Source organism: Pseudoclavibacter helvolus, assembly GCF_014191305.1.
In the GTDB taxonomy this organism is placed as follows: domain Bacteria; phylum Actinomycetota; class Actinomycetes; order Actinomycetales; family Microbacteriaceae; genus Pseudoclavibacter; species Pseudoclavibacter helvolus.
This window is the reverse complement of the sequence record NZ_JACHWJ010000005.1, coordinates 222,659-279,218: the sequence shown is the minus strand read 5'-3', so window position 1 is coordinate 279,218 and position 56,560 is coordinate 222,659. Positions and strand designations below refer to the sequence as shown.

The window sequence follows — 56,560 nt, the reverse complement described above, 5'->3', positions numbered from 1 at the left end:
GACCCGGCCACGGGTTGGCAGATCGACCCAACCACGGGCTTCCCGATCGACCCCGCAACCGGAATCCCCGTCGACCCCTCGACCGGGCTCCCGGTCGAGACTGTGCCGACGACGGCCGTGCCTCAGCCCACGCTCGCCGGCCAGCGCGCCGACGAGGAGTCTTGCTCGAACGCGAGTACTTCGCTGTTCTAGGCGCAAGGCACTGGCGCCGCACGCTTCCTGGTCATGATCAGGTGATCCACGTTCGCGCGGCCTATGCTGACGAACTCGACGTACGCTCCGGGGGAGGCCCGCACCTGTGACGACTTCTCGACGACGGGGAAGCAGCGAGAAGCGCTTCGACCGAGCCGGTGACGACGGCATCCTTCATCCGGATGCACGCGGCGGGGTCGCCCAGCACGGTCGGCTGCCAGTCACCACGGCTGCTGGATCTCTCGGCAAGGGGGTGCTGGTTGCACTCTCGGTGGTGCTCGTCAGCGTGCTCTCGGTCGGTGGCATCGCGCTTGCCGGGCTCCTCGGCAACCTCGACCTGCTTCCCGATCCGGGCGGGGACAATCCTCCCGTCGCGTTCGACGAGATCGAGGGCGGCTTCAACGTCCTGCTCGTCGGCAGCGATGATCGCACCGGCCAGGGCGCTGCGTTCGGCGAGGGTGACGAAGACGCCTCGGGAGTGCTCAACGACGTCAACATGCTGCTGCACGTGTCGGCTGACCGTACGCATGCATCCGTCGTCAGCATCCCGCGCGACACCATGGTCGATCAGCCCGCCTGCACCAACGACCAGGGTGTGCAGATGGAGGAGCGCTTCGAGGTGCCGATGAACAGCATCCTCGGTGAGGGCGGCATGGGCTGCGTCGTGGAGACCGTCGAGGCGATGAGCGGGCTCGACATTCCGTACGCGGCGATGGTGAAGTTCCTTGGCGTCATCGAGATGTCGAACGCCGTCGGCGGCGTGGACGTGTGCGTCGCGAACGAGATCAGCGACGACTACGTCGGGCTCTATCTGCAGCCGGGCAACTACTCGCTGCAGGGCGAGGATGCGCTGAAGTTCCTCCGCACCCGCCACGGCGTCGGTGGTAGCGACCTGCAGCGCATTGCGAACCAGCAGGTGTTCCTGTCATCCCTCATCCGCGAGGTGAAGAGCGCTGGCACGCTCACTGATCCGACGAAGCTGTACGGTCTGGGGCAGGCCGCGACGCGCAACATGACGATGACCAAGTCGCTCGCCGAGATTCCCACGCTCATGGGCATGGCGTCGGCGCTCAACCAGGTCGACCTGTCGAAGATCGCGTTTGTGCAGCTCCCGACGGCTGACTACGACGGCTCGCGGGTCATGCCGCTCGAGCCCGAGGCGACCGACATGTGGAACCTGCTTGCGGCCGACCAACCGCTTAACGTGGCCGGGGCGCCGACGGGCGAGGACGGCGCGGCTGCCGAGGACGGAACCAGTGATGGAGCTGGCGAGGACGCGGCGACGGATGCACCGGTCGACCCGGCTGCTCCGGTTGCGACACCCGCACCGACGTTCGCTGGTCAGGCCGCGGACCAGGAGTCGTGCTCGAACCCGACGGCCCTGTTCGGGTAGCTGGTCGAACCCTGGCCTACACCTTGAGGCTTGTGAGCGTCGTGATCGCGATGGCGACGACGCCCGCGTTGTAGAAGTAGCTGAGCACGTTGTGGACGAGCACCAGCCATCGCATCCGCTGCGACTGCACTGTCACGTCCGAGGCCGCGAACGACGAGCCGACAGTGAACGAGAAGTACAGGTAGTCGAGCAGGGTGGGCGCGCGGTTTTCGTTGGATGCGCGAGGGAAATCGAGCCCTTGCTCGTCGGAGTGTGCCTCGTCGACATGGCGATAGATGTTCGCGTAGGCGATCTGCAGCATGAACCAGGAGATGACGATCGCCACGCCTGGCAGCACGATGAGGAGCTGCGTGAACACCATCTTTAGGGTCTCTTCGTCGACGCCGCCAGGGGTCTCGACGTCGGAGAGCAGGTCGTGGACATCAAAACCGCGGCTCAGAACGAGCAGCACCGCGGCGAAGATGCCGACGAGGGCAGCGCAGATCGGCATCACCCAGGAAAGCGCTCGAGATACGGCGGCAAGCCCGCGTGGCAGGCGAGCTGCCGGCTGTCGAATATCCCGACGCGAGGCGAGGAACAGCGTGATGCAGCCACCCACGATGTAGACCGTGCTCAGGAGGGCCCAGGCGGGGAGCAGGAAGAGGAAGTTCTCTCCGCCCGCCACGAAGTTGCCGATGAACGAAGCGGCCAGCACCACGATGAGGATCTCGATGACGATGCTGGAGAGCTGCCTCAGTGTCGAGATGGTTCTGGTCCGAGAGCCGAGGCTCGAGGTGTGTTGCACGTGGTGGATCTTTCGTCCTGAAGTCACAGGGGCGGCGCCTGGTGGGGCGTGCGCGGCGCCGAAACGGGCGTCTCCAGCGATTTTGCACGCTCGGTTCGGAACTTGGCTCGCGACCCGCTACGATGGGTGAGTCTTGGAGACGTCGCATAGTCCGGCCGAGTGCACCACCCTGCTAAGGTGGAGTCCCCTTTGAGGGGACCAGGGGTTCAAATCCCCTCGTCTCCGCCAAGATGGCCCTTCGGGGTCAGCCAGCTGGCCTTCGGGTCAGCCAAGATCATTCGATCCACATGAAGCCCCGGTTCGAGCCTCGCTCGTGGCCGGGGTTTCGTGCATCCGGAGGTTTCGTGCATCCGGAGCGCGTGCTCGGCTCGGGGCGACCTTGGGAGCTGCTCGAGCTCGGCATAGGGTTGTGGAGACCCGCCCCCGCTCCGCAGAACCATCGAGAGGTCGCATGCCAGAACGATCGTCCACCCCCAAGATCGCTTTCCTCGATGTCGACGGGACGATTCTCGACCACGGGCGCAGGATCGCGCCATCCACGGTGCGCGCGGTCCGAGAGGCTCGCGGCGCAGGCCACCTCGTGTATCTCTGCACGGGTCGTGCCGCCGGCCACATCCCTGAAGCCGTGCTTGAGATCGGATTCGACGGGGCGGTGACAAACGGGGGAGCGTTTGCCGTAGCTGGCGACGTTCCTGTCCACGGTGAGACGATGCCGCGTGCGGAGTTGGATGCGCTTGTCGCCCACTTCGAGGAGCACGGACTCCACTACATGCTCCAGAGCAACAGGCGCGTCTACGCACCGGCGAGCACTCAGGCCGCCATCAAGCGGCACCTCGCGACGGCTCAGGTCGACCGGGTGGAACCTCAGACTTCCCCGCAAGCTGGATTCTCGGCCGAGCCGATCGAAGAGGCGCCGCTGGACGAGATTGCGAAAGCGGTGTTCTTCACTGAAGAAGCTGGTGCTGTCGATCGCGCGCGGGCGGTGTTCGGCGAACGATTCCACATCGTGCGCGGAAGCATGCCGCTACCTGGTGGTTCGGACGGAGAGATTGGGCTGCGCGGAACGACGAAGGGTGCCGCGATCGAGAAGGTGCTCGCGCACCTCGGAATGGTCCCCGCAGATGCGATCGGCATCGGCGACAGCTGGAACGACATCGAGATGTTCCAAGTGTGCGGAGTCGGAGTGGCGATGGGGAACGCCGATCCCGAACTCCAGAAGCTCGCAGATGAGGTCACGACAAGCGTGCTCGAGGATGGCATCTTCAACGCGTTTGCGCGTCACGGCCTCGTGTCGGTGGGCTCGCTCACCACGAGCTGAGGCCCGTGCTCTGCGTCGTTCCGGGCGCTGTACCCAGTTGCGACACGCCCGGGTTTCGACCTGGCTTGACCCTCGGAACGGAACGAGGGTAAGTTACACAGGTTGCTTCCGAGCGGCAGGGAAACCGGCCGGGAAGAGGTACACGAAACTGAACATCAGGACCAGGAACGTCCAGTAGCAATTGCGAATCTCGCACAGCTCAAGTTGACAAGGTTCCAATCCTGATCTAAGTTAGAGAGGTTGCTCTCGGGAGAAGGTCGAATAGGCCGGAAACGAGAAGCGTCCGATTCTTGAGAACTCAACAGCGTGCACTATGTCAAATGCCAATTTGATCCCGTGCCTCTTCTTTTGGAGGGGTAGCCTCTCTTTTTGAGGGGTAAGGATTCCTTTTGGAAACATATTTGGACAATACAAGTCAGTACTGAACTTTCGGGTTTGGTGTTGTTTTGTTTTTTGTCAGTTTCAAACTTGTCATTGCACTTTGTGTGGTGGCGTGATGTTTACCGGCGAGTCTTTGGGCTTGTTTGGTTGTTATTCATTTACGGAGAGTTTGATCCTGGCTCAGGACGAACGCTGGCGGCGTGCTTAACACATGCAAGTCGAACGATGAAGCCCAGCTTGCTGGGTGGATTAGTGGCGAACGGGTGAGTAACACGTGAGCAACGTGCCCATAACTCTGGGATAACCTCCGGAAACGGTGGCTAATACTGGATATCTAACATGATCGCATGGTCTGTGTTTGGAAAGATTTTTTGGTTATGGATCGGCTCACGGCCTATCAGCTTGTTGGTGAGGTAATGGCTCACCAAGGCGACGACGGGTAGCCGGCCTGAGAGGGTGACCGGCCACACTGGGACTGAGACACGGCCCAGACTCCTACGGGAGGCAGCAGTGGGGAATATTGCACAATGGGCGAAAGCCTGATGCAGCAACGCCGCGTGAGGGATGACGGCCTTCGGGTTGTAAACCTCTTTTAGTAGGGAAGAAGCGAAAGTGACGGTACCTGCAGAAAAAGCACCGGCTAACTACGTGCCAGCAGCCGCGGTAATACGTAGGGTGCAAGCGTTGTCCGGAATTATTGGGCGTAAAGAGCTCGTAGGCGGTTTGTCGCGTCTGCTGTGAAATCCCGAGGCTCAACCTCGGGTCTGCAGTGGGTACGGGCAGACTAGAGTGTGGTAGGGGAGATTGGAATTCCTGGTGTAGCGGTGGAATGCGCAGATATCAGGAGGAACACCGATGGCGAAGGCAGATCTCTGGGCCATTACTGACGCTGAGGAGCGAAAGCATGGGGAGCGAACAGGATTAGATACCCTGGTAGTCCATGCCGTAAACGTTGGGCGCTAGATGTGGGGACCATTCCACGGTTTCCGTGTCGTAGCTAACGCATTAAGCGCCCCGCCTGGGGAGTACGGCCGCAAGGCTAAAACTCAAAGGAATTGACGGGGGCCCGCACAAGCGGCGGAGCATGCGGATTAATTCGATGCAACGCGAAGAACCTTACCAAGGCTTGACATATACCGGAAACGTTCAGAAATGTTCGCCCCGCAAGGTCGGTATACAGGTGGTGCATGGTTGTCGTCAGCTCGTGTCGTGAGATGTTGGGTTAAGTCCCGCAACGAGCGCAACCCTCGTCGTATGTTGCCAGCACGTAATGGTGGGAACTCATATGAGACTGCCGGGGTCAACTCGGAGGAAGGTGGGGATGACGTCAAATCATCATGCCCCTTATGTCTTGGGCTTCACGCATGCTACAATGGCTGGTACAATGGGCTGCAATACCGCGAGGTGGAGCGAATCCCAAAAAGCCAGTCTCAGTTCGGATTGGGGTCTGCAACTCGACCCCATGAAGTCGGAGTCGCTAGTAATCGCAGATCAGCAACGCTGCGGTGAATACGTTCCCGGGCCTTGTACACACCGCCCGTCAAGTCATGAAAGTCGGTAACACCCGAAGCCGGTGGCCTAACCTTTTGGAGGGAGCCGTCGAAGGTGGGATCGGTAATTAGGACTAAGTCGTAACAAGGTAGCCGTACCGGAAGGTGCGGCTGGATCACCTCCTTTCTAAGGAGCACTTAGCACGCACGCTTTGTCGTGTGGAGCTGAAGTCATTTCGGTCGCAAATGTCGGCCGGTGGCGCTCATGGGTGGAACATTTGACTATGCAGTGCTCAGCGTGATGCTGGTTTAGTACGCCTCTTCGGGGGTTGGAACGGCTGGTGTTGGGTTGGGTTCTGGTGTGCACGCTGTTGGGTCCTGAGGGACCGGGCCTGCTGCTTCGCGGCTTCCTTTTTGGGGAGTTGAGTGGTGGTGGATCGGACTCTTGGGCCTTCGTTGCTCGGCTGTGTGTCGAGTGGGGTTGGTACCGATCGTATGTTGAGAACTACACAGTGGACGCGAGCATCTTGAATGCCGCAAATGTTGATCGTCTTCGGATGGTTGGGTTTGTGGTGTTCAGCAATTTTAGTCAAGAGTTTCTGAGAATGAAATGATTGGCTACTCATGTGTAAATCAAATCTTTAAGAGCAAACGGTGGATGCCTTGGCATCTGGAGCCGAAGAAGGACGTAGAAATCTGCGATAAGCCTCGGGGAGTTGATAATCGAACTTTGATCCGAGGATTTCCGAATGGGGAAACCCCGCTAGGCCCCTTGTGGTGACCTGGTGACTCCCGCCTGAATATATAGGGCGGGTAGAGGGAACGTGGGGAAGTGAAACATCTCAGTACCCACAGGAAGAGAAAACAACAGTGATTCCGTTAGTAGTGGCGAGCGAACGCGGATCAGGCTAAACCGGTCGTGTGTGATACCTGGTAGGGGTTGCACGGTCGGGGTTGTGGGACTTTTCATGCTGCTCTACCAGGCAGTGGGCGTGACAATAGCGTATAGACGAACAGCTTTGAATGGCTGACCAGAGGGGGTGCGAGTCCCGTAGTCGAAATGCGTGTATTGACGTTGAAGAGTATCCCAAGTAGCACGGGGCCCGAGAAATCCCGTGTGAATCTGTCAGGACCACCTGATAAGCCTAAATACTCCCAGATGACCGATAGCGGACAAGTACCGTGAGGGAAAGGTGAAAAGTACCCCGGGAGGGGAGTGAAATAGTACCTGAAACCGTTTGCTTACAATCCGTCGGAGCAGCCTTGTAGCTGTGACGGCGTGCCTTTTGAAGAATGAGCCTGCGAGTTAGTGATATGTGGCGAGGTTAACCCGTGTGGGGCAGCCGTAGCGAAAGCGAGTCTGAATAGGGCGATTCAGTCGCATGTCCTAGACCCGAAGCGAAGTGATCTATCCATGGCCAGGTTGAAGCGAAGGTAAGACTTCGTGGAGGACCGAACCCACCTAGGTTGAAAACTGGGGGGATGAGCTGTGGTTAGGGGTGAAAGGCCAATCAAACTTCGTGATAGCTGGTTCTCTCCGAAATGCATTTAGGTGCAGCGTTGCGTGTTTCTTACCGGAGGTAGAGCTACTGGATGGCCGATGGGGCCCAAAAGCTTACTGACGTCAGCCAAACTCCGAATGCCGGTAAGTGAGAGCGCAGCAGTGAGACTGTGGGGGATAAGCTTCATAGTCGAGAGGGAAACAACCCAGACCACCAACTAAGGTCCCAAAGCGCGTGCTAAGTGGAAAAGGATGTGGAGTTGCACAGACAACCAGGAGGTTGGCTTAGAAGCAGCCACCCTTGAAAGAGTGCGTAATAGCTCACTGGTCAAGTGATTCCGCGCCGACAATGTAACGGGGCTCAAGCACGCCACCGAAGTTGTGGCATTCATATTTATAGACAGGCCTTCGTGGTCCAGTCGTGTGGATGGGTAGGAGAGCGTCGTGTGGCGAGTGAAGCGGCGGTGGAAACCAGCCGTGGACGCTACACGAGTGAGAATGCAGGCATGAGTAGCGAAAGACGGGTGAGAAACCCGTCCTCCGAATGATCAAGGGTTCCAGGGTCAAGCTAATCTTCCCTGGGTAAGCCGGGACCTAAGGCGAGGCCGACAGGCGTAGTCGATGGACAACGGGTTGATATTCCCGTGGCCGGCGAAAAACCGCCCAAGCTAATCCAGTAGTGCTAAGAGTCCGAATCTTTTCGTCTGCCTTCGGGTGGGTGGGAAGCCTAGCGCTCGACCCCGTTCTGGTGCGGTTAGCGTATTAACAGGTGTGACGCAGAAAGGTAGCCGAACCGGGTGATTGGTTGAATCCGGGCAAGGATGTAGGGTGAGTGATAGGCAAATCCGTCACTCGTGAAGCCTGAGATCTGACGCGGAACTCACGTATGTGAGGTAGTCGGTGATCCTCTGCTGCCAAGAAAAGCATCGACGCGAGGTTTTAGTCGCCCGTACCCCAAACCGACACAGGTGATCAGGTAGAGAATACCAAGGAGATCGAGAGAATCGTGGTTAAGGAACTCGGCAAAATGCCCCCGTAACTTCGGGAGAAGGGGGGCCTGAGGCGTATAGGGATTTACTCCTGAAAGCGCATTGATGGCCGCAGAGACCAGTGGGAAGCGACTGTTTATCAAAAACACAGGTCCGTGCGAAGTCGCAAGACGATGTATACGGACTGACGCCTGCCCGGTGCTGGAAGGTTAAGAGGAAGTGTTAGCTTCGGCGAAGCTCTGAATTTAAGCCCCAGTAAACGGCGGTGGTAACTATAACCATCCTAAGGTAGCGAAATTCCTTGTCGGGTAAGTTCCGACCTGCACGAATGGCGTAACGACTTCCCAGCTGTCTCAACCGCGAACTCGGCGAAATTGCATTACGAGTAAAGATGCTCGTTACGCGCAGCAGGACGAAAAGACCCCGTGACCTTTACTACAGCTTGGTATTGGTGTTCGGTGTGGCTTGTGTAGGATAGGTGGGAGACTGTGAAGCGGGCACGCTAGTGTTCGTGGAGTCGTTGTTGAAATACCACTCTGGTCATTCTGGATATCTAACTTCGAACCGTAATCCGGTTCAGGGACAGTGCCTGGTGGGTAGTTTAACTGGGGCGGTTGCCTCCTAAAGAGTAACGGAGGCGCCCAAAGGTTCCCTCAACCTGGTTGGCAATCAGGTGGCGAGTGTAAGTGCACAAGGGAGCTTGACTGTGAGACTGACAAGTCGAGCAGGGACGAAAGTCGGGACTAGTGATCCGGCAGTGGCTTGTGGAAGCGCTGTCGCTCAACGGATAAAAGGTACCTCGGGGATAACAGGCTGATCTTGCCCAAGAGTCCATATCGACGGCATGGTTTGGCACCTCGATGTCGGCTCGTCGCATCCTGGGGCTGGAGTAGGTCCCAAGGGTTGGGCTGTTCGCCCATTAAAGCGGCACGCGAGCTGGGTTCAGAACGTCGTGAGACAGTTCGGTCTCTATCCGCTGCGCGCGTAGGAAATTTGAGAAGATCTATCTTTAGTACGAGAGGACCGAGATGGACGAACCTCTGGTGTGTCAGTTGTTCCGCCAGGAGCACCGCTGATTGGCTACGTTCGGAACGGATAACCGCTGAAAGCATCTAAGCGGGAAGCCGGCTTCAAGATGAGATTTCCATCCCTTCGGGGGAGAAGCTCCCAGTAGACGACTGGGTTGATAGGCCGGATGTGGAAGCACAGAAATGTGTGGAGCTGACCGGTACTAATAAGCTGATGATTTGATAAAACATGCACATGAATGTTGTTGCTGTTCGCGTCCACTTTGTGGTTCTCGATAGACGATCGAGAATCGACCACATGTTCTGAGCCTTCGGGTTTCGGGGTGTGTGGTTCGGAACATGATTGGTTATCCATAGTGTTTCGGCGGTCATAGCGAGAGGGAAACGCCCGGTTACATTCCGAACCCGGAAGCTAAGACTCTCAGCGCCGATGGTACTGCAGGGGGGACCCTGTGGGAGAGTAGGTCACCGCCGGACTTCTTCATGAGCCGGGGTTGGTTGTTGAGTGAGCAGAGATGCTCCTCGACCACCAACCCCGGCTTTTTTGTGCCCGAAAACAACCCCTCCACACGATTCTTCCGAGCCAGGAGCAATATGATGCCCGCTATGGGCGAATCTCGTAGGAGGAGCTCCTCGAACGCAGCCAACTCCGCTGCCCCCGGTATCTCGAAGGTCATCAACAACAACGTTGTGATCCAGATCGACGGGGCGGGACAGGAGCGCGTGCTGATGGGGCGCGGTCTCGGCTTCTAGTTGAAGCCGGGCGACCTCATCGACCCCTCGCGCGTCGAGAAGACGTTTGTGCTCGCTACTGGCACGGAGGGAGACCAGGCGCTCCAGCTGCTCAGTGCTGTGCCGTACGCGGTCGTAGAGGCCGTCATGAGCGCCGTCGATGAGGCCGAGCGGATGCTGGGGCGAGACCTCGGCAAACAGCTCCCGCTGGCCATCAGCTCGACGTGCGTGTGCCCTCGGTGGAGACGCGCGAGCCCTGCAGCAGGCCCGCCGCGGCGAGGATGTACACGAACGGCGCGAACACGGCCGACATGGTCGCGATGACGCGGTTCAGGATGGACGGCTTGTGGGCCGTCGATGCCGGCACGTTGTTCGAGATGTTGGCGTTCGACATGAGCGCCTCGTGCACCTCGCCGACGTGCGAGCCGATGACGACCTGGAACTGGCCGCCGGCCTCGACGACCGTGATGACGCCGGGCAGCGCCGCCACCTTGTCCTTGGCACCCGCGGGGGTGTCGTTCAGGACGAGTCGGAGTCGGGTCGCGCAGTGCGAGGCCGACTGGATGTTCTTCTCGCCGCCGACGAGATCAACGATCTCGCCTGCGAGCCTGGGATAGTTGCGGACTGCTTCAGCCATGGCATGCTCCATTGATGCTTGGGATGGGGACGTTCCCGAGCAGAGAGCCTGACGACATGACGGTGCACTAACAGATAGCGAGGTCGACGCCCTGCGGAGCAGCAATGCTCGCAGTGCGTTGCGTCAGCTCCACCCGGGAGCTGTGACGTGGGTTCTTGCCTCGCTGAGTAACAGGCCCGCAGTCGCCTCGAACTCTAACCGCAACATCGCGGATTCGGCAAGCACGGATGTCCAGTCCGGGCGATTCCTAGGCCGGTGTGGGCCCGCCGAGCTCCGGCGAGCCCTCGCGGCCACCGACTCCCGTGAGTCCGCGCTCGTCGAGGAGGCGTCTCGCGAGTACTGTCGATCCGGCAACCGCGGCCGGCATCGTGAAGACGGCGCCGCCCGGGACCATGAAGCAGAGTTGCGTCGCCACCCCGAAGCCGAGCAGCTGCGCGCGATTGCCGCGGATGACGGACGCTCGCTGGTCGCCGAGCAGGCGGCGCGCATCCAGTGCCCTGCCCGTGAGCTCCCGCGAGAGCACGGTGCCGTTGAGGGCGACGCCGACGATCGCGCCGGTGACCGAGCCGACGAGCGGGATCACGCCGATGACGGCCACGGTGATGGCGGCCAGGATTCCCATGCCGACGAGCCACAGGCTGCCCTTGACGGCGGCGAAGAAGCCGAGCCCCTCTCCCGGGTTCTCGTCGCCGAGGTCCCGCTCGACGCTCAGCCAGATGCGCTCGTAGAAAGGATCACCGACGGCGAGTGTGATGGCGGTGAACGTCGTGACCGAGAGGAAGACCCCACCCGCGACGATGAGGGTCATGAAGGCTATCCGGAGGGTGTTGCGCCACACCTCATCCCACTCGGCGGCCCACGGTGTCGCCCACGCGACGATGTCGTCGACGAAGAACAGCAGCGTCACGAGAGCGGCGCCGACGAGCAGGAACACGATGAGCGCCGGAATGAGTCCGAGCAGCATGAGGTGCGGCTTCTTCTTCCAGTACCCGAAGCCCTGGAAGAGCGCGCCGACGCCTGCGAAGAACTGCCCGATCATGCCACCGAGACTACTGAGGCGCGGCGGGGAAGTGGATGCATGCATCCACCGCTCCGCCGCGCCTCAGAAGTCGAGCGCGTCGTCTGACGGGGCCTAGGCGTTGATGTGCTTCGCCTTGAGCGCCTCGTACTCGCTCTGCGTGATGGCGCCGGAGTCGAGCAGCGCCTTCGCCTTCGCGATCTCGTCGGCAGGGGAGACCTGCGCAACGTCGCGGATGTAGTTCTCCTGCGCTTCCTGCGCGGCCTTGATCGCCTGCGCCTGGCGCTGGCCCATGCCGGCACCGCGCACGATCAGGTACACGAGTGGGCCGACTACCTGGAACACAAGGATGAAAATGACCCAGAGGGCTTTGTGTCAGCCCTTGAGCTTGTGGTCGCGGAAGATGTCGCTGAAGATCGAGAAGATCACCATGATGTAGGCGATGAACACGAAGAACGTGAAGCCGTACCAGATGATGTTCCAGACCAGTAGTCCATTGGAAACGCCTTTTCTACCGAGCGCGCAGGGGGGATTGGGCGGCGCCTCTGCGATCAGAATAGGGCTTACGGCGACTTCAGGAAACGACCCGGGGAATGCAATCGGGATGCGCGCCTAAAAGGCACGCATCCCGATTTTCGTCGCTGAGGAGGCGGAGCCTAGAGCGTGATGAGGCCGTTGGTCTTCGTGGTGGCGGCGTCGAAGCGCTGCTGCACGTTGTTCCAGTCGGCGATGTTCCAGAACGCCTTGATGTAGTCGGCGCGCACGTTGCGGTAGTCGAGGTAGTACGCGTGCTCCCAGACGTCGAGCATGAGCAGCGGGACGAGGCCGAACGGCACGTTGCCCTGCTGGTCGAAGAGCTGGAAGATCGCGAGCTGCTCGCCCAGCACGTCGTAGGCGAGCACTGCCCAGCCGGAGCCCTGAACGCCGAGCGCGACGGCCGTGAACTGTGCAACGAACTTGTCGAACGAGCCGAACTGCTCGTCGATCGCCGTGGCGAGCGAGCCGGTTGCCTGGCCGCCGCCGTTCGGCGAGAGGTTCGTCCAGAAGATCGAGTGGTTGACGTGGCCGCCGAGGTTGAAGGCCAGGTCCTTCTCGAGCTTGTTGACGTTCGCGAGGTTGCCGCTCTCGCGGGCTTCCGCGAGCTGCTCGAGCGCGGTGTTCGCGCCCTTCACGTACGTGGCGTGGTGCTTCGAGTGGTGCAGTTCCATGATCTCGCCGCTGATGCTCGGAGCGAGTGCTGAGTAGTCGTAGGCGAGGTCGGGAAGGGTGTAAGCGGTCATTGTCTGGCCCTCTTTCTGTCGTATTTCGTGGATTGGTTCTGGGTGGTCTGAGGCGAACGCGGTCTATTCGCCGAATGATGCGGCGTCGAGGCGACCGAATCGCCGGTTCTGGTACATGAGCGGCGGGACGTCGCTGCCGTGCAGAACTTCGAGCACCTCGGCGAGCACGATCGTCGAGCCTCCGACTTTGACGGTACTGGCGATCCGGCACCGGAGCGTCTCCCGCGCGTGGGGGAGGTAGGGCTCGCCGGTGGGGAAGTGCTCCCAGCCTTGCTCGGGGGTGAAGCGCGGGGCGCCGCTGCGGGCGAAGTCGAGGGCAAGCTGCTCTTGCCCGAGGCCGAGCAGGTTCACGGTGATGTCGCCTGCCTCGAGGAGTCCGCCAGCGCTGCCTGTCGCGCGAGTCACCGAGAACGAGAGGGTGGCCGGGTCGACGGCGACGGAGCTGATGCTCGACGCGGTGAGGCCGACGGGGCCGATCGCCGTCTGGCCGGCGATGATGGCGACGGCTGCGGGATGCTCTCGGAAGGCTGTCTTGAATTCTTCGGCCAAGGCCGCTTGGGACAACGCTGCTTGGGCCGTGGCCTCGGAGGAGGGTTCTGTCATCGAGTGGGCTCTCTGCCTGTTCTTGAGGACGGTGATCTGGGTTGCGTATGCGTTCTGACTACGAGGCTAGAACCTCAAGTAAGGTTGAAGTCAATTCGAGCGGTGGGATTTCACTGTGAACGAGACACGCAAGGACACACAGGCGCCCGAGCGCGCCTCCGATGAGCTGCTCACGGTCAGCGAGATGGTGCGCCGAACCGGCGTCGCCGCATCCGCTCTGCGCTTCTACGAGGAGCTCGAGCTCATCGCGGCCGTGCGGACGACGGGTAACCAGCGCCGGTACGCGCGGCACATGATCCGCCGGGTCTCGCTCATCTCGGTCGCGAAGCGCCTGGGAATCCCCCTGTCCGACGTTCAGGACGCGTTTGCCGACCTGCCGCGCGATGCGACGCCGAGCCAGGAGGACTGGCAGCGCGCCTCGCGTCGCTGGAAGCGGACGCTGGAGGAGCGGCGGCGGGGGATCGAGCGCCTGGAGCAGGAGCTCATGGGGTGCATAGGCTGCGGCTGCCTCTCCATGAAGGCCTGCGGGCTCCTCAACCCGGACGACGCGCTCGCCGGCGGGGGTTCAGGGCCGCGCCGACTCGACTGAACGGGCGCCGCCCCGGGGTTGGCTGCTCGGGTTGGCTACTGGCTGAGCCGGAGGCCGGAGGCCGGGCGGGCGGCTGAGTTGCGGCGAAACCGGCGGTCGTGACAAATGTCACGCCAGGAGGTGATCGCCGGCACTGGTCGCGTGGTTTCCGCGGCCGTTACTGTCGGATCAGCGGCAGAGAGTTGCCGTGAAACAGCGAACCACTGGGGGAGAAATCATGGCTGAATTCAAGGTCGGCGACACGGTGCAGATCACGGGGAACACGATGACCGGCAACGTCGGCACGGTCACGTCCAACGACGAGAAGCGTGAGAAGTACCTCGTGCTCATCAGCGCCGTCACGCAGAACTACTTCACGGCGGATGAGCTGAAGCTCTTCAAGGCGTAGTCCGTTTGCGCCGCGGGTGCCCGCTCTGGGCGTGAAGCTGGGGCGGAGACGCAGCGCGAAGAGCCGCGTCAGGCTCCCGAGGCGTTGAGGCCGTCGAGGTAGGCGTCCGTGGTGCGCTTCTGCGCAGCGCGGGCGTCTGCCTCGTCCGAGCCCGCCGCGATGGATGCATCCGCCCACGCCTCTGCGCTGAGCACGAGGAACACCCTCGCGTCTTCGCTCTGCACCCACGAGGTCGTCTCGAGGGGCACGCTTGTGCCTGTCGCGAGGTGGTGGGCGAGGCTCGCGAAGCTGAGGTCCCATCCGATGCCGGTCGCCCCGACCCCGAACTTCGGCCACGTCTCTTCGTCGGTGGGCGAGTGGTGTTCAAGGGTGAGCGTGGCATGCGTTTCGTCGACCTTCGCGAAGAGCACCTCGATGTGCGAGTGCTCGCCGTCGTACTCCCACGTCGCCGTGAAGGAGTCGGGCGCGTGGCAGCCGGTGATGTGGCCGTGCGCGTTGTCCTGCACCTGGTAGGTGCCGCCCTGGCGGAGGCTCCCGTCGACGGGAGCGAACCACTGGGCGAGGCGAGCGATCTCGGTGGCCGCTGACCAGAGCGCGCTGCGCTTCGCGGCGAACGTCTGGGTGAGGGTGATGACAACCCCGTCGTGGCCGTCGAGCTCCTGCATCCGCACCGAACGGCTCACGGCGGCGAGCTGCGTGGCGCCGTCGAACGTCGGAGTGCTGGTGGAGGCGGGCGTTGGAGTCATGTGCCCTCCTTCTGTGTCGGTGCGGGATGAGCTTCAGTGCGGCGGGGTGCGGATGCGTGCGGAACGCCAGCCTGAGCCTGTTCCTCAAGAGTCGCACCCCGGCGCATACCTTCGCAGGCTCGGCGCGGGGTTGCCTGTGACGATTACGTGAAGTTGCGGTTGCGGTCGTGCGACACCGCCGATGGGCGTGCCGCGCGAGCGCCCTTCTCGGGGACGTGCCGCTACTGCACGCGGACGGCCTGCGTTGCCGCCGTCTCGCCCTTCCACGGCAGCAGGAAGAGGGCGAGGAGCCCGGCGATGATGGTGAGGCCGCCGACCATCCAGATGACACCCGGCCAGTCGAAGTGCTGGAAGAAGACGCCGCCGAGGAACCCGAAGATGCTCGAGCCGCCGTAGTAGCCGAGGTTGTACAGGGCCGTTGCCTGGGCGCGGCCGCGGGTCGGGCAGGCCCCCGCCCAGCCGACGGCCACGGAGTGCGCGCCGAAGAAGGCGGCGGTGAAGATCGAGAGGCCCGCGATGACCAGCCACAGCTGCGGTGCGAGAGTGAGCGCGAGTCCCCCGAGCGAGACGGCAGTGGATACGAGCAGCACGATCTTCCGGCCGTGGCGGCCCGCGAGGCGCGCGATGAACGGTGACGAGAAGGACCCGGCGAGGTACGTCACGAAGACGAGGGACACGAGCCAGACGGGCAGGAAGTACGGCGCCTGGGTGAGGTGGAAGCCGAGGAAGTTGTAGACGGCGACGAACCCGCCCATGAGGAAGAATCCCTGCGCGAAGAGGCCGAGCATCCTGGTGCTCGAGAGGTGCGCGGTGATGGCCTTCCAGGCTCGACCGATACTGGCACCGAGGGTGCCGCCCGCGTGCTTCGCGAGCGGGGCGAACCCGCGGGGTTTCGGGATGAGCCAGATGAACAGCACCGCCATGGCGACGGAGATGAGCGACACCGTCAGGAGGCCGAGGCGCCAGTCGAGGAGCTCGGCGACGGGGGTTGGGACGATGCGCCCGCCGAGCCCGCCGAGGGTGTTCCCCGCCACGAAGGTGCCGGCGGCGCCCGCGGCGGCCGTCGGGTGCAGCTCCTCGTTGAGGTAGGCGATGGCGCACGCGGGGACACCGCCGAGCGCGAGCCCTTCGAGGAGGCGCAGCACAAGCGCGAGTTCGAAGCTCGGCATGAGGATCATGAGCAGCCCGAGCACGGTCGCGCTCGAGATGGAGATCGTGATGGCGCGCACCCGCCCCATGCGGTCCGCGGCGATCGACCAGGGGAGCACCGAGACGGCGACGCCGAGGGTGCCCATGGAGACCATGAGGGCGGCCGTCGCGGGGTCGATGTCGAACGTCGTCGAGATCTCCGGCAGCAGTGCTTGCGGGGCGTAGAGCTGCGCGAACGTTGCGAACCCGGCGCACAGCATCGCGAGCTGGATGCGCCGATAGTCGCGAGACCCGCCGAGGTGACCGAGCCAGGGGTTGCCTGTGGATGGGGGCTTCGGGGTGCTGGTGCGGTCGGGGGTCACTCGTTCGAGGGTACTCCGGGGGCTCAGGCTCGGCACTGTGCGACTGCATGAGGCGTCACCGATCTCTCGTTGTCCTGAACGAAGCACCGGGCGAGGGGGCAGCGCGGGGCGAGAATGGATGGATGAGCAGCGCCAGGCGGGTCAGAGACAGCATCGTGCGGGGTGTGGACGCGCTCGGGTTCGGTGCCCATGGGCTGCATGTGCTTGTCGGGACGGACGAGGCGGCGCACCGTTGGACCGACGAGGTGCGCGAGGACGTGCAGTCGGCTTCCAAGGCGGTCTGCGTGCTCGCTGCCGGCATCGCGGCTGACGAGGGACTCATCGATATTGACGCGCCGGTAGGCACCTGCTTGCCGGGTGTTGAACTCGGCAACGGCGTCGAGCTCGTCACGTTACGCCACCTCCTCACGATGACCAGCGGCATCGATCTGCCGTGGTCGGAGTCGATGATGAGCGACTGGCCCGACCTCGCCCTTGAGTTCCTGCAGCGCCCGAGCCGGGGTCGTGTCTTCCAGTACTCGAACGCCAGCACCTACACGGCGATGCGGGTGCTCGCGACGAAGGTCGGTGACGTCGCCGACTTTGTCGCGGAGCGCCTCTCCGCCCCGCTCGGGATCATCGACGTCGAGTGGGAGCTGTGCCCGAACGGCTGGATCGTCGCGGGCGGCGGCCTCTTCCTCAGCACCGAGGAACTCGCCCGCGTCGCGCGTCTCATCCGCGACCGCGGCGAGCTGGGCGGGCGGCGCCTAGTGTCGCCTGAGTGGATCGACGGGATGCACGCAGACTGGGTCGTCGCGGGGGAGCATCCGGGATACGACCGCTACGCGCTCGCGGGCTGGGGTGGGCCGGGGCAGGCCTGGCGCATCCACGGCGCCTACGGGCAGATGATGATCTTCCTGGGTGATGCCGTGGTGACGATCACGGCCTCTGACCACTTCGGTGCCGATGCGATGGCGCAGCGGATCGTGGAGACGCTGGAAGCTGAGAGGACCTCCTAGCGGATGCGGACTCTGGCGACGAGCGGCTAAGCGCGGGGTCGGCGCAGAATCCAGACGAAGTACGGTGCCCCGACCAGCGCGATCATGAGGCCGGCCGGCAGCTGCGAAGGTGCAATGAGGGTGCGCCCGAGGGCGTCGGCGACGAGCACGAACAGGCCGCCGAGCAGCATGGCGACGGGGATGACCCTGCTGTGCCGCGCGCCGACGAGGCCGCGGCCCAGGTGCGGGGCGACGAGGCCGACGAAGCTGACGGTGCCGACCGCCACCACGGAGACGGCGGCGAGCACGGCGGCGATCGCGAGCACCCCGAGTCGGGTGTGCTCGAGCTGGATGCCCAGGATGCGAGGGGTGTCGTCGTCGACCGCGAGCAGGGCGAGGTGGCGTCGCAGGACGAAGAGGAGCGGCGTCGCGATGAGGAGCGCGACGAAGACCGGGACGACGTCGGGGAGCGAGCGCCCGTAGGCGGTCCCGGAGAGCCAGGTGAGGATGCGCGGGGTCTCTCAGGGGTCGGAACGCAGCAGCAGGAAGGTGGTCACGGCCGTCAGCGCGTAGCCGCAGCCGATGCCGATGAGCACGAAGCGGTCGGGCTGCAGCCCTCCGCGCCAGGCGAGGAGGGCGACTATCGCGAAGGTCGCGAGCCCAGCGATGACGGCGAGGGCGACGAGCACTGCGCGGCCGCCTCCGCCGAGTCCCGTGGTGACGACGATCACTGCCCCGAGGCCCGCCCCTGCGGTGATGCCGAGAAGGCCCGGCTCGGCGAGCGGGTTACGGACGGTGCTCTGCACGCCGACGCCGGCGAGTGCCAGCGCGGCTCCCGCGAGGACGGCCGCGGCGATGCGCGGGGCGCGCTCGTCGAGGGCACGCGTCACGAGGTCGGGCGCCGCCTGCTGCAGCCAGAGGGCGATGTCGCCCGTCCGGAGCCAGAGGCTGCCCGTGAGCAGCCCGACGACGATGCAAGCGGCGAGGAGCGCGGCCACAATGGCGGCCACGGTGAAGAAGCGGCGCTTGGTGCGCAGAAGAGAGCGCACGGCTTGCGGGGCGCGTGCGGACCCGGCGTCGCGCATCCGCAGAGCCAGGATGACGATGACGATGCCGCCGAGCAGCGCCGTGGGGATGCCGGTCGGGATGGAGGTCGCGCCTTCTGCGCCGAGGATGGCGCGCAGGGTGGCGTCGGCGAGCAGGATGAGGAGCGCGCCCAGCAGGCCTGCCGTTGGCAGGAGGAACAGGTGGCGTCGCAGCGCGGGCACGCGGCGGGCGAGAAGCCTGGCCAGCACGGGAGCGCCGAGGCCGACAAACGCGATGGGCCCCGCGAGGGTCACCGAGATGCTCGTGAGCAGCACGGCGCAGAGCACCGCGGCGGTGCGGGTCGAGCGGACGGGAACGCCAAGCGAGGCGGCTGCGTCTTCTCCGAGGCTGAGCACGTCGAGGCGGCGCGAGAGCAGGAGCGCGAGGAGCAGCATGGCCACGATGACGGGGGCGGCTCTTGCTGACGCGTCGATGTTGAGCTGCGCGAGGGAGCCGCTGCCCCAGGCGAACAGGCCAGTGGTGTTCTCTTTGAAGAGGATCAGCAGCATCGCTGTGCCAGCGTCGAGGGCCATCGCGATGGCTGACCCGGCAAGGATGAGGCGGGTGCTCGCTGTGCCGGCCGCGCGACCCGTCAGTCCCAGCACAACGGCGGCGGCCACGAGGCCACCGACGAAGGCGACTCCGCTCGAAGCCCAGAGCGGAACGGAGACGCCGAACGCTGCCACCGCCGTGAGCGCGAAGTAGGCGCCGGCCGTCACCGCGAGCGTGTCAGGTGAGGCGAGTTGGTTGCGCGAGATCGACTGTAAGAGCGCGCCGGCGACTCCGAGCGCCACACCGACCGCGATGCCAGCACTCAGCCGGGGCAGCCGTGAGCCCGTGACGATGTCGTTGACGGAGACGCCGCCCACGCTCACCTGCTCCCCGAGGAGGGCGCGCAGCAGGCCGTCGGCGCCAAGGCCCGAGGTGCCCTGCGTGATGTGCCAGACGCTCACGCAGGCGAGCGCGACGACCAGCGCGACCAGGAGTGCGACTCCCGAGGCGGTGGTGGATGCTGTGCCCGCTCTCCGCTGGGCGGGTGCAGGCGTATCCGTCGTCGTTCCTGGGCCGTCGCCAACGGCCGCCGCGCCGGATTCGGTGCGGTGGCCGAGAGGGCGGCGGGTGATCGTCACTGCCCGACGATCACGTCCACGAAGGCGTCGATGGCCTGCTCACCGGAGCGCGGGCCGCCCGCGCCCCAGACGCCGGCCGGGAACTCGAAGGCGCGGCCGTCCTGGACAGCGGGGAGCGCCTTCCAGATGGGGCTCTGCTCGAGCTCGATGACGTAGCTGTCGGCGGTGCCGTCGTTCGCGAAGATGAGATTCGCGTCGCCGACGGCCGTAGGCCCTCGATATCGGTCTGTGCGAGACCGTACGCGGGGACGACGCCGCCGCTGCCGTACGCCTTGTCGATCTCATCCGTCCACGCGCCCGTCAGGCCGAGCTCTTCGCCGAGCTCCGTGAGGAGCGCGCCCTGCCCGTAGGGGCGGACGACGACGTTGCCGCTCTCGATCCAGCCATCGAAGAACACGAAGTCAGTGGTCTCGAGCTGAGCCTCGGCGACCTCGGCCTTCGCGTCAGCGAGGTGCTGGTCGAACTCGGCGAGCACCTGGTCGGCGCGTTCGCTTCGGCCGGTCGCGTCGCCGATGAGCGAGAAAACTTCCTTCATGTTCGCGATCTGCCCGGCACCGTCCGCGCCGATCGTCGCGAGCACGGGAACATCGCGCTCCTCGAGCTTCTTGAGGAGCTCGTCGTCGAGGCTGTACGCCTCGACGATGATGAGGTCCGGGTTGGTGCCGTAGAGGGCATCCAGGTCGGGTTCGCCGCGCTCGCCGACGTTGGTCACGCTCTCCGGCAGGGGCTCGGCGCTCACGTAGGTCGTGTAGCCGTCGGTGGATGCGGCGCCGATGGGCGTGACGCAGAGCGAGAGCAGGTCTTCCGTCTGCTGCCACTCGAGCACGGCGACGCGCTCGGCTGGAGCGTCCAGCTCGACGGTGCGGCCGAGGCTGTCCGTCAGCGAGACCGCTCCGGTCGCCGTCTCGGTCGTGTCGTCGGCGCAGCTCTGAGAGGCGACGGCGTCGCCCTCGGTGCTTGGCGCAGCCACGTCGGTGGTGCCGCAGGCGGTGAGCGCGAGCGCCGCGATGCCGGTCATGGCTGCGGCCGTGAGGGTGCGGGTTCGGGTCATTTGGCGTCCTCTCGGGAACGGTTGCTTGTGGGGAGATCTTGGGTGGGGGAGTTCGCGGCAGGGCCGCGCCGCCTGCTGCGGCTGACCGGGTCGATGCGCAGGCGCTGTGCGCTCGTCGAAGGTGACTTCCACGGGTACCTCGTAGGCGGCGCCGATGTGCTCGGCCGTGAGCACGTGCTCGGGTGCGCCTGAGGCGAGGATGCGCCCGGCGCGCATGAGCACAAGCTCGTCGGCGATGGAGGCCGCGTGGTCGAGGTCGTGCAGGACGACGCCGACGGCGACGCCGTGCACGTCGGCGAGGTCGCGGATGAGGTCGAGGGTCTCGACCTGGTAGCGGAGGTCGAGGTGGTTGGTCGGCTCGTAGAGAAGGACAACCCCGGTTTCCTGGGCCAGGCATGCGGCGAGCCACACTCGTTGGACTTCGCCGCCGGAGAGTTCGCCGACGGCGCGGTCGGCCCTGGCGCGCACGCCGGTCGCGTCGAGTGCGTGTTCGACGGCGGCCCGGTCGTCGCTGCTCATGCCCGCGAACTTGCGGCGGTAGGGGTGGCGGCCGAAGGCGATGACCTCGCGGACGCTCAGCCCCTGGGGCACGCTCCGCGACTGCGCGAAGAGCGTGACTTCCTGGGCGAACTCTCGACTGCTGGCCGCGGCCACGTGCCGGAGGGGTGCATCCGCTCGAGTGCCGTCGAAACCGCCGAACATCACCCGGCCGTCGGTGGGGGAGTGGAGTCGTGCGAGGCCGCGCAGCAGGGTCGATTTGCCGGAGCCGTTCGGCCCGATGAGGGCAGTCACGCGACAGGGCATACGGCGGATCGGACACGCACTGAGCTCAGGGGCGCCCCGCGGGGGACGCGCCGATGAGTGCGCCGGGCGTTGTGCCCATGACGCGCTTGAACGAAGCGATGAAGGTGCTCGCCTGCGCGTATCCGGTCAGCTCCGAGACCTCCTGGACGGTGCGACCTTCCGTGAGCAGGGCCAGTGCGTGGTGGACACGCAGGACTTGGCGCCATTGCGTCACCGAGAGCCCGGTGTGCGTGCGGAAGAGTCTCGAGACGGTGCGCTCGCTGACTCCCGCCAGTTTCGCCCAATCCTCGAGTGGGCGGTCGTCTGAGGGGTCGGCGAGGAGTGCTGTGACGATGGGCGCGAGCCGCTCGACGTGCGGGACGCGCAAGCTGAGCTGCTGCTCGGCGGGAGCGAGGACGTCGAAGACCACGGCCTCGGCGCGGAGGCGTGCGTCGTCGCTGAGCTCGGTTCCCTCGAGGTAGGCGAGCAGCGACGCGAGCACTGGAGTGACCTCGATGGTCATGGGGTCGGTGAAGCCGACGGGGGAGCGCGCCGGGTCGAAGAGGGCGTCGAACAGCGTGGTCTTCGCGGTAGTGCGCCCGGAGTGCAGCGTGCCGGCCGGGATCCACAGCGCGTACCCGTCCGGCACCGTCACGATGGATTCGGCCAGGCGCACGGTCATTGTGCCGCCGCGCACCCACACAAGCTCATGCAGCGGATGCTCGTGAGGTTCGAACTCGAGGGGGGACGACACGAACACGCTCTCGGAAAGGATCGCGAACGGGCCCGGGACCTCATCGGCGACCTGCACATCCGGCAGCACGCGGGTCGTGAGCTCGCGCGGCCAGGACCCGTGTCCTGTGTGTGCTCCCGGCCGCTCGCTCATGCGGCAATGCTAGGAAATCCGTGGTCGTCAAAGTGGGCTTGCGGTCGAGTTTGCGGACCGCCCTGGTCGTGTGTAAGCTATCCCCTGGTCAATCGCGCAAGCGAAAGACCGGGCGCCCGTAGCTCAACGGATAGAGCATCTGACTACGGATCAGAAGGTTAGGGGTTCGAATCCCTTCGGGCGCACAGTACAAGAGCATCAATGCTCACGTACAAAGCTCTGTGTTGAGACAGATGCAGGAAAGGCTCGCGAAAGCGGGCCTTTTTTGTTTAGCTGTTTCCAGCTTGCTGTCTCGGCTTTCCCTGTGTCCAGTTCGCCTGTGTCCAGTTCGCCTGCGTCCAGTTCACGTGGGCCCAGCTTGCCTGTCTCCGGCTCGGCTGTCTCCGGTGTGTTCGCCTCCAGCCCGAGTGTCTTCTACTCGGGTGCTCCAGATGTTCGCACTTCGTGGCTGCGACGGATCGCCGCAGGTGCCGCCTCGTAGTAGCGGTCGAGGGCACGCCGCATGACCTGCGGGGACGAGAATCCGCTCTGCTCTGCGATGTCGCGAAGCGAAAGGCTGGGGTGTCGGATGAGCAGCTGGCGTGCGCGTCGCGCGCGCTGCAACCGGAGCTTGTCCGAGATCGAGAGCCCCTCGCGTGCGTACGCGCGGTCGAGTGTGCGGCGAACGACGCCGAGCTCGCGGGCCACGTCGTTGGCCGTGAACGAGGCTGAGGGGGGGCGTTCGCCTCGATCACCGCTGAGGCTCGCTCCACGAGCCCGCCGTATTGACTCGCGGGCGCCGCTGCGCGCACCAGCGAGAGGGCAACGTTGCGAGTGAGGCTGCGGAGCACTTCGGACTCGCGGGGCGATGTAGATGGCGGTGACTTCGTGGCTTCGGCGAGGTAGTCGTGCACGGCTCGGAACACCGGCTTCGGGAGCTCCACTGTTGTCGTCCCGGTCCCTGACATTGAGAACGGTCGCACCTCGTTGGCGTCGAAACTGACGAAGACGAACGTCGCCTCGGTGTGCGCCTCGAAGGTGACGTCGCCGGCCGAAGGGGCGGCTGCCAAGATGCCGCCCTCGGTTGCGGTCGAGGTGACTCCGTTCGCCGTCAGGGACACGCTTCCCTGCGAAGCGAGCAGGAATCCGTAGCGTCGGCGTGCTTCCGGGCGGTCGCGAATCCAGGCATAGGTCGCGGGGCGCGTGGTCATCTGCAGAGCGAGGAGCGCGTCGAAGCGGATGACCGTGAGATACGCGAAAGCGGGTCCGGTGTGCCGCACTGGATGCAGTCCGAATGTCGTGAAGATGGCCTCGAACTGTGGTGTTCGCTCGCCTCTCCAGGTGAACTCGAACGTTCTGTAGCCCGGGAGTTCGTGCGGGCCCACCGTCACGGGCTGGTTCCGGCCATGCCCGGTCACGGGAGCGCCTCCGGCGGTGCGGTGTCCAGGCCATCTCGGATCTGCGCCGGTGAACGTTGGAAGTGGCGCTGGAATGCTCGGCGCATGACTTCCGCGGAGCCGAAGCCGCTGGAGGCGGCGACGTCGGTGACGGAGAGCTCCGGCCTTTCGGTGAGCAGGGTCAGTGCGTGACGTGTTCTGAGCAGGCTCAGCTCGTCGGAGAGTCGGACGCCGCGGAGGGCGGCCGCTCGCTCCAGGGTTCGGCACGATGTCTGGAGTTCTCGGGCGACGTCGTCGATGCTGAACAGTGCGGAGTGGAAGCGGGTTTCGAGGATTTCGAGAGCGCGTCCGGCGGTGTCATCGTCTGCGAGGTTCGGCAGGCTGGCTTGGACGAGCGCTTGGGCTGAGTTGAGGGTCAGCTCGTGGAGCAGCGCGATCTCGGCGGCGTCCGCGTCGGGTGCGCCTTGGGTGGCCGAGGCGAGGAGCGCGTAGGTGGCGCGGAACATCGCAGTTCTGGGCGGGAGCTTGCGGGCCGGCACGATCTCCTGTGACGCGGCAGCTGTGCCGGGGTCGAGGGTGATGCACACCAGTTCAACCGAGTCCTCGGCGACCCAGCTGACCGCGCCGCTGCTGGGGCTGACGAGCGCTATGTCCTCCGGGCCAAGCGCGAGGGTGCCCGTGGAGTCGGCCAGGTTGACCTTCCCGAGTCGCACGAGCACGAAGAGCAGGCTCTGGTGCGACGACGGGCCGTTTCGATTCCACGTGGCTCGGATGCCTCGCCCCTGGCCGAACCCGAGCGCATGGGTGTCGAACTGGACGACGCGGATGCGGGACGCTGAGTCGCTCGACAGCGACTGGAGGTCGAGGTCCGTGAGGTTGAGTGTGGATGGGTCGCCGATCTGCTCCGTGCCGCGCGTCGCGTAGCTGACGGAGGAGTACATGGTGGTTCCTGTTTCCCGCTCTGCCGTTTTGCCGCATCCGGTTGTTGCATCCGGGCTCATTTTCCTCGGTTGCGGTGACATTTGAGTCACCCCGGCCGTTGCGCTCTGGGGAGGCTGGGCCTATCGCGTGAGGTGACCAGACGCCATCGTTGGCCGATCCGCTCCTCATCATGGCTCGAAGCGATCGAACGGCGCAATGCGGGCGGGCTTGTCCTGGTTACCCGATGATCGAGAGTCGAGTCTGCTCGAGAACTTTCGGTGCGCAGCCCTCCCTGTTTGGTGTCGGTGGCTCGAGTTCAGGTGCAGCTCGTAGGCTGGTTGGGTTGCCAAACCACTGGGGGAGACGTTGCGTACACGATCGATTGTTCTGAGTGCCGCGGGTGTGCTGGCCGCTGGATTCCTGCTGAGCGGATGCACGCTCGCGGAGCGCATCGGGTCGGGCCCGTCCGAGTCGCCTGCCGCATCCGCGAGTACCGAGGCGAGCGCGACGGCGGTGCCTGCAACCCCCGCGCCGACGGTCTTCCCGCTTGCCGAGGGGCTCGAGGGCGATGCGCTTGTGTGCCAGGACGCCAACGCCGCGACGGATGCGATGTTCTCGCTGTCTGCGGACGGCGCGCGCTATGACGGCGATGAGGAGTCCGGGGCTCAGTTCACGGCCGCCGTGGACCAGCTGCTCTCGTCCCGGGACGCTGCGGCCTCCGACCCGGCCGTCGCCGATGCCATCGGCCGTCTCGTGTTCACATTCACGGGGCGAGCTTCCGACCGAGACGATTGGCTCATTTGGGATGCTGCGAAGGCCCACGCGGCTGACCCGGATTCGGGAACCGTGGATGACGCTCTCGACGCGGTCGACGACGCGTGTGACGACGTCGGCTACGACTGGGTCGACTGGGAGCCGCGCACCTAGCGCTGTGCTTGTAGCGCTGTGCTTCTAGCGGGGTGCCCCAACTACCCGACGGGAATTGTGGCGACATCGCCGAGTGAGGTGACTCTCCACGTTCGTGCTCCCACGGGCGTCTGCAGCCTCGTGCTTGTCTACACGAGCTACGAGCTACGGCTGCCCTCGGCTGTCACGGCGCACGACCTGACGGTGACCATCGACTACTGGCCGACGGGCGCGAGCCGCATACTTAAATTGGAGTGACCCGCCGGGTCAAGCTTCGAGGGCTAAGCGCGCCCCTTCAGGATCAGGTTCCAGTAGACCCAGGGCAGAACGTGGCGGTCGAAGACCCACGTGAGGTGGCGCTCGCGGGCGAGGCCTTTCCAGAAGGGGAAGCTCGGGCGCTGCTCGAGGGTGTCGTCGAACTCGGCGAAGACGACGCTCGAGCGCGAGACGGTGAACGGGGCGACGGTGTAGCCGTCGTACTGGCTCTGCGGCGCCTCCTCGCTCAGCACGCTCACGATGTTCTCCGCGAGTGCTTGCGTCTGCTTCCGGAGCGCACCGCCGGATCGTTGGCTGCGCGAGACGGCTGCGTCGCCGAGCGCCCAGACGTTCGCGAACCTCCGGTGCTGCAGCGAGCGCGGATCCACCTCAACGAACCCACGTTCGCTGTCCTCCCTGCTGCTCGCGCCGGCGAGGCCCGCCTCGGCGATCCACTCGGGGGCGCGCTGCAATGGCTCGACGATGAGCGCGTCGTAGGGGATGCGCTCGGGCTCTGAGCCTGACCCTGCACCTGAGTCTGAGTCAGCTGGTGCTGAGATCACTGCGGTCTTCGCCTCCGGCAGCACCTCGCTCAGTCGAGACTCGCGGCGCACCTCGATGCCATAGTCGGCGATGCGTCGCTCGAGCTCCTCGTCGATCTCCGGGATACCAAGCGGGGAAGCATCCGGCAGCACGAGCACGACCCGGATGCGGTCGAGCAGGCCACGCGACCGCCAGTAGTCGCAGGCCAGGTACATCGGCTTCTGAACGGCCCCCGCGAACGATGCAGGCTCTGGCGCTTGCACGAACACGGCCGTGCCCCCGCGCAGGTCCCTGAGGAGCCGGGAGGTCTTGTCGGCGAGCTCGATCTCGTAGCTGGATGCGGCGCTCGGGGTGGAGAGCGCAGCCCGCATCCCGGGGGTCGAGTCCCAATCCTGCTCGATGCCGGGGCAGACGATGAGGTGCTCGTAGCCGACGCGTCTCCCGGAGGCGAGCACAACGGACGACGTCTCAGGCTCGACGGAGGCGACAGCGTCGCGGAGGGGCGCCACCCCGTCCGGCATAACGTCGGCCTGCGGACGCGTGGCCTGGCTAGCCTTCGCGGTTCGGCCCGCCACGTGAGAGAGGAGGGGCTGGTAGACGTGGTGCTCACGCGGCTCGACGACGGTCACGCCCTCGACGCCGGCTCGCTGGAGGTGCCCCGAGACGGACAGGCCCGCATTGCCGCCACCGATCACGAGCACGCGGTACGTGGTGAGCGTCGGCGACTGCTTCTGCTCCTGCTTCGGCTGGGTGGGCTGCGCAGCTGGTGAGGCGTCGCCATTCGAGGTGGGGGTCATCAGGGGCGACGCTAGTCGTCGGGCCCGCCGTGGCGGCCTCGCTCGCGAACCTCACGCCCGGCGGCCGCGTTGTGGTCGTCGCCATCCACGAGCGGCCCATGGACCTCCTGCCGACGCAGCTTGTCATGGGAGAGACCGCGATCGTCGGCACGCTCGCCTACCTGCAGAGCGACTTCGACGCGGTGATCGCGGCGATGGCGGCCGGTGGATACACGGCCGACGGCTGGGTTGACGACGTCGCGGTCGACGACGTGGTCGGGGCGATTGAGAGCCTGCGCGCTGGCAAGGGCATGAAGGTGCTTGTGCGCGCGTAGGGATCGCCCACGTAAGGCTCCGGATTGTCGCTACCCGCCGTGCACGCGTACCGTGCTCGGCGGGTTCGCGGAGAGCTTCGATGCCGGCCGCACGGGGCGACGCTCGAGGTTGCCGCCGCAGTTCGGGCAGGCCCGTCCGGGGAACGTTGCGACGCAGTCTCGGCACCACGTGCATTCGAAGGTGCAGATGTACGCCTCGGCGTGAGGCGGCAGGTCTATGTCGCAGCGTTCGCAGTTCGGGCGGAGTTCGAGGGCCATCAGATGAGTCCGTTCTTCGCGGCGTACGGGTCCCAGCTCGCGTCGGTGTGCACTTCGAGTTCGGCGGCGTCGCTCAGCTTCGCGGCGACCTCCGGCCCGTGGATCGCGGCGATGATCGCCGCCGTCATGTCCATGCCTGCGGCGATTCCGGATGAGGTCCACCGGTTCCCGTCCTCCACCCAACGCGCCTGCGCCACCCAGTCGACGGAGGCGCCGTGCGACGACGCCCACGCGAAGGCGCGCTTGTTCGAGGTCGCGCGGAACCCATCGAGGAGGCCGGCGGCCGCGAGGAGCGCGGAACCCGTGCAGACGGACGTCACGAGCCGCGCATCCGCCGCCCAGGTTGCAAGCCAGGCGAGGAAGTCAGCGTCGACAGCGAGTGGCCGTGTGCCCTGCCCGCCCGGAACGAGCACGATGTCGGGGGTTGCGGCGTCGGCGTACCCGCTCGTCGCGACGACCTCGGCACCCTGTGAACTGCGGACGGGCCCGGCTGCTGGGGCGATCAGCTCGACGTCGAACAGCGACGGGTCGAGGCGGAAGAGCTCGACGGGGCCGAACACGTCGAGCAGTTCGAACCCCTCGAACAGGACAACGCTGACGCGACGTTTCGCTTCGGACATGCCGTCATTCTCGCAGGGCGCTCTCGCGCGGCCTCGTCTTCGGCGGAGATCGTCGAGGCGCAGATCGGCTATGCGGAGATCGGCCAGGGCGCGACGCGGCCGGTGACGCCCGCGACGAAGTCGCTGAGCAGCTTCCGGTCGCTCGCCTTGCTGCGGTGCGCGTGGTCGGCCCCGAAGAGGAGGTGGAGCGTGCGTTCCTCGTGCCCCGTGGTCGGGTCGAGCTTCACCTCGAAGACCGCTTCTCGCACCGACCAGCTGTTCGCCTGGGCGGACATGCGGCCGGCGCGCCCGTACGCGTAGGCGGGCTCGAGGGCGGCGAAGAAGAGCCAGTCGTCGCCGCTCAGCTCGACCGCGTAGCCGCGCTCGCGGGTCCACGAGTCGCCTGCCCGCGGGCGGGGGAGGGTGTCGCTCTCGACGATGTGGTCGTAGTCGGCGTTTGACTTGCATCCTTTGCTCGGATGGGCCCCTCTGTTGGACCCGAACTGGCTGTTGGACCCGAACTGGTCGCCATCAACTCGGCACATGATTCCCCCCGGAACGGTGCGCTCCCCCCGGAGCGCTTGCTGATGTCGTGGACTCTAACCCCTCAAGCGTTTCCAGAAAATGACGCCGAAGTGCCGTTCCTGATCGGTGCTGCAAGTCACCGAAATCCCCCAGTATCGGCCCGCTCGAATGCGGTTTTACGCGACGTCGTGTCGCACCGGCCGACGCGTTGCCGCCTCATCCCGAGCGCCGCCCACTCGTACTCGGTGCGCGCGAATCGTGCTCAGCGCACGGCGAGGAGGATCTTCCCGACGTGGTCGCCCGACTCCATGCGGCGGTGCGCGCGGTGCGCGAAGTCGAGGGTCTCGACGGTGTCGAGCAGCGGGCGCACCTTGCCGGCCTCGACGAGCGGCCACACGTGCTCGCGCACCTGCGCGATGATCTCGCGCCGCTCATCCAGTGGACGCGCTCGCAGCGTCGTTCCCCAGATGCGGCCGCGCTTCTGCATGAGGCGGCCCACGTTGATGGTGGCGTCGTTGCCGCCCTGGGCGGCGATGACCATGATGCGCCCGCCGGGGGCGAGGGCTTCGACGTCGCGGGCGAGGTAGTCCCCGCCGACCATGTCGAGCACGACGTCGACGCCGCGGCCTTCTGTGACGTCAGCAATGACGTCGACGAAGTCCTCGTTGCGGTAGTTGATGCCGCGCGTGGCACCAAGTTGCTCGGTCACGGCGACCTTCTGGGCGGTGCCGGCGGTCGCGTAGACGGTGACTCCGAGGGCGGTGGCGAGTTGGATGGCGATGGTGCCGACTCCGCTTGTGCCGCCGTGCACGAGGAGCGTCTCGCCCGCTTTGAGGTCGGCGCTCATGAAGAGGTTCGACCAGACGGTGGCGACGGCTTCGGGGAGACCCGCAGCCTCGACGAGGTCGACGCGCCTCGGTATGGGCAGCACGAGGCCCTCGTCGACGGCGACCCTGTCGGCGTATCCGCCGCCAGGTAGGAGGGCGACGACGTAGTCGCCGATCTTCCACGCGGTGACGGATGAGCCGAGCGCGACGACCGTGCCGCTCACTTCCAAGCCCGGCCATTCTGGTGTGCCGGCGGGCGACGGATACCTGCCTTCGCGCTGGGCGATGTCGGCTCGGTTCACGCCTGCTGCCGCCACGTCGATCACGACTTCGAGCGGGCCGGGGGTTGGCTCGTCGAGTTCGGAGAGGGTGAGGGCGTCTGGCCCGCCTGGTGCAGGAACCGTGATTGCGCGCATGGGGGCCAGTGTTTCACGCAGGCACCTATACTCCCTCACATGTCAGCGCAGGAGCTCGGGGTGGTGCGGCCGGAGCTGAGCGTGCTCACGCGCGTCCGCGCCGCATCCGCTGCCCTCGGGCCGAGCGAGCGCAAGGTCGCGCAGATGGTGCTGTCGCGGCCAGACGAGGTTGTCGAGTGGTCGACGGCCGAGCTCGCGGATGCTGCCGGCACGTCGACGGCCACCGTCATTCGGGCCTGCCAGAGCCTCGGTTTCCGCGGCTTCCAGCACTTGCGCCTCGACCTCGCCCGTTCGGCTCCGCTTGCGCCTCGCGAGCAGTCGCCGGCGCGCGAGGCGAGCACCTTCGACGACGCGATCGACGCCGTGCGGCTCGCGCAGGAGAACGTCGACCCGGAGCGAATCGTCGCAGCGGTCGCGGCCCTGCGAGGCGCCCGCCGCATCGTGCTCGTCGGCAGCGGCTTCTCGGGGCCGCCACTCCAGGACTTCGCGATGCGCCTCAGCACGCTGGGGCACTCCGTCGAGGCCCCGGTGGATGCGCTCGCCCAGCAGTTCGCGGTGCGCTCGCTCTCGAGCGGAGACGTGTGTCTCGCCCTCAGTTACTCTGGCGCGAACGTGCAGTCGCTGCGGGCGGCCGAAGCTGCGAGCGCGCAGGACGCGACCGTGATGCTCGTCACGAGCTTCGCCCGCTCGCCGCTCGGACGGGTCGCCGATGTCGTCGTCACGACCGGACCGGCGGGCACGGCGCACGACATCGACCCGTTCCTCGCCCGCCTCGGCCACACGATCGTGCTCCACGCATTCCATTCGGCGCTTTCGCAGCAGCTCGGAGGCGACGAGGTTGTCGGCATGCGCCACGTCGTGGCCGACGCGCTCTCCGAGGGCTGAGCTCCGAGGCGCTCGCACGCCCGCGGCGTGCTGCTCCCTCCCGGGGCGACCGCGATGAGCGGCGCCGGCTCTTGCGGGGTTTCCGCAGCGGTGATGGGTTTTTGCGGATGCTCGTGCTGGGTTTCGCCGACTGGCGATGGGTTTTTGCGGATGCTCGTGCTGGGTTTCGCCGACTGGTGATGGGTTTTTACCCATCACCGGTCGCGAAAAGTCATCAGGGTCGATGTCAATGGGCGGGGCGCACAGCACCTGAGCGCACCGCTTGTCGCCCTCGGTCGGCTCCCGCGCGGACTCGTCTCCCGGAGTTCATCCGCTCGCTCGCCGTACGTCACCGTGTGTTCACCGTTGCTCGTCACACTCCCGATGTAACGACGTTCCAAGCCCTGCGGAATCTCTGTAACGGGGCTGGCGTCCAGGCAACTGGAGGTGCTCGTGAGGGCAATCGAGATCGACGGGCTGTTCAACGCCCGAGCAGCAAGTGCAGAGGCCCCGTGGGTTGTTCGCGCCGGTTCGCCGGACGCGCTCACCCTCGACGGCGAGACTGACTTGCGTGACCTCGGCGTCGCGCTCATCCTCGACCTCCGTGAGCGAGCAGAATCGGGACCTCGCGACCACGGCATCCCGGTGCGCCAGGTGCCGCTGTACGGCAGCGAGCCGCCCGTCGCCGGACGCCTCGAGGACATCTACGAGACGCTCCTCCGCGGCCGAGGCGGCGCGCTGGCCGAGGCCGTCGCGGTGCTCGCCAACGCGGAGCGCGGCGTGCTTGTGCACTGCACGGCTGGCAAGGACCGCACGGGGCTTGTCGTCGCGCTCGCCCAGCTGGTCGGGGGAGCGGATGAGGCCGACGTGGTCGCCGACTACGCACTGTCCGGCGTCGCCGTGCGATCGGTGCGGGAGCCGTTCGCGCTCGCCGTCGCCGCTGCGTATCCCGCGGAGCAGCGCAGCGAGATCCTGCGCCTCCACCTCGACAGCCCGCCGGAAGCGCTCGAGCACGCGCTCGGCATCGTCCGCGAGCTCGGCGGCGCTGAGGCCTACCTTCGCGGCCACGGCCTCACGGAGGAGCACGTGCTCGCGCTTCGGGCCAAGGCGGCGGGAGAAACGCGGGCCGCAGAGCCGACTGCAGAGCCGGCTGCTGAGCCGACCGCTGAGCCAGCGTCCGTCGCGTCATGAACGCCGTGGCGAGCAGCGAAGAATCAACCAGCGCAGGCGCGCACCGCACCACGGTCCTCCACCTGAGCGACGTGCACGCGACGGCAGGGGCGCAGCTCTACGGGACGATCGACGGCATCACGCGGATGCTCGCGGCAAGCGACTACGCCAGGAACGCGGGAGTTGCCCCGGATGCGATCGTCATCAGCGGCGACCTCATCGAGCGCGGGAACGAGGCCGCCTACCCGGCGCTCCGAGACGCGCTGCTCGGACTCGAGGACTCGTGGGGCGTGCCCGTGCTGACGGTGCTCGGCAACCACGACAGCCGAGTCCCGGCGCGCATCCTGCCCGGACACGAGACGCCGGAGGGGTGGCAGGCCGACGCGGCCGTCCCCCGCGCGGTGCGTATCGGCGAGTGGCGCTTCCTGCTGCTCGACTCGTCGACCGGTTCCCTCGGCCCGGCACAGCTCGCGTGGCTCGAAGCGGAGCTGGCAAGCGCTGCGCCCGCGCCCGCAGGCACCGTCGTGGTTATGCACCACCCGCCGCTCGGCTCCCCGCTGCCGATGCTGGCCCGCGCCGGCCTCCGCGACGCGGCAGACTTCCTCGACATCGTCGAGGGCACCGACGTCCGGACCATCCTGTCCGGGCACTTCCACCATCCACTCGCGGCGACGACGCGGGGCGTGCACGTCTCCGTCGGCCCTGCGCTCGCGTACCACCAGGTCATGAACGCCGAGCCGGGCACGGTGAGTGGCTTCGACCGCTCGATGTACTCGCTTGTGCACCTCGGGGCCGACGCCGTCAGCGCATCCAGTGTCGGCGTCGAGCATCCCGCCCCGCTGTTCACCCTCCGACCGGCGCCCTGAGCAGCCCGGTTCCGCGGGCACACGCTGCTCGCGCGCTGCTCGTCTCCCGCCTCCTCACTTCGCCCCGAACCTTCGCCCCCTCCCAGAACCTTCCCCCTCCCAGAACCTTCCCCCTCGCTCCTCCTGTCTCCCCGAACCTCCCCCTCGTAGAACCCCAGACCCGCTCTCCCCTCGAACAGTTAGGTCATCATGAACTCCTTCCGCACCCCGGCCGCGCTCGCGGCCTTCGGCCTCGCTGGCGTCCTCCTCGCAGGCTGCGCCAGCTCCCCGAGCACCGCCGCCAGCGGCGATGCCAGCCCGACTGCAGCATCCGCGCTCGAAGCGGCCACCATCACCCTCTACACGTCTGAGCCGCAGGAGAAGGCGGATGCGCTCGTCGAGGCCTTCAACCAGGTGCATCCGGAAGTGACGGTCGAGGTGTTCCGCGCGGGCACCGGCGACCTGACCACGCGAGTCGCGACCGAGCAGGCCTCCGGCGGCGTGCAGGCGGACGTATTCCTCGCGGCCGACGCCGGCACGTTCGAGGACTACGCGGCCGACGAGCTGCTGCTGCAGTACTCGCCCGCCGACGTCGAGTCGCTCAACCAGGACATCGTCGACCCGGAGGGCTACTACACGGGCACGCGAATCATCCCGACCGTCATCGCCTACAACACGGGCCTCGTCACCGAGCCGCCGACATCCTGGGCCGAGCTCACCGACGCCGAGTACGCGAACAAGCTCGTCATGCCCAACCCCGACGTGTCCGGCGCGGCTGCCTACAACGCCGCCGTGTGGCTCGACGAGCCCGCGCTCGGCGAGGAGTGGCTGACGAAGCTCGCCGCCAATAAGCCCGTCATCGCCGACAGCAACGGCCCCGTCTCGCAGGCCATCGCGACGGGCGCGCAGCCCGTCGGCATCGTCGTCGACTACCTCGCGCGCGAGCTCGCAGCCCAGGGCTCACCCATCGCCGTCTCCTACCCGACGGAGGGCGTGCCGTACGTGTCGCAGCCCGTCGGGATCTTCGCGAACACCGAGGAAGCGGATGCTTCGAAGGCGTTCGTCGACTTCCTCGTGAGCGCCGAGGGCCAGGAGCTCGCCGTCAGCCAGTCGTACCTGCCGGTGCGCGAGGACGTCGGAACGCCAGAGGGTGCCCCGTCTATGGACGAGATCACGATCCTCTCGCCAGAGCTCGAGACGATCCGCGCCAGCCAGGACGCGGCCGTCGAGAAGTTCCGCACGCTGTTCCTCTGACGAGGCCCCGCTTCTCCCCATGAGCACAACCACCACAACACCCCGGAGCGGTGCCCCTGTTCGCAGCGGCACCGCCCCGGCGGCGGTTCCGCACTCCTCGCGTCCCAACCTCGACGGGGTGCACGGCCTCTCGCTCACCCTCTGGGTCGCCGTCGCGGCGGTGGTCCTCGTGCCGATCGGCGCGATCCTCGCGCTTGCTGCCGGCGGATCCCAGCTGCACGTCCTCTGGCAGAGCGACGTCGTCGAAGCCGCGACGAACAGCCTCGTCTCGGCTGGCGCATCCGCGCTCGGCGCAGTTGTGGTCGGGACGGCGCTCGCGGTGCTGCTCGACCGCACCGACCTCGCCGGCCGTCGCGGGCTGCGCCTCCTCGCGCTCACGCCGCTGCTTGTCCCGCCGTTCGTCGGCGCGATCGCCTGGCTTGGTATCGCCGGTCCGACGAGCCCTGTGAACCTGTGGTGGGCGCAGGCGTTCGGCGGTCCGCTCTGGTCGATCTACGGCGCCGACGGCGTCATCCTGCTCCTCACCGTGCACAGCTACCCGATTGCGATGCTCATCGTGTCGGCCGCCCTGCGCCGGGTGCCGTCAGACCTCGAGCAAGCGGCGCGCATCGCGGGCGCCAGTCCGGCGCGCAGCATCTTCACGATCACGGTTCCTCTGCTCCGCCCCGCCCTGCTGTCGTCGTTTGTGCTCATCGCGGTGGGCAACCTCGCCGACTTCGGCATCCCCTCGATCATCGGCCTGCCGGAGCAGTACACGACCCTCGCGACGCTCGTCTACCGCTACCTGCAGTCGGGGACAGTGGATGAGCCGCTCGCGGTCGTCGCGACCATCGGGGTTGTCCTGCTGGTGCTTGCGCTCGCGGCGCTTGTCATCGACTTCCTCATCGGCAAGAGCCGCTGGGAGCTCGACTCGTCCTCCTCAGCGCCGCAGCTCCTGCCGCTCGGCCGGGGACGTGTGTCGGCTTCCATCGTGACCTGGGTGCTTGTCCTCACCGTCACGGTGCTGCCGCTGCTCGCGCTCCTGCAGCAGTCGCTGCTCCGCGCACCCGGGCTCGCGCTTCTGCCGGAGAACCTGACGCTCGATAACGTCGTGAAGGCCGTGACCTCGGCGAACTCCATCCAGGGCGCCACCAACTCGGTGATGCTCGCCGTGCTCGCGGCCGTCATCTGCGGGCTCCTCGGGCTCGGCATCGCGGTGCTCGTCACTCGAACGCGGATGCGCGGCAGCGGGCCGCTGAGGGCGCTCGCCATGCTGCCGCAGGCGGTCCCCGGCATCGTCATCGCCGTTGCGTGGCTCGTGCTCGCGCCGCACATCGGGCTCTTCAACACGCCATGGCTGATTCTGTGTGCGTACGTCACCTCGTTCACGGCGCTTGTCGTGCAGGCCGTGGCGGCGCCGCTCGCGAGCACCCCCGCGAGTGCGGAGGAGGCCGCGAGGATCGGTGGAGCGGGGCGGATGCGCGCGCTCGTCGACATCTCGAGCCGCATGGCCGCGCCCGCCGCCATCTCCGGGGCCGTGCTCGTCGCCGTCACCGCGGTGCGCGAGCTGACGCTGTCGGTGCTGCTCCTCTCGCCGGGATCCCAGACGCTGGGCGTCGCGATCTTCAACCTGCAGCAGGCGGGCGCGTTCAACACGGCGGCCGCGCTCTCGCTCATCGTGGCGCTCCTCGGCGTCGCGGTCATCGGCATCGCAACGCGGGCGCCCAAGTAACGACGGCGCCCAAGTAACGAATGCACCCAAGTAACGAATGCGCCCAAGTAGGACCCGGCGCTTGCCCGGTCCGCCCCGCATCCCCATCCGCTCGACCTTCTAGAAGGGCACACCGTGGCATCCGTCACCCTCGACTCTGTCTCCGTCCGCTTCCCGAGCGGCACCGTCGGCCTCGACGGCATTGACCTCGCGCTGCGCGACGGTGAGTTCCTCGCGCTTGTCGGCCCGTCCGGCTCCGGCAAGACGACGCTCCTGCGCACGATCGCGGGCTTCCAGGCGCCCACCGCTGGCCGGGTGAGCATCGGCGAGCGAGTCGTCGCGGGGGAGGGGGCTGGCGTCCCGCCTGAGGCTCGGGAGCTGGGCATGGTGTTCCAGCAGCACGCCGTGTGGCCGCACTGGAACGTCGGACGCAACGTCGACTACCCGCTGCGCCGGGCTCGGGTTCCGAAGCCGGAGCGCATCCGTCGCGTCGAAGAGGCACTCGAGATGGTCGGGCTGGCGGGCTACGCGAAGCGCAACCCGGCGACGCTCTCCGGCGGGCAACGGCAGCGGGTCGCGATCGCTCGCGCGCTTGTCGGCAGGCCGCGGGTGCTGCTGCTCGACGAGGCGCTCTCCGCGCTCGACGAGCCGCTCCGCGACAGCCTCCGCCTCGAGCTGCACACGCTCACGCGGGAGCTCGGGCTGACGGTCGTGCACGTCACGCACGACCGTTCGGAGGCGCTTGCCCTCGCCGACCGCGTGGCGGTGCTCGACGGCGGGCGCTTCCAGCAGCTCGGCACGCCGGAGGAGCTCGTGACGCGGCCGGCGTCCCCGTTCATTGCGAAGTTCCTGTCGGACGCCACGATCGTCGGCGGGACTGTCGAAGAGGCGGGGTTCGCGGCGGATGCGCACCCGCTTCACGTGGGCACGGACCGGCTCGTGGTGCATCAGTCGGGTGGGGCCGAGGCGGGTGGGTACGAGGCGGTGCAGGCTGCCATCCTTCCGGGCGACGTCGTGGTCAGGATTGTGGAGCCTGCTGCTGGCGGTGCTGGCGGTGCTGGCGGCGCTGGCGCTGGCGCTGGCGCTGGCGCTGGCGCCAGGGCTGGCGCTGCAGCTGCAGCTGCCGCCGACGCTGCCGCTGCCGCCGACGCTGCCGCTGCCGCTACCGCCGCCGACACCAATCTGCGGGCAGCTCCCGCCGCTTTCGCGACCGTGCGGTCGGCGCTCTTCACGCCGGAGGGCAGCGACCTCGTCCTCGACTGGGCGGGCCTGCGGCTTCGAGCGCGGACCCACGGAGTCCGGCCGAAGGTCGGCGACCAGGTCGCGGTGAGCATCGCGAAGGCACGTATCTACGGGGCTGGTGCTGGTGCTGGTGCTGGTGTTGCCGGTGCTGCCGTCGCGGCTGGTGCTGCCCCTGCTGCCGCTGCTGCTGCTGCTGCTGCTGCCGCTGCCGTTGGTGCCGGTGCCGGTGCTGGCGCTGCCCCGGCTGCCCTGTCGGTACTCGCTGTCAGCGCATCCGAGGCCTCGGGATCCCAGTCTGTGTCGGCGGCGTGACGCTCGCTCTGGTGCGGCACGGCCGCACCGCCTGGAACCTGGAGCGGCGGCTGCAGGGGCGCAGCGACATCGCCCTCGACGCGCACGGGGAGCTCCAGGCACACGCCGCGGGCAGACTCCTCGCCCGTGCGCAGTGGGGGCGCGTGGTCACGTCGCCGCTGACCCGCGCGGCGCAGACGGCGTCGATCATCGGGTCGTACTTTGGCTCGCCGACCGGTTCGCAGGTAGCGCCACCTGCCGGCGCGCGCGCTGTCTCGCTAACCGGTCCGCACGTCGACCCGACGAGCGATTCGGGTGTTGCCCCGACTACCGTTTCGCGCATCCTTTCGCCGATCGACGCGGGCCTTGGTGGTGCCGTCCCGTTCGTCGAGCCCGGCCTGCTCGAGCGCGACTTCGGTGAAGCCGAGGGGATGCAGGTGGCCGAGGCCGCGGAGCGTTGGCCTGCGGGCGACTACCCGGGGTCGGAGACCGCGGCCGAGCTCAGCGAGCGGGCGGGTTCAGCGCTCACCGCCCTCCTCATGGGTCCAGGCACGGCGATTGTTGTGAGCCACGGCGTCTTCCTTCGGGCTGGGATCGAGGCCGTCACGGGCGCCGGGTGCCCGCGCATCCTGAACGGACAGGTCGTGCTGCTCGAGCGCACGTCCGGACGGCCGACGGCCCGTTTCCTCGGGGAATGAGGGCCCTCGAGCGCCCGGCGGGTTCCGACAGCCTGGAGATCCGCCGCCCTGAAGATCGCGGGCTGAGGCCCTGGATACAGTGGATGCCGTGTCCCCCGACTCCCCACCAACCACAGCTCGCGACCACACGCGCAAGCGCGTCGAGGTGAGGTACATCCGCCACGGTGAGGTGCGGGCGCGCGTGTCAACCATCGGCGCCGATGGGGACCGCGCGTTTGTGCTCGTCGCCGGTATCGGCGTCGCCTCGAACTACTACGAGAACCTCGCGCCTGGCCTCGGCGAATTCGGGCCCGTGCACGCGCTTGAGCTGCCCGGGTTTGCGGGGGTGCCGTATCCGAAGCGGCGCATGAGCATCTAGCGCTACGCGGCCGTGCTCGGTACCGTCATCGACGAGCTTGGGCTTGTCGACCCCGTGCTCGGCGGTCACTCGATGGGCACGCAGGTGGTCTCTGAGCTTGCCTCGCAACGCCCGGAGCTGAGCACGCTGGTGCTCATCGGGCCGGTCACGAACCCGCGCGAGCGTTCGCTGCCGAAGCTCGCGTTCCGGGTCCTGGAGTCGTCGGCGCACGAGCCGTTCCGGGTTGCGATGCTCGCCACCGGCGCCTACCTGCTGTGCGGGTTCCGCTGGTTCTCAGCCGTCCTCCCGCGCATGATGCGGTACCGGATCGAGGAGGTGCTGCCGAGCATCCAAGCCCACACGCTCCTCATCAGGGGTGAGCACGACTCGCTTGTGCCGCGCTCTTGGCTGCGCGAGATGGCGGAGCTGCTGCCGCGCGCATCCACCTGGGAGATCGAAGGGGCGGCGCACTCCGTCATGCACGACCACGCGAAGGACGTCGCGGAGCTCTGCGTCGACCATGCCCGCGAACCCTTCGACACTCGCAGCGCGGACGATGGCGGGGAAGGCGGAGTAGTCGGAGTAGTCGGGGATGCGACGGAGCGGTCGAGTGCGGTGGGCTCGAGTGCAGGTGGTTCGGGCGCAGTTGGCTCGGGCACCGTTGGTTCGAGCGCCGTGGCGGCGGGGACCGTCGACGCCGACGACATCGCCGACGCCGCGGCCGGCAAGCTCGTGCAGGTCTCCGACGAGGATGCGCGTAATCGCCGAGTCCGCGTCAGCCCTCGCCTCGTGCTGCAGGTGCTGCGCTCGCGGTGGAACGAGTTCTTCGCGAGCGCCGACAACCGCCCGCAAGACATCGCCGAAGCGAAGACCGAGCACTTCAGGGCGCAGATGGAGGCCTTCAAGGCGGCGGAGTCGGACGAATCCGCAACGCCGGGATCTGCCCGCGGAGACTAGGCCCTGTGCGGACTGAGTCGCGCGGAGACTGGTCTCCGCGGTAACTGCGCCCCGGTAGAGGGGGAGGGGAAGCCCGGTGCAGGCTGAGCCCTGCCGACGCTAGGCGGGTCGTGCCTGCCCGAGCACTGCGTCGAGGAGGCGCTGGATGCTCTCCGGGCTCGACTCGCTGCGGCTGAGCGCGCGAAGGAGGAGGGCCCCGATGATGGCCTCGCCGATCTCCTCGAGGCGTGCATCCGCTGACAGCTGGCCGTCGGCGATGGCGATCTGGAACCGTTCGGTGAGGGAGCGGCTCGCGCCGAGGCTCTCGTGGAGGCGCCTCCCGATGTCGGCGTTCTCGACGGACGCCGCGATGAGCGAGCGGACAAGCAGCTCGCCCTGCGGCTGACCGAGGAGCGCGAAGATCGTGCCGAGCCATGCCGTGAGGTCGCGCCTGAGGTTGCCCGTGTTGGGCACCGTGAAGCGGTTCGGGAAGAGCTGGCCCTGCAGTAGGCAGTCGGAGACGAGCGCGCCCTTCGATGGCCACCAGCGGTAGATGGTCTGCTTCGAGACGCCGGCTTCCGAGGCGACGCCCTCCATTGTCAGTCGCTCGTAGCCGCGCTCCGCGAAGAGCTTTGAGGTCGCCTGAAGCACTGCGACTCGGGCCGCTTCGCTGCGGACCGGACCCTGGCGGTGGGCTGCGACTGCGCGTTCCTCGACGCTGGGGGCTTGCTCTGGCATGCCCGCCATCATATTCACAAACTGCGTAGACGAGACGTTGCGTATGATCTAGGGCGGCGCTCGCCGTTCCCGCGATTCGAGCGCCTCATTGACGACGTGCGCCGAGCACGCGTGTGCCGAGAGGATGCTGATGGCCGAACTGCTGTACCGCCTGGGGAACTTCGCGACCCGCCGAGTGTGGGTCATCGTGGGGGCCTGGCTGGTCATCCTGGGGCTCGCCGTTGGTGGCTTCCTGATCGGGTTCAAGGGGCTGTCGTCGAGCTTCGATGTGCCTGGTACAGCATCCGGTGAGGTCATCTCGGAGCTCGAAGAGCAGCTGCCCGACTTCGCGGGCGCATCCGGCACGGTCGTCTACTCGACGGCTGACGGGTCGGCGCTGACGGACGCGCAGCGCGCGGAGATCAGCGCGGTCATCGCGGATCGGGGCGAGCTCGCCGATGTCGCCGACGTCATCGACCCCTTCTCGGCGACGGCGGAGCTTGAGGGGCAGGCGGCGCAGGTCGAGAGCGGGCGCACGCAGATCGAGGCCGGGCAGGCCCAGCTTGATGCGGGGCAGGCCCAGCTCGACGGTGGCAAGGCACAGCTCGATGCAGCGCAGGCGCAACTCGACGCGGCGAAGCAGCAGCTCGAAGCTGCGGGCAACCCGGCCGCGCAGGTCGAGGCGCTCGCGGGTCAGCAGGCGCAGTTGGACGTTCAGGTGCAGGCGCTCGCAGAGCAGCAGGCCACGTTGGATGCGTCGCAGGCCGAGATTGACACGCAGCTGCAGCAGCTGGAGAACGGTGCGGCGCTCGTTGAGCTGTCTGACGGCATCAGCCTCGTCTCCGAGGACGGCTCGACGGCGATCGTCAACGTGTCCTTCACGGAGCCTCGCCTCGAGCTGAGCGAGGACGCCAAGCAGGGCGTCATCGAGTACTTCGAGGCGCACCCGGTGGAGGGCGTCAACGTGGCGTTCTCGACGGACATCGCGCAGAGCGTTCCGCAGATCTTCGGTATCGGCGAGGCCATCGGTCTCGTGTTCGCGGCCATCGTGCTGCTCGTGCTGCTCGGGTCGGCGCTTGCCGCATCCCTGCCGATTCTCACGGCGCTCGTTGGCGTCGCGATCGGTGTCGTCAGCGTGCTCTCCTTCTCGGGCGTCGTCCAGATGGCGTCGGTCACCCCGGTCCTCGGCATCATGCTCGGACTTGCCGTGGGCATCGACTACTCGCTGTTCATCGTGAACCGGCACCGCAAGCAGCTCATGCAGGGCATGGACGTCCGCGAGTCGATCGGGCTCGCCAACGGCACCGCGGGGAACGCGGTTGTGTTCGCGGGTGCGACGGTCATCGTGGCGCTGCTGGCTCTCAACGTGACGGGTATCCCGTTCCTCGGACTCATGGGAACGGCCGGCGCAGTGTGCGTGCTCATCGCTGTGCTGATCGCTATCACGCTCACGCCTGCCCTGCTGGGGAAGCTCGGGATGCGCGTGCTCAACAAGCGTCGCCGGGCGCACATCCGCAAGCTGCACGGTACGGGCACTGAGGGGTCTGCGACCGGCGGTGTCGGCGTCGTGACGGGGCAGGTGCGTGCTGCCCATGCGGCTCCGCTGAAGGCCATGCCCACGTGGCGGGCCATCGTCACGGTGTTCGCGGGTGTTGCGGTGCTGCTGACGATCGCAATCCCGGCGCTCTCGATGCGGGTTGGCCTGCCGGACGGTTCCTCTGAGCCAGAGGAGTCGGCGTCGTACCAGGCGTTCACGATCACGGAGGAGCAGTTCGGGGCGGGGACGACTGGGCCGCTGCTCGTCACTGCGACGCTGCCGGAGGGGCTCGACGACGCGGGCGTGCTCGACAAGCAGGTGCTCGTCGCGGAGAAGCTCGCCTCGCTCGACGACGTCACGGCGGTCGCCCCGATCGGGGTTTCCGACAACAAGAGCCTCACCGCCTTCCAGGTGATTCCGGCGGAGGGGCCGAACAGCGTCTCCACTGAGGAGCTTGTTGGCGAGCTTCGTGCACTGCCGGAGATCGAGGACGGCATCACGCTCGGCGTCGCCGGTCAGGCCGCGATCAACATCGACATCTCCGAGGGGCTCAACTCGGTGCTGCCGCTCTACATTGCGCTCGTCGTGGGCCTGTCGCTGCTCATCATGATCCTCGTGTTCCGGTCGATCCTCGTGCCGCTCATCGCGACGGGCGGGTTCATCCTGTCGCTGTTCGCGACGTACGGGGCCGTGGTCGCCGTCTTCCAGTGGGGCTGGTTCGCCGACCTCATCGGCTTGCACGCGACGGGGCCGATCCTGAGCTTCCTACCCGTCATCCTCGTGGGCATCCTCTTCGGGCTTGCCATGGATTACCAGCTCTTCCTCGCGTCCGGGATGCGCGAAGCGTACGTGCACGGGGCCGAGGCGCGCGTGGCTGTGGTGCAGGGCTTCCGAGCCGGGCGGGCCGTGGTCATCGCGGCGGCGCTCATTATGGTGTCGGTCTTCGGCGGGTTCGTGTTCGCCGAGTCGACCATGATCCGTTCCATCGGCTTCGGGCTCGCGTTCGGTGTGCTCCTCGACGCGTTCATCGTGCGCATGCTCATCATGCCGTCGCTCATGCACCTCCTCGGGAAGTCCGCCTGGTGGCTCCCGAAGTGGCTCGACAAGATCATGCCGAACGTCGACGTCGAAGGCGCCGCACTCGAGCGCAAGCATCCGGTGCACTAAGGGTCACGATGACTGCGGGGCGGTGCTCAGGCCTCGCTCCGCAGTCAGGCGCTCATCGCGCGATCTCCGGATAATTGGCGATTTGTCTAGGGATAACCGCGCGGCGCAAGAGAACTACTATCTCCTTCAATCCACGAAGGAGTGAGATGGACTTCAACGAGCGACTCGCCGCACTCGCACTCAAGGTCGCGAATCAACGCGAAGCAATACAGACCGAAGAAGCAACGAAGAACGCATTCATCATGCCGTTCATCTCGACGATTTTGGGCTACGACGTCTTCAACCCGCTTGAAGTTGTGCCCGAGTTCACGGCTGATGTCGGCGTGAAGAAGGGCGAGAAGATCGACTACGCGATCATGCGGGATGGCGAAGTCCAGATGCTGATCGAGTGCAAGAGCTCTACCGGCGCGCTCAAGATCGAGCATGCATCTCAGCTGTTCCGCTACTTCGCGGTGACCAATGCCCGCATTGCGGTGCTCACTAACGGCGAAGTTTACAACTTCTTCACCGATCTCGACGCTCCGAACAGGATGGACGAAAAGCCCTTCCTAGTGTTGGACCTGAGTGACATCGACGAGACACTGATCCCTGAGCTCAAGAAGCTCACAAAGGAAGTCTTCGATCTCGATTCGATCATCAACGCGGCTGAGGAGCTGAAGTACGTTGGCGCGTTGAAGCGAGAGATCGCGGCGCAGTTCCGTGATCCTTCTGACGAGTGGATCAAGTTCTTTACGAGTCGCGTGTATGACGGGTCGTTTACGCAGAAGGTTCGTGAACAGTTCAGTCTCCTCGTACCCAACGCCACCAAGCAGTTCCTGACGGAACAGGTCAATGACCGCCTCAAGACTGCCTTGGGCGCATCCGCGCTGCCCGTTTCGGTGCCAGCCGAGTCTCAACATGAGGTCGAGAGCGAAGGGGTAGCCGTCGAGGACCTCGACCGGGATACTGAAATCGAAACCACCCTGGAGGAGCTTGAGGGCTACCAGGTCGTCAAGGCCATCGCGTGTGCGCACGTCAAACCGCAGAGAGTCACGCACCGCGACGCGAAGTCCTATTTCGCTGTGCTGATCGACGACAACAACCGGAAACCGATCGCGCGCCTCTGGTTCAATGGCAAGAAACAGAAGTATCTCGGGGTCTTCGACGAGGCCAAGACCGAGACGAAGATTCCCATTAATGAGATCCAGGACATCTACGAACACGCGGAGCTCATTCGTGCGTCAGTTGCGCGCTACGAGTAAGGGCTGCTGAGAAGCTCAGCGTTCGCGGAGCGCCTCGTCCATGTCCGCGGTTTCGACGGGTCCGCCTGGGCCGTACTTGAGGAGCACGCATCCTCCTGGGGAAGCGATGGGCGGCTCGAGGAGCGTGAGCCCGAGGGGTGGCCCGTCGTCGGGGAAGAGACGCTTCCCTGATCCCAGCACCACCGGATACACCCACAGATTCAGGACATCGAAGAGGCCCTCACGCACCAGCGCCTGAGCGAAATTGACGCTCCCCACGACGTGGATGCTGCTGTGCCGATCCCGTATCGCCGCCACCTCGGCAGCGAGGTCGGGCCCGACCAGGTGCGAGGCCTCCCACGAGAGGTCGGGGTTGCCCCGCGATGCCACGTACTTCGGGATCCTGTTGAAGACCGACGCGATGCTGTCGGAGGGGCCATCCGAGTACTGAGGCCAGTAGGCGGCGAAGATGTCGTACGTCTTCCTTCCCAACAGCAGCGCATCCATGCTCTGAACGCCCTCGTTGACCGCGTCCCCCTCGGCCTCATCCATGAGCGGCGCCTGCCAGCCCCCGTACTGGAAGCCGCCCTCCGGATCCTCCTCAGGACCGCCCGGAGCCTGCTGCACCCCGTCCAGTGTTGTGAAGAGATCGATGATGATCTGACCGGCCATGGCGTCTCTCTTGATCGCACTCGTGAGCTTGCTTGATCGCGCTCACGAGCTCACGAGATCGCTTGATCGCGCTCTCGAGCTTGTTGCTTCTTGCTGCCTGCTGCTTGGGCGCTTGCTGCTCTGGCAGCTGGAGCTGCCGCGGAAGCTGTTGCGACCGCCGCTGCTTCGTGTCGCCCTCGTCGTGTTGTATGGGCACCCGATTTCCGGAGCCCTTGCCTCAATGTACGACTTCTCGACGCCCTGCCAACGGTGAGGGGGGTGGGAATTCGAGGGCTAGAAGGGCGGTGGATCGTGTGAGGAGTCCAAGGGCCCCTCGTCCGCTCGATCTCCGGTTCTCGCCCCGCCCTCCGGCAGATTCCGCTCGAGCGCATCAGCCCTGCTTTGTTGCGCGGTGGGTCGGAACTGCGGCTGCCGCGTCCGCGAGGCCTCCGCCTCCGCGGCCGCCTTCTTCGCCGCGCGCTCACTCCGAAACTCCTCCAGATACCCGATCTTCGGGAAACGTCTGCGATGATCCTCGTCGCCAGCGTCGCCAGCGTCGCCAGCGTCGCCAGCGTCGCCAGCGTCGCCAGCGTCGCCAGCGTCGCCAGGGTCGCCAGGGTCGCCAGGGTCGCCAGGGCCGCTGGGGCCGCTGGGGTCCCGAGGTTCCCCAGGGTCCACGGGCTTGTGCGGCTCACCCGGTTCTCGAAGAGTTGGCGGGTCTAGGGTTTGGGCATCCGCGACAGGTTGGGTCTGGGTCTGGGTCTGGGTCTGGGGCTGGGGCAGTGAGGTGAGCCGCCCGAACTGCACGGGCTCGTCACGAAACGCGAACCCCGTGGGCGTTTGCCACTCGTAGATTCCATCGGGCAGCTGCTCCACGGCCCAATCGCCGTGGTGCTTGCCCGTGTGGTCGCCCTTGCAGAGGTGACCGAGGTTGGGGAGGCTCGTGGGGCCGCCTTCCTCCCACGCCTCAGTGTGGTCGATCTCGCAACGGTTCGCCGGCATCATGCAGCCCACGAACCGGCATCGCCCGTCGCGAACGGCGAGACGTCGCCGCATCGCGCTCGTCGGACGGTAGCTGTCGACGTCGACAAGCGTGCCCTTGATCGGATCGGTGAAGATGCGCTCGAACTCGGGAGCTGCGTCGATGAGACGACGAACCTCGGAGGTCGGTACGGGGATGTAGCCGTCGAGGAGCGCCGGAGTTGAGGTCACGCGCGGTCGCTGAACGTCGACTTTCTCAGGCGCACCAGGTGTTGGGCCCGCCGGTGTTCCGCGGTGCGGAGGCGCTGCCGGTGCGAGGAACCCCTCGGTGGGAACCACGAACGCGACCTTCGCCTTGATCGGATCTCGGCCCTTCAACTCCTCTGGCGTCGCCCGGAGGAAGCTGTCGCCCAGCACATCGGCTCGCACCTCGTCGAGCGAACGCGGCTCGGGGAGTTCGGATCCGCCCAACTGCCCCTCGGGATCGCCGGCCCCGGCCTCGGGAGCGTCCGCATCGCGATCGGAGTCGGCTCGCTCGTTGGTTTCCCCGGCTGCGTTGGCATCCCTGGCTGCCCGTCGCTCGGCATCACTGATGACTCGCGCTTGCCTCGTCGTTCGGTCGAAGACCAACCGGAGCTTAGCGTAGGAGTCGATGATCGTGAGCTCGCCAAGCCCATCGTCGAGCTGGGTCAGCGTGACCCGGCGCGCGCGGCGTGCCCGCTCGAAACGCTCGTCGAGCGACTCCTCCGTGAGCTCCTCCGCGGCGCGCTCCGCAATCGCCTTGATGCGCCCGGGAGTCGTGGACGCGGCCTTCTCGAGCACCACCCGGCAGAACTCCTCCCGGCGTCGCGCGAGCTCGGCAGGGTTGGGATGCACGATGCGCAGACCGGCGTCGACGATCACGAGCGCATGCGCACGACTGATCGCCCCGGACTTCATCGACACCTGGACCGGCTCGAACAGGTTGGCCATCGCATCCGACCGACCCAACTCGATCTGCACCGACCGCTGCGACCTGCCAGACACGGCTCCGATCTCAGCCGCAAGCGACCGCACCTCGACCGCCGGGCTCGAGGTGCCGGCGACCTCGTCGCTGCGAAGGCCCATTTCCAGTGCCCGAGCGTGCAGCTCAGCTTGCTCGCCGTGCAGCCGGTTGAGCTGCCGCTGGTTGTCGGCAAGCGCGTAGATCAGCAGAGTACGGCGATGGCCGACCGTTCGGTCTTCGGCCTCTTGGCAAGCGCTGTCGACGACGGCGGGATCGACACCGAGGCAGGCCGCAAGGCGGTCACGCACCTCCCGGATGCGAGCGGAACGACCGGGCGCCGCGGGCCGCGGTGCCTCGTTGTCGACCGGTTCTTTCTGCATGCCTGCATCGTCTCGCGGACCACCGACATTCTGTGCATGGCCGGTCACTTCTTGCGGAAAGAATTCTGACCGATCGGCCCGTGCTGCATGCTGACGACTGGCTCGCGACTGCCCGACCATGTCTCGGCTTGCAGTGCCCGGCCTGGCCTCGCCAAGCAGCACTCTTATTCGAGCACAGCCTCTCCGCGTGCGCCCCGGCTACCGTTGCAGCATGACAACACCCCTCGCGGCCCCCACGCTCGAGATCCAGCGCACGCTGTGGGTGTGGTGCGGCGTCTACGTCTCAGCCTGGGTCAGCGGACTGCTGGTCGGCGCCCCCGAGGTCACCCCGAACGACAGCTCAGCCTCCATCGCGGAGGCCTACGCCACCTCGCCGAGCGTGCTCGTCAACGCGGCCCTCGTGCATGGCCTCGCCGCCGTCGCCCTCTACGGAATGTCGACGCTGCTCGGCAGCGAGCGGATGCGCAAAGCCACCCGCGGCGCCGGACTGGCAACCCTCGTGCTCTCGCTTGTTCAGCTGGCTGGCGAAGCGCTCCTCACCTTCGGGCTCGCATCCGACGGAGCAGCGGGCGTGATCGGTCTCGACTCAGGGCAGATCTGGGCAGCTATCCAGGTCATTGACGGTGTGAAGATGCTGGCGCTCGCGGCACTCGTGCTGATCGTCCTCGTCGGTCAGACCCGGCGCGTGCTCTGGACGACACTCGTCAGCGGCGCGACCGTCCTCGCGCTCCTCGTTTCGGCCGCCGGCTACCTGACGTTGATCGCGCCCCTCATGGCCGCCGCCTACGTCGCGCTGCCGCTGCTCCTTATCTGGGCCGTCGTAGCCGCCCTACGTTTCGGCACGCCGATCGCCGCGCTAGAAGTCACGCAGGCCAGCTGACCGCCGGCACAACTCGACAGCTCCGGAGGGGCTCCGTCGCCGAAGCTCGATTGGGCTCAGCCAGCGCCGAGACACGTCGGCGTTCATCGGTGTGCGTCGGGGCGAGTCGCCGATGCAGCCCGCGCGCAGCCGCCGAACGAGTCCCGTGCACCTGAACGAGCCCGTACATCCGAACGAGCCCCGTGCACCTGAACGAGCCCCGTGCACCTGAACGAGCCCCGTAGCCCGAGCCGGCCCGGCGGCCGCGACGCGAGCCCCGCGGCGCTCCTTCTTTCTACGACCTGATCGCGTCGATCACATTGCTGCGCGTCGCGATGACGGCGGGGATGAACCCTGCGAGCAGCCCGACTCCGACGCTCACCACGATGCCAAGCACCGCCGCATCCACCGGGAACGGCACCGAATCGGTCAGCCCGAGCCCGCCCGTGATCGCCTGTTGGACAAGCGGATTCTGGAGCGTGACGATCGCGCATCCGATCCCGACAATGCCCGCGAGCAGCGTCCCGACCACGCTCTCGAGCAGGATCGAGAAGAACACCCGGCCTCCCGTCGCGCCGAACGAACGCCGGATGCCGATCTCGCGCACCCGCTGCTTCACCGTCACGATCGACAAGTTCACGAACCCGATCGTGCCGACCAGGAGCACGATGCCGCCGACCGCCGTCACGAGGATCTGCACCGCAAGGAACGGGTCGTCGCCCCAGGACAGGTAGTCGATGCGCTGCGCCTCGACCGAGCCACCCTCGCCGAGAGCTGCCTTCAGGTCGCGCACGATCTGGCTCGACAGTTCCTCGTGGTTTTCGAGCGGCAACCACAGCTCGTAGGTGGGGAACGTCGCCGAGGATCCCTCGCTGCCACCCATCGACGGGTCTGAGACGAAGCTGCTCATCATCCCGCCGCCCATCATCCCGCCGCCGTTCGAACTGGCGCCGATGAGATGCTGGGCGTCGCTCAGCACGTACAACTGCTCCGGGTAGTCGGGGTAGATGTTGGCGGAGACGCCGACCACGACGGCCGTCGTCGGCGCGGATCCGGCGACCTGAAGCGTCGGATGCTCTGCCATCGAAGGATTACCCAGCCGGTTCCACATCGTCTCGTTGATGACCACTGCCGGCGCCAAGCGATCCGAGTCGGAGGCGGCCAACCAGGAGCCCTCCAGTAGCTTCACTCGGTGCATCTCGCCGAAGGGCGGGTCGACGATCATCGACTCGACGTCGGCGACCCCGTCAACGAACTGGATGCGCGTCGACCCGTATCCGGACATCGACTGGTACGTGATGCCGTACCGCTCGATGGCGGCAGCGTACGCCGCCTCGTAGATCGCCACCTTCTCGTCGGTGGCCTCACTCGACACCATGAGCTGGTAGCTCGCGGGGCGCCCACTCGAACGCTCGGAGACCTCGATCGACGACTGCCTCGTGATCGAGCCCAGCCCCGTGACGGCAACGATCGCGAAGACGGCGATGCCGATGCCGACAAGCGCGAGCGTCACCCGAACGCGGTGCACACGAAGCTCATCCCATGCCTCGATGAACGCCCCGGCGATCTGCGTGAACCAGCTCACGAGGTTGCGCCTTCCGGGTGATGCGCGGTCGAGTGCAGGCCCGGATCCGAGTCCAACCCGAGGTCCAGTTGCGGGTCAGAGCTCGCCCGCAAGCTTGCATCTGCGTGGTGCCCCGCCCCAGACGGCACCAGCACGCCCGCGTCGAGGCGCAGCATCCGGTCAGCCCTGGCCGCGACGCTCTCGTCGTGCGTGATCGTGACGAGCGCGGCCCCTGTCTCCTTGGAGATATCGGCGAGCAGCGTCATGACTCGAGCGCCGGTCTCGACATCGAGCGCGCCGGTCGGCTCGTCAGCGAGGATCACGCGCGGGCGGCGCACAATGGCGCGCGCGATCGCGACGCGCTGCTGCTCACCGCCGGAAAGCCTGGTCGGGAGCGAATCGAGCCGATGATCGAGCCCCACGTCGGTGAGGGCCTCGCGGGCGAGCGCGTCACGACGCCAGAACGAGCGGTCGCGTGCGTAGAGCAGCGGCATCGCGACGTTCTCCGTCGCTGTCCGACCTTCGAGCAGATTGAACTGCTGGAACACGAAGCCGATCTGCGCCCCGCGCATCCGGTCGCGAGCTCGCAGGCGCAGCGCTGCGGTGGGCTTGCCGTCGAAGAGCAGCTCGCCGCTCGTGGGCGCATCCAGGAGCCCGAGGATGTTCAGCAGCGTCGATTTGCCCGACCCGGAGCGGCCGACGATCGAGAGGTGCTCGCCCTCCTCGATCTGCAGGTTCACGCCGCGCAGGATGTGCAGCTCGCTGTCGTCTGCCGCGCGTACCGACTTCGAGATTTCGCGGAGCTCGATGAACGCCACGTCAGCCGCCCAGCATCCCGCAGACCTCGGTGCCGCTCATCGGGTCGATGAAGCAGTCCTCGGGGCTTGCCTGGTCGGCGCCTGGCACGAACTCGAGCACGATGTCGGTCTCGGAGACTCCCTCGGTGATCTGCACGAGTGTGCCGTCGGTGAGGCCAAGCTTCACGGAGCGCTCTTCGATCGCGCCGTCGGCCCCCTGTACAAACACGACCCCCGTCTCCGCCTGCCCCTTGACCGCTGTGATGGGCAGCGTGAGCACGTTCTCCGCGACCCCGCCGTGCAGCACCACGTTCGCCTCGAGGCCCGGGAAGACGGTGACCTCTGCGGGAACCCGGCACGTCACCGTCGTCGTGTCCGTCGTCTCGGCACCACCGGATGCGCCGTTCGGGTCCTGAGCCGCGCTGCTGCTCTTCGCCGCGGCACCAGACGCGATCCGGAGCTCCGTGCACGTGAACGGTGCTGGGCCGGCCGTGATCGTGACCTGCGCATCCGCGGGCGTCGTCGCGAGGCGGTACAGCTGCGCCGGCGGGATGGTGCCCTTAACGATGAAGCTCGCCGGCGTGATCGACACGGGGGCCTCGCCGACGGTTACCTGCTGCTCTGCGATGAGGTTCAACTTCGTGATCGTGCCAGAGGTGGGAGCCACGATCTCGTTCCACTCATACTCGGGCTCCGCGGCCGGAGCTGTCTGGGTCTCGCCGTTCGCATCCGGTGCCGTGGGAGCCGCGGCCGGCGGCGTCTTCTCGTTGCGGATCGACGCGAGCACGTCGCCCGCCTCCACCCGAGCACCCTGCGTCGCGTAGACCGCGTCGATCGTGCCCATCATGGGCACCTTCGCGTCGACGGCGGCCGACTCCTGCACGTTTGCGGTCAACGTGACGTCATTGGTGATCGTGCCGAGGACGGGGCTGATGGTCGGCTCGACGATCTCGCCAGTCGGCAGAGCGGCGGACTCCTCCGGCGCGGAGCTGAAGAACGCGATCTTCACGAGCGCCACGGCGATGACAGCCACCAGGAGAATCTTGATTCCGGGCCAGACCCATGACTTCCACACGCGCACGCCGATCCCCAATCTGTCCGCGCCGCAGGACTGCGACGAGATCTGCGGGTCGCGGCAGCCCGATCCGGCTGCCGACCCCGCGCACAAGGTAGCAGGGGCCTACGACACTGGGCGGGCGCATCCTGGACCCGGGCACTCGCCCCCTGCGACAATGAGACGTGACCACTTCAACTCCTGACCTCGGCCTGCTCCTCGACGTCGACGGCCCCATCGCGAGCCCCGTGACCCGCACGATCGCGATCCAGAGCATCCTCGACGACCTCGTCTCGCTTGCCGCGGCGGGAGTCCCGATTGCGTTCATCACGGGACGCTCCGAGCAGTTCATCCGCGAACGCGTCATCGAGCCGCTCTTCGAGAACGGCCTCGCCGATGCACTGAGCCAGCCGGGTGCACGCATGTTCGGCGTGTACGAGAAGGGCGGAACCTGGTCGGCGATTTCACCCGAAGGGATGAGCGAGCTGCAGATCGACGAGTCGGTCGTGCCGCCCGCCGCCTACGTCGCGGCGATTCGTGAGCTCGGCGAGGGGGAGTTCAGTGACGTCCTCTTCTTCGACGAGACGAAGAAGGCCATGATCTCGGTCGAGCAGCGCACCGACGTCAGCTCCGAGACGTATCTCGAACGGCAGAAGGCCTTCGACGACGCCGCGTTCGAGCTCGCCGCGCAGCAGGGGGTCGGCATGCGCCACGGCGATCGCGAGGCACCGGATGCACAGGGGCTTGTCCCGTTCCGCATCGACCCGACGATCATCTCCACCGACATCGAATCGGTGAAGCTCGACAAGGATCACGGCGCTCGTCGTGCCCTCGCCGAGTTCGCTGAGGCCGGTCCGCTCCCGAAGCGCTGGCGCTCCGTCGGCGACTCCCGCAGTGACTACAAGATGTCGGACGAGCTGCATGCCACCGGCTACGACGCCGCGCATGTCGACGTCCGTCCCGCTGACGGCATCCTCGACAAGGACTACGACGTCATCACGTTCGGCGACCTCATCCACGACGACGCAGGGGCCGCGTTCCTGCGCGAATGCGTGCGCGAGCTCGGGCTGGAGAGCTAGGCCCCGCGGGCTGCCCTTGCCCATCTGCGGGCACAGACATGCGAGAAATGCAGGCTCGTTCCGCGATGAACATGCGTGTCCCATAGGTCTGTGCGGCGGCGTCGCATGGTGTGGCCTGTTCTGCCAGAGTTAGCGGATGCAGAACTTCGGGGAGAGGGCCAGCGCGCGTCAGGCGGCCGCGGTCATCGGCGCGGCAGTTGCACTGCTGGTGGTGACGACGGTGCTGCTCGTGCCGCATGAGGGCTGGGGCATGTGCATGTTCTCCGGCTCCGAGCCCGATGGCGGCTTCGATCTCGGCTGGTTTGTCGGCTTCGGCGTGCAGCTCGGTGGGTGCTCGACTGCCTGGACCTCGCTCGTCGGTATACCCACCGGCTATGTGCTGTGGGCCGGCGTGCAGATCCTGGTCATCGCTGCCGCGGTCTTGGCCCAGGCCCTGCTGCTGGGCCGTGAAGCGAAGCGGATCCCATAGTCGGCTCGGTTCGGCTCGGCTCAGCTCGGCTTGGTTCGGTTCGGTTCGGCTCGATTGGATCGGCGCGACCGGCCCTCAGCCCAGCGTGATCCGTAGCGCCGCAGCGGCTTCGCGCGCCCGCTGCCGGGCCTCATCGACGTCGGCGCCGCGCGCGAGGGCAACCGCCACCCGGCGCTTGCCCGCGACGTTCGGCTTCCCGAAGAGCCGCAACTGCGACGTCGGGACCGCGAGTGCAGTATCCACACCCCCGATGACCGGCACGCCCGTCCCCTCGGCGAGCACAGCGCAGGAAGCGGCCGCCGGCTCCCCGGCTCCCGCCCCGATGCGCAGGGGCTCAGACACGGGGAGGCCAAGCACGGCCCGCGCGTGCAGGGCGAACTCCGACACGTCTTGCGAGACGAGCGTCACCAGGCCCGTGTCGTGCGGGCGAGGCGACACCTCGGAGAAGAGGACGTCGTCACCGACGATGAACAGCTCGACGCCGAACAGCCCGTAGCCACCCAGCGCATCCGTCACCGTCTTTGCGACGATCTTCGCCTTCTCGAGTGCCGCCTCCGGGAGCGCGGCGGGCTGCCACGACTCGCGGTAGTCGCCGTCGACCTGCGTGTGCCCGACGGGCTCGCCGAACACCGTGCCGCCGACGTGGCGCACCGTGAGCAGCGTGATCTCCGAATCGAACGGCACGAAGCCCTCGACGATCACCCGGCCGCGCCCCGTGCGCCCGCCCTCCTGCGCGTAGTCCCATGAGGCCTGGATGTCGTCGGGCTCGCGGATCACCGACTGGCCCTTCCCTGACGACGACATAACCGGCTTCACGACGCAGGGCAGTCCGACGGCCTCGATAGCTGCGGCGAACTCGGTGAAGGTGTCGGCGAAGCGGTACGGCGACGTCGAGAGTCCGAGCTCCTCCGCCGCAAGCCGACGGATGCCCTCACGGTCCATCGTGAGCTGCGTCGCCCGCGCGGTCGGCACGACGCGCGTGCGCCCCTCTGCCTCGATCTCGGCGAGCACCTGCGTCGCGATCGCCTCCACCTCGGGAATCACGATGTCGGGACGCTCGAGCGCCAGCACGGCGCGTAGCGCGACGGGGTCGAGCATGTCGACGACATGACTGCGGTGCGCAACCTGCATCGCGGGGGCGTTGGCGTACCGGTCGACGGCAACCACCTCGACGCCGAGGCGCTGCAGCTCGAGCGCGACCTCCTTGCCGAGCTCGCCAGCGCCGAGCAGCAGCGCGCGCGTCGAAGCGGGGGTGAGCGGGGTGCCGAGGGTGCCGTCCGTCATGCACGCATTCTCCCACCGCCACGTTCCGTGCGGGCGCGTCGGCCTCATGGTCGATTCGAGGGCGAACTGCTCCCCTGCCGTTGCCGTTCGAGACGGAGTCACGCGTGCTGACGGGGGAGACTCGGCACGTCGAGCATGCAGCGCACGCACTTCGCCCCCGAATTGGCAGCGGGGCTGTCGCCTGGTGGAGTCTGCTTCCTGTCGGAGGAGCCTGCTTCCTGTCGGAGGAGCCTGCGCTCGCGAGCGGTCCCTAGACGCCAGCCGAGGCGGCGCTCTGCCACGCGGCCCAGAGGCGCGCGTACTCGCCGTCGCGCTCGACGAGCTCGTCGTGGCTACCTTGCTCGACGATCTGCCCGGCGCGGAGGACGACGATGCGGTCGGCGACTTGCGCCTGCGACAGTCGGTGCGCGACGACAACCGAGGTGCGGCCGTGGGTTGCCGCCGTGAGCGCCGCGTCTAGGCCAAGCGGGTCATCGCCCCCGCCCTCAGCGGTGGCCTCGTCGAGCACAACGACCTCTGGGTCGCGCAGCAGCACGCGTGCCAGGGCAAGCTGCTGAGCGGCGGCACCGTCGAGGGCGAGACCGGATGCGCCGACCGGAGTCTCGAGACCCGCTTCGAGGTCCAGCAGCCATTCGGCTCCCACGGCCCGCACCGCTGCCTCGAGCCGCTCGTCGCTTGCCGACGGTGACCCGAAGCGCAGGTTCTCGGCGATCGTGGCTGCGAACACGTGGATCTCCTGCGTGACGAGCACGACGCTCGCGTCGCGCTCTCGGCTGGCCGCGGGTCGCCCGCCCACCGTCACGGTGCCGTCCGTCGGGTCGAAGGCGCCGACGATGAGCTGCGCGAGGGTGCTCTTGCCGGAGCCGCTCTCGCCGACGAGCGCAACCCGTTCGCCCGGCGCGACAGTCAGGCTGACGCCGGCGAGCTGCATCCGCTCACCGTCGTAGCTGAAATCGACCGCGTTGACTGCAATGGCGGGGATCGTCGGGGTCTCCTCTTGTGGCGCCGCCGCGAGTTGGGGAGAAGCCTCGCCACCCTGGCTGTTGCGCTCGTCGTGCTTGTGCTCCTCGACGTGCTCATCCCGTCGATCGGCCGCGACGACTCCGACGAGCCTCGCGAGGCCGACCCCGGCGAGCTGCAGCTCATCGATGCTCGACAGGAGCGACCCGATGGGTCCGAAGAGCGCGAGGAGGTAGAGGGCGGCCGCCGTGGCGCCGCCGATCGAGACGGCGCCCCCGTGCACAAGCCAGAAGCTCACGATCAGGATCGCCGCGACGCCCAGGTATTCGCCCGTGTTGAGCCGCCCGAAGAACGTCGTTCGGATGCGCGCGGCCTCGTACTGGAGGCCGATGGAGCGCAGGCTGCGCGAGTCTACTTCGGCGAGCTGATGCGCCTGGCGGCGGTGGGCGCGGATCGTGTCGGCGCCGCTGACGCTCTCGATGATGACCTGCCCGCGTTCCGCCTCCGCGACCCGCATCTCCGTGTACACGGGCCGGGATCGGCGGATGAACGACCTGGTCGCGAGCACCTGCACGGGCACGGCGACGAGCGCCGCGAGCCCAAGCCACGGGTTGATGACGGCGATACCCGCCAGCGACAGCACGATCATGAACGACGATTGCGTCACGGCGGGCAGCACGCCTGAGGCCGCCTCGGTCACCGACTCGACGTCGCCCGTCACGCGCGACACGATGTCCGACGAGTTGGAACTCTCGGCCTGGCCCGCGCGCATCCCGAGCACGACGCTCATCGCGTCCTCGCGGAGTCCGCTCACGAGCTCCTGCACGAGCGCGACCAGCAAGCGGATGCCCGCGTAGGCCAGCAGCGCCGAGACGGCCGTAACGACAAGCAGCAGCACGCCCGGCAGGACGAGTGCCGCAACCCCGGAACCGCCGGTGACGAGGTCCACGAGCCAGCCCAAGAGGCGCGGCACGAGCAGCGTCGACGAGGATCCGCCGAGCAGGAGTAGGACAACGGCGAAGATCCGGGGCCGGGATGCGCGCAGCCGGTCGGCGACGGCGCGCGCCGTCTCGCGGCCCGTCGCGATGGGGAGGATGGCCGGAGCCGATGCGGGTGTCGCCCCGGTGGTGTTCTGCGTCATCTGCGTGTCAGCTCCTCGTCGGCGCTCGTGGTGGTGGTGACGTCCTGCGCGTCAGCGGCGTCGCTGCCTCCCGCGCCCGCGTCGCCGCGGCGCGAGATGCCTGGCGACCCCGCCTCCACCTCCACGACCCGGTCGCAGGCCGCGAGCAGCAGGGGGCT

The 56,560-nt window shown here is 66.8% G+C and carries 50 protein-coding genes, 2 tRNA genes, 3 rRNA genes and 2 pseudogenes (2 of these 57 cut by a window edge); 29 read left to right on the top strand and 28 right to left on the bottom strand.

Annotated features, from left to right (window positions below):
- Together FHX72_RS16075 and FHX72_RS16070 are read left to right on the top strand one after the other, a co-directional pair.
- Positions 1–192 carry the 3' portion of an LCP family protein gene (locus FHX72_RS16075; protein ID WP_068477919.1) on the top strand. The gene continues 1,158 nt to the left of window position 1, outside the view, so the window shows 192 of its 1,350 coding nt (coding positions 1,159–1,350); its start codon lies beyond the left edge, outside the window; the stop codon is at positions 190–192.
- 106 nt (positions 193–298) lie between these two features.
- The gene (locus tag FHX72_RS16070; protein WP_183626427.1) at positions 299–1,585 is read left to right on the top strand and encodes an LCP family glycopolymer transferase; all 1,287 of its coding nucleotides are present in this window, start codon (positions 299–301) and stop codon (positions 1,583–1,585) included.
- Between the two features lie 16 nt (positions 1,586–1,601).
- Here FHX72_RS16070 and FHX72_RS16065 read toward each other — a convergent pair whose 3' ends face one another.
- Positions 1,602–2,396: a DUF1345 domain-containing protein gene (locus tag FHX72_RS16065; protein WP_183626425.1), complete on the bottom strand. Its 795-nt coding sequence runs from the start codon at positions 2,394–2,396 to the stop codon at positions 1,602–1,604.
- Between the two features lie 108 nt (positions 2,397–2,504).
- Between FHX72_RS16065 and FHX72_RS16060 the strand changes: the two genes are divergently transcribed.
- From FHX72_RS16060 to FHX72_RS16035, 6 genes are all read left to right on the top strand, one after another.
- Positions 2,505–2,597, top strand: a tRNA-Ser gene (locus FHX72_RS16060).
- A gap of 223 nt (positions 2,598–2,820) precedes the next feature.
- On the top strand, positions 2,821–3,687 hold the full coding sequence (locus FHX72_RS16055; RefSeq protein ID WP_068477923.1) for a Cof-type HAD-IIB family hydrolase: 867 nt from the start codon (positions 2,821–2,823) through the stop codon (positions 3,685–3,687).
- 538 nt (positions 3,688–4,225) lie between these two features.
- A 16S ribosomal RNA gene (locus FHX72_RS16050) occupies positions 4,226–5,745 on the top strand.
- A gap of 444 nt (positions 5,746–6,189) precedes the next feature.
- Positions 6,190–9,303, top strand: a 23S ribosomal RNA gene (locus FHX72_RS16045).
- 133 nt (positions 9,304–9,436) lie between these two features.
- Positions 9,437–9,553, top strand: a 5S ribosomal RNA gene (gene rrf, locus FHX72_RS16040).
- The 16S, 23S and 5S rRNA genes sit together here, the layout of an rRNA operon.
- A gap of 129 nt (positions 9,554–9,682) precedes the next feature.
- Positions 9,683–9,829, top strand: coding sequence for a CAT RNA binding domain-containing protein (locus tag FHX72_RS16035; RefSeq protein ID WP_183626423.1), 147 nt, complete (start codon positions 9,683–9,685; stop codon positions 9,827–9,829).
- A 193-nt stretch (positions 9,830–10,022) separates the two neighbouring features.
- Here FHX72_RS16035 and FHX72_RS16030 read toward each other — a convergent pair whose 3' ends face one another.
- The 6 genes and pseudogenes from FHX72_RS16030 to FHX72_RS16010 all read right to left on the bottom strand — a co-directional run bounded on the left by FHX72_RS16030 (position 10,023) and on the right by FHX72_RS16010 (position 13,292).
- Positions 10,023–10,445 (bottom strand): PTS transporter subunit EIIB, encoded by a 423-nt coding sequence (locus tag FHX72_RS16030; protein ID WP_183626421.1) that lies wholly within the window; start codon positions 10,443–10,445, stop codon positions 10,023–10,025.
- Between the two features lie 247 nt (positions 10,446–10,692).
- Positions 10,693–11,484 (bottom strand): EI24 domain-containing protein, encoded by a 792-nt coding sequence (locus FHX72_RS16025; RefSeq protein WP_183626419.1) that lies wholly within the window; start codon positions 11,482–11,484, stop codon positions 10,693–10,695.
- 93 nt (positions 11,485–11,577) lie between these two features.
- Complete coding sequence (locus FHX72_RS19820) at positions 11,578–11,757, bottom strand: SHOCT domain-containing protein (RefSeq protein ID WP_338110162.1); 180 nt, start codon at positions 11,755–11,757, stop codon at positions 11,578–11,580.
- Between the two features lie 15 nt (positions 11,758–11,772).
- Positions 11,773–11,829 (bottom strand): annotated as a pseudogene (locus FHX72_RS19815) (hypothetical protein); the annotation flags it as partial.
- 290 nt (positions 11,830–12,119) lie between these two features.
- Positions 12,120–12,743 carry a superoxide dismutase gene (locus tag FHX72_RS16015; RefSeq protein ID WP_068476907.1) on the bottom strand — a complete coding sequence of 208 codons (624 nt, stop codon included), beginning with the start codon at positions 12,741–12,743 and terminating at the stop codon, positions 12,120–12,122.
- 63 nt (positions 12,744–12,806) lie between these two features.
- Entirely contained in the window at positions 12,807–13,292 is a 486-nt protein-coding gene (locus tag FHX72_RS16010) for a flavin reductase family protein (protein ID WP_244964318.1), read from the bottom strand.
- Between the two features lie 169 nt (positions 13,293–13,461).
- On the opposite strand from FHX72_RS16010, the gene soxR reads away from it, so the two are divergent.
- Positions 13,462–13,935: a redox-sensitive transcriptional activator SoxR gene (gene soxR / locus FHX72_RS16005; RefSeq protein WP_268873977.1), complete on the top strand. Its 474-nt coding sequence runs from the start codon at positions 13,462–13,464 to the stop codon at positions 13,933–13,935.
- Positions 13,936–14,152: 217 nt separating this feature from the next.
- A complete protein-coding gene (locus FHX72_RS16000) occupies positions 14,153–14,323 on the top strand; it encodes a KOW domain-containing RNA-binding protein (protein WP_183626418.1) in 171 nt (56 codons plus the stop codon).
- Positions 14,324–14,391: 68 nt separating this feature from the next.
- Here the strand turns inward: FHX72_RS16000 and FHX72_RS15995 are convergent, their stop codons facing one another.
- On the bottom strand, positions 14,392–15,069 hold the full coding sequence (locus FHX72_RS15995; protein ID WP_183626416.1) for an SRPBCC domain-containing protein: 678 nt from the start codon (positions 15,067–15,069) through the stop codon (positions 14,392–14,394).
- Between the two features lie 221 nt (positions 15,070–15,290).
- Complete coding sequence (locus FHX72_RS15990) at positions 15,291–16,580, bottom strand: MFS transporter (protein WP_338110152.1); 1,290 nt, start codon at positions 16,578–16,580, stop codon at positions 15,291–15,293.
- Positions 16,581–16,702: 122 nt separating this feature from the next.
- Between FHX72_RS15990 and FHX72_RS15985 the strand changes: the two genes are divergently transcribed.
- The gene (locus FHX72_RS15985) at positions 16,703–17,578 is read left to right on the top strand and encodes a serine hydrolase domain-containing protein (protein WP_183626414.1); all 876 of its coding nucleotides are present in this window, start codon (positions 16,703–16,705) and stop codon (positions 17,576–17,578) included.
- A 26-nt stretch (positions 17,579–17,604) separates the two neighbouring features.
- Here FHX72_RS15985 and FHX72_RS15980 read toward each other — a convergent pair.
- The 3 genes and pseudogenes from FHX72_RS15980 to FHX72_RS15965 all read right to left on the bottom strand — a co-directional run bounded on the left by FHX72_RS15980 (position 17,605) and on the right by FHX72_RS15965 (position 22,493).
- A pseudogene (locus tag FHX72_RS15980) lies at positions 17,605–19,596 on the bottom strand (iron ABC transporter permease).
- Between the two features lie 187 nt (positions 19,597–19,783).
- Positions 19,784–21,616, bottom strand: coding sequence for an ATP-binding cassette domain-containing protein (locus FHX72_RS19810; RefSeq protein ID WP_338110151.1), 1,833 nt, complete (start codon positions 21,614–21,616; stop codon positions 19,784–19,786).
- Positions 21,617–21,653: 37 nt separating this feature from the next.
- Positions 21,654–22,493 (bottom strand): AraC family transcriptional regulator, encoded by an 840-nt coding sequence (locus FHX72_RS15965; protein WP_183626412.1) that lies wholly within the window; start codon positions 22,491–22,493, stop codon positions 21,654–21,656.
- Between the two features lie 112 nt (positions 22,494–22,605).
- Here FHX72_RS15965 and FHX72_RS15960 point away from each other — a divergent pair.
- Positions 22,606–22,678, top strand: a tRNA-Arg gene (locus FHX72_RS15960).
- 229 nt (positions 22,679–22,907) lie between these two features.
- On the opposite strand, the gene FHX72_RS19805 is transcribed toward FHX72_RS15960, so the two are convergent.
- Both FHX72_RS19805 and FHX72_RS15950 read right to left on the bottom strand, forming a co-directional pair.
- Positions 22,908–23,180, bottom strand: a complete 273-nt coding sequence (locus tag FHX72_RS19805; protein WP_183626410.1) for a helix-turn-helix domain-containing protein — start codon at positions 23,178–23,180, stop codon at positions 22,908–22,910.
- A 706-nt stretch (positions 23,181–23,886) separates the two neighbouring features.
- Positions 23,887–24,810: a helix-turn-helix domain-containing protein gene (locus tag FHX72_RS15950; RefSeq protein WP_183626408.1), complete on the bottom strand. Its 924-nt coding sequence runs from the start codon at positions 24,808–24,810 to the stop codon at positions 23,887–23,889.
- A gap of 346 nt (positions 24,811–25,156) precedes the next feature.
- On the opposite strand from FHX72_RS15950, the gene FHX72_RS15945 reads away from it, so the two are divergent.
- Both FHX72_RS15945 and FHX72_RS15940 read left to right on the top strand, forming a co-directional pair.
- Positions 25,157–25,717 (top strand): hypothetical protein, encoded by a 561-nt coding sequence (locus FHX72_RS15945; RefSeq protein WP_183626406.1) that lies wholly within the window; start codon positions 25,157–25,159, stop codon positions 25,715–25,717.
- Positions 25,718–25,795: 78 nt separating this feature from the next.
- Positions 25,796–25,954: a hypothetical protein gene (locus FHX72_RS15940; protein WP_183626404.1), complete on the top strand. Its 159-nt coding sequence runs from the start codon at positions 25,796–25,798 to the stop codon at positions 25,952–25,954.
- 23 nt (positions 25,955–25,977) lie between these two features.
- Here the strand turns inward: FHX72_RS15940 and FHX72_RS15935 are convergent, their stop codons facing one another.
- The gene (locus tag FHX72_RS15935) at positions 25,978–27,291 is read right to left on the bottom strand and encodes an NAD(P)/FAD-dependent oxidoreductase (protein WP_183626402.1); all 1,314 of its coding nucleotides are present in this window, start codon (positions 27,289–27,291) and stop codon (positions 25,978–25,980) included.
- A 29-nt stretch (positions 27,292–27,320) separates the two neighbouring features.
- Between FHX72_RS15935 and FHX72_RS15930 the strand changes: the two genes are divergently transcribed.
- Positions 27,321–27,605 carry a hypothetical protein gene (locus tag FHX72_RS15930; protein WP_068476930.1) on the top strand — a complete coding sequence of 95 codons (285 nt, stop codon included), beginning with the start codon at positions 27,321–27,323 and terminating at the stop codon, positions 27,603–27,605.
- A 30-nt stretch (positions 27,606–27,635) separates the two neighbouring features.
- Here FHX72_RS15930 and FHX72_RS15925 read toward each other — a convergent pair whose 3' ends face one another.
- From FHX72_RS15925 to FHX72_RS15910, 4 genes are all read right to left on the bottom strand, one after another.
- Complete coding sequence (locus FHX72_RS15925; RefSeq protein ID WP_068492825.1) at positions 27,636–27,863, bottom strand: DUF1272 domain-containing protein; 228 nt, start codon at positions 27,861–27,863, stop codon at positions 27,636–27,638.
- Complete coding sequence (locus tag FHX72_RS15920; protein WP_183626400.1) at positions 27,863–28,483, bottom strand: DJ-1/PfpI family protein; 621 nt, start codon at positions 28,481–28,483, stop codon at positions 27,863–27,865. Before FHX72_RS15920 ends, FHX72_RS15925 begins: the two co-directional genes overlap by 1 nt.
- 68 nt (positions 28,484–28,551) lie before the next feature.
- Positions 28,552–29,007 carry a hypothetical protein gene (locus tag FHX72_RS15915; protein ID WP_183626398.1) on the bottom strand — a complete coding sequence of 152 codons (456 nt, stop codon included), beginning with the start codon at positions 29,005–29,007 and terminating at the stop codon, positions 28,552–28,554.
- 242 nt (positions 29,008–29,249) lie between these two features.
- Positions 29,250–30,230 carry an NAD(P)H-quinone oxidoreductase gene (locus FHX72_RS15910; RefSeq protein WP_183626396.1) on the bottom strand — a complete coding sequence of 327 codons (981 nt, stop codon included), beginning with the start codon at positions 30,228–30,230 and terminating at the stop codon, positions 29,250–29,252.
- Positions 30,231–30,269: 39 nt separating this feature from the next.
- Between FHX72_RS15910 and FHX72_RS15905 the strand changes: the two genes are divergently transcribed.
- From FHX72_RS15905 to FHX72_RS15870, 9 genes are all read left to right on the top strand, one after another.
- A complete protein-coding gene (locus FHX72_RS15905) occupies positions 30,270–31,115 on the top strand; it encodes a MurR/RpiR family transcriptional regulator (protein ID WP_183626394.1) in 846 nt (281 codons plus the stop codon).
- 432 nt (positions 31,116–31,547) lie between these two features.
- Positions 31,548–32,285, top strand: coding sequence for a tyrosine-protein phosphatase (locus FHX72_RS15900; protein WP_338110150.1), 738 nt, complete (start codon positions 31,548–31,550; stop codon positions 32,283–32,285).
- Entirely contained in the window at positions 32,282–33,130 is an 849-nt protein-coding gene (locus FHX72_RS15895; RefSeq protein WP_068476945.1) for a metallophosphoesterase family protein, read from the top strand. Before FHX72_RS15900 ends, FHX72_RS15895 begins: the two co-directional genes overlap by 4 nt.
- Before the next feature lie 189 nt (positions 33,131–33,319).
- A complete protein-coding gene (locus FHX72_RS15890) occupies positions 33,320–34,363 on the top strand; it encodes an ABC transporter substrate-binding protein (RefSeq protein ID WP_068492674.1) in 1,044 nt (347 codons plus the stop codon).
- A 19-nt stretch (positions 34,364–34,382) separates the two neighbouring features.
- On the top strand, positions 34,383–36,074 hold the full coding sequence (locus tag FHX72_RS15885; RefSeq protein ID WP_183626392.1) for an ABC transporter permease: 1,692 nt from the start codon (positions 34,383–34,385) through the stop codon (positions 36,072–36,074).
- Between the two features lie 114 nt (positions 36,075–36,188).
- Positions 36,189–37,607 (top strand): ABC transporter ATP-binding protein, encoded by a 1,419-nt coding sequence (locus FHX72_RS19195; protein WP_338110149.1) that lies wholly within the window; start codon positions 36,189–36,191, stop codon positions 37,605–37,607.
- Positions 37,604–38,284 (top strand): histidine phosphatase family protein, encoded by a 681-nt coding sequence (locus tag FHX72_RS15875; RefSeq protein WP_183626390.1) that lies wholly within the window; start codon positions 37,604–37,606, stop codon positions 38,282–38,284. The genes FHX72_RS19195 and FHX72_RS15875 overlap by 4 nt, the downstream gene beginning before the upstream one ends.
- An 88-nt stretch (positions 38,285–38,372) precedes the next feature.
- On the top strand, positions 38,373–38,642 hold the full coding sequence (locus FHX72_RS19190) for a hypothetical protein (RefSeq protein WP_244964316.1): 270 nt from the start codon (positions 38,373–38,375) through the stop codon (positions 38,640–38,642).
- A 12-nt stretch (positions 38,643–38,654) separates the two neighbouring features.
- Positions 38,655–39,578, top strand: coding sequence for an alpha/beta fold hydrolase (locus tag FHX72_RS15870; RefSeq protein WP_338110148.1), 924 nt, complete (start codon positions 38,655–38,657; stop codon positions 39,576–39,578).
- A gap of 99 nt (positions 39,579–39,677) precedes the next feature.
- Here FHX72_RS15870 and FHX72_RS15865 read toward each other — a convergent pair whose 3' ends face one another.
- Positions 39,678–40,295, bottom strand: a complete 618-nt coding sequence (locus FHX72_RS15865; RefSeq protein ID WP_183626388.1) for a TetR/AcrR family transcriptional regulator — start codon at positions 40,293–40,295, stop codon at positions 39,678–39,680.
- A 130-nt stretch (positions 40,296–40,425) separates the two neighbouring features.
- Between FHX72_RS15865 and FHX72_RS15860 the strand changes: the two genes are divergently transcribed.
- Positions 40,426–42,978, top strand: coding sequence for an MMPL family transporter (locus FHX72_RS15860; RefSeq protein WP_183626386.1), 2,553 nt, complete (start codon positions 40,426–40,428; stop codon positions 42,976–42,978).
- A 146-nt stretch (positions 42,979–43,124) separates the two neighbouring features.
- Positions 43,125–44,219: a type I restriction endonuclease gene (locus FHX72_RS15855; RefSeq protein WP_183626384.1), complete on the top strand. Its 1,095-nt coding sequence runs from the start codon at positions 43,125–43,127 to the stop codon at positions 44,217–44,219.
- 15 nt (positions 44,220–44,234) lie between these two features.
- On the opposite strand, the gene FHX72_RS15850 is transcribed toward FHX72_RS15855, so the two are convergent.
- Together FHX72_RS15850 and FHX72_RS15845 are read right to left on the bottom strand one after the other, a co-directional pair.
- Positions 44,235–44,870: a dihydrofolate reductase family protein gene (locus FHX72_RS15850; protein WP_183626382.1), complete on the bottom strand. Its 636-nt coding sequence runs from the start codon at positions 44,868–44,870 to the stop codon at positions 44,235–44,237.
- A gap of 273 nt (positions 44,871–45,143) precedes the next feature.
- Positions 45,144–47,195, bottom strand: coding sequence for an HNH endonuclease signature motif containing protein (locus tag FHX72_RS15845; RefSeq protein WP_183626379.1), 2,052 nt, complete (start codon positions 47,193–47,195; stop codon positions 45,144–45,146).
- Between the two features lie 211 nt (positions 47,196–47,406).
- On the opposite strand from FHX72_RS15845, the gene FHX72_RS15840 reads away from it, so the two are divergent.
- Positions 47,407–48,075 carry a hypothetical protein gene (locus tag FHX72_RS15840; RefSeq protein WP_183626377.1) on the top strand — a complete coding sequence of 223 codons (669 nt, stop codon included), beginning with the start codon at positions 47,407–47,409 and terminating at the stop codon, positions 48,073–48,075.
- A gap of 274 nt (positions 48,076–48,349) precedes the next feature.
- On the opposite strand, the gene FHX72_RS19800 is transcribed toward FHX72_RS15840, so the two are convergent.
- From FHX72_RS19800 to FHX72_RS15825, 3 genes are read right to left on the bottom strand one after another with little or no spacing between them, the layout of a single operon-like run.
- Positions 48,350–49,639, bottom strand: coding sequence for an FtsX-like permease family protein (locus FHX72_RS19800; protein ID WP_183626375.1), 1,290 nt, complete (start codon positions 49,637–49,639; stop codon positions 48,350–48,352).
- The gene (locus FHX72_RS15830) at positions 49,636–50,436 is read right to left on the bottom strand and encodes an ABC transporter ATP-binding protein (protein WP_082775045.1); all 801 of its coding nucleotides are present in this window, start codon (positions 50,434–50,436) and stop codon (positions 49,636–49,638) included. The genes FHX72_RS19800 and FHX72_RS15830 overlap by 4 nt, the downstream gene beginning before the upstream one ends.
- Before the next feature lies 1 nt (position 50,437).
- The gene (locus FHX72_RS15825; RefSeq protein ID WP_068492695.1) at positions 50,438–51,448 is read right to left on the bottom strand and encodes an efflux RND transporter periplasmic adaptor subunit; all 1,011 of its coding nucleotides are present in this window, start codon (positions 51,446–51,448) and stop codon (positions 50,438–50,440) included.
- A gap of 206 nt (positions 51,449–51,654) precedes the next feature.
- Here FHX72_RS15825 and FHX72_RS15820 point away from each other — a divergent pair, with 206 nt between their 5' ends.
- Positions 51,655–52,548 carry a hypothetical protein gene (locus FHX72_RS15820; protein ID WP_183626373.1) on the top strand — a complete coding sequence of 298 codons (894 nt, stop codon included), beginning with the start codon at positions 51,655–51,657 and terminating at the stop codon, positions 52,546–52,548.
- 136 nt (positions 52,549–52,684) lie between these two features.
- The gene (locus tag FHX72_RS15815) at positions 52,685–53,017 is read left to right on the top strand and encodes a hypothetical protein (RefSeq protein ID WP_068492698.1); all 333 of its coding nucleotides are present in this window, start codon (positions 52,685–52,687) and stop codon (positions 53,015–53,017) included.
- Positions 53,018–53,092: 75 nt separating this feature from the next.
- Here FHX72_RS15815 and purT read toward each other — a convergent pair whose 3' ends face one another.
- The 3 genes from purT to FHX72_RS15800 all read right to left on the bottom strand — a co-directional run.
- Complete coding sequence (gene purT / locus FHX72_RS15810) at positions 53,093–54,301, bottom strand: formate-dependent phosphoribosylglycinamide formyltransferase (RefSeq protein WP_183626371.1); 1,209 nt, start codon at positions 54,299–54,301, stop codon at positions 53,093–53,095.
- A 250-nt stretch (positions 54,302–54,551) separates the two neighbouring features.
- Positions 54,552–56,402 carry an ABC transporter ATP-binding protein gene (locus FHX72_RS15805; protein ID WP_183626369.1) on the bottom strand — a complete coding sequence of 617 codons (1,851 nt, stop codon included), beginning with the start codon at positions 56,400–56,402 and terminating at the stop codon, positions 54,552–54,554.
- Positions 56,399–56,560: the 3' end of an ABC transporter transmembrane domain-containing protein gene (locus FHX72_RS15800; protein ID WP_183626367.1), read on the bottom strand. Its footprint extends 1,617 nt past the window's final position; 162 of the gene's 1,779 nt are visible here — the last part of the coding sequence; its start codon lies beyond the right edge, outside the window — the gene reads right to left on this strand; the stop codon is at positions 56,399–56,401. Before FHX72_RS15800 ends, FHX72_RS15805 begins: the two co-directional genes overlap by 4 nt.

What these genes read in the sequence shown, in the direction of transcription:
- FHX72_RS15855 (WP_183626384.1), top strand. Translation starts at nt 43,125, where the DNA reads ATGGACTTCAACGAGCGACTCGCCGCACTCGCACTCAAGGTCGCGAAT.
- FHX72_RS15845 (WP_183626379.1), bottom strand. Translation starts at nt 47,195, where the DNA reads ATGCAGAAAGAACCGGTCGACAACGAGGCACCGCGGCCCGCGGCGCCC.
- purT (WP_183626371.1), bottom strand. Translation starts at nt 54,301, where the DNA reads ATGACGGACGGCACCCTCGGCACCCCGCTCACCCCCGCTTCGACGCGC.
- FHX72_RS15805 (WP_183626369.1), bottom strand. Translation starts at nt 56,402, where the DNA reads ATGACGCAGAACACCACCGGGGCGACACCCGCATCGGCTCCGGCCATC.
- FHX72_RS16055 (WP_068477923.1), top strand. Translation starts at nt 2,821, where the DNA reads ATGCCAGAACGATCGTCCACCCCCAAGATCGCTTTCCTCGATGTCGAC.
- FHX72_RS16035 (WP_183626423.1), top strand. Translation starts at nt 9,683, where the DNA reads ATGGGCGAATCTCGTAGGAGGAGCTCCTCGAACGCAGCCAACTCCGCT.
- FHX72_RS15895 (WP_068476945.1), top strand. Translation starts at nt 32,282, where the DNA reads ATGAACGCCGTGGCGAGCAGCGAAGAATCAACCAGCGCAGGCGCGCAC.
- FHX72_RS15890 (WP_068492674.1), top strand. Translation starts at nt 33,320, where the DNA reads ATGAACTCCTTCCGCACCCCGGCCGCGCTCGCGGCCTTCGGCCTCGCT.
- FHX72_RS15850 (WP_183626382.1), bottom strand. Translation starts at nt 44,870, where the DNA reads ATGGCCGGTCAGATCATCATCGATCTCTTCACAACACTGGACGGGGTG.
- FHX72_RS16030 (WP_183626421.1), bottom strand. Translation starts at nt 10,445, where the DNA reads ATGGCTGAAGCAGTCCGCAACTATCCCAGGCTCGCAGGCGAGATCGTT.
- FHX72_RS15920 (WP_183626400.1), bottom strand. Translation starts at nt 28,483, where the DNA reads ATGTCCGAAGCGAAACGTCGCGTCAGCGTTGTCCTGTTCGAGGGGTTC.
- FHX72_RS15935 (WP_183626402.1), bottom strand. Translation starts at nt 27,291, where the DNA reads ATGACCCCCACCTCGAATGGCGACGCCTCACCAGCTGCGCAGCCCACC.
- FHX72_RS15815 (WP_068492698.1), top strand. Translation starts at nt 52,685, where the DNA reads ATGCAGAACTTCGGGGAGAGGGCCAGCGCGCGTCAGGCGGCCGCGGTC.
- FHX72_RS19820 (WP_338110162.1), bottom strand. Translation starts at nt 11,757, where the DNA reads ATGGGCCAGCGCCAGGCGCAGGCGATCAAGGCCGCGCAGGAAGCGCAG.
- FHX72_RS15860 (WP_183626386.1), top strand. Translation starts at nt 40,426, where the DNA reads ATGGCCGAACTGCTGTACCGCCTGGGGAACTTCGCGACCCGCCGAGTG.
- FHX72_RS15995 (WP_183626416.1), bottom strand. Translation starts at nt 15,069, where the DNA reads ATGACTCCAACGCCCGCCTCCACCAGCACTCCGACGTTCGACGGCGCC.
- FHX72_RS15840 (WP_183626377.1), top strand. Translation starts at nt 47,407, where the DNA reads ATGACAACACCCCTCGCGGCCCCCACGCTCGAGATCCAGCGCACGCTG.
- FHX72_RS15950 (WP_183626408.1), bottom strand. Translation starts at nt 24,810, where the DNA reads ATGTACTCCTCCGTCAGCTACGCGACGCGCGGCACGGAGCAGATCGGC.
- FHX72_RS15915 (WP_183626398.1), bottom strand. Translation starts at nt 29,007, where the DNA reads ATGTGCCGAGTTGATGGCGACCAGTTCGGGTCCAACAGCCAGTTCGGG.
- FHX72_RS16000 (WP_183626418.1), top strand. Translation starts at nt 14,153, where the DNA reads ATGGCTGAATTCAAGGTCGGCGACACGGTGCAGATCACGGGGAACACG.
- FHX72_RS15885 (WP_183626392.1), top strand. Translation starts at nt 34,383, where the DNA reads ATGAGCACAACCACCACAACACCCCGGAGCGGTGCCCCTGTTCGCAGC.
- FHX72_RS15965 (WP_183626412.1), bottom strand. Translation starts at nt 22,493, where the DNA reads ATGAGCGAGCGGCCGGGAGCACACACAGGACACGGGTCCTGGCCGCGC.
- FHX72_RS15905 (WP_183626394.1), top strand. Translation starts at nt 30,270, where the DNA reads ATGTCAGCGCAGGAGCTCGGGGTGGTGCGGCCGGAGCTGAGCGTGCTC.
- FHX72_RS15925 (WP_068492825.1), bottom strand. Translation starts at nt 27,863, where the DNA reads ATGGCCCTCGAACTCCGCCCGAACTGCGAACGCTGCGACATAGACCTG.
- FHX72_RS16025 (WP_183626419.1), bottom strand. Translation starts at nt 11,484, where the DNA reads ATGATCGGGCAGTTCTTCGCAGGCGTCGGCGCGCTCTTCCAGGGCTTC.
- FHX72_RS15910 (WP_183626396.1), bottom strand. Translation starts at nt 30,230, where the DNA reads ATGCGCGCAATCACGGTTCCTGCACCAGGCGGGCCAGACGCCCTCACC.
- FHX72_RS15865 (WP_183626388.1), bottom strand. Translation starts at nt 40,295, where the DNA reads ATGCCAGAGCAAGCCCCCAGCGTCGAGGAACGCGCAGTCGCAGCCCAC.
- FHX72_RS16015 (WP_068476907.1), bottom strand. Translation starts at nt 12,743, where the DNA reads ATGACCGCTTACACCCTTCCCGACCTCGCCTACGACTACTCAGCACTC.
- FHX72_RS15985 (WP_183626414.1), top strand. Translation starts at nt 16,703, where the DNA reads ATGAGCAGCGCCAGGCGGGTCAGAGACAGCATCGTGCGGGGTGTGGAC.